Source organism: Streptomyces sp. NPDC088810, from assembly GCF_044750305.1.
Taxonomy (GTDB): Bacteria; Actinomycetota; Actinomycetes; order Streptomycetales; family Streptomycetaceae; genus Streptomyces.
The window spans coordinates 351108-408778 of record NZ_JBIVJQ010000004.1; the positions used below are offsets into that span (position 1 = coordinate 351108).

Genomic DNA, 57671 nt, shown 5'->3' on the forward strand with positions numbered 1-57671 from the left:
GCAGTTCGCTACTGGAGCAGTACAGCGTCACGGCGGCGCCGACACCCAGATAGCCGAGGACCACGCCGGTCCACGCGGTGCGCGCCCCCACCGGCGGCGGACCGTCCGGTTCGGCGGAGGCGTCGGTGGCGTCCCGCGCCGCCCGGTGGACCAGCCACAGCGGCAGGGCGAGCAGCAGCAGCGGGGTGAGACCGACGGGCATGGGCGTGCCGGAGAGCGTGTCGGTGCGGACCAGTTCGACGCCGTGTGCGAGCAGCCACAGGGCGGCGGCGATGTGCAGCGCGCCGCCCGGTCCGCTGTCCGGGTAGGGCGAGCTGACCCAGAGCACCATGACGAGCACGGCGAACGAACCGAGGCCCAGTCCGGCCGCGACGGCACCTCCCAGCAGGCTCGCGGCGAGGCCGGGCGAGCGGTCGCGCATGCGGGAGAGCAGGAGCGACAGCGGCGAGCGGCGAGCGGTCATCTGGATCACGCACGCCATGCTCCCAACGACACGCGCTTTCCCGTCGTAACAGGCGAACTTCCGAAGTGTCGCTCAATATACGTTTATGTTCTTTTTCCCACGGAAGGGTGCATGGTGAAGACACAGAGCCCCGAGCCGACGGCCCCTCAGGAACGGTCCCAGCAGGCGAGTCTGACGGCCGCGAAGACGAGCCCGCTGACGCCCGCTCAGGCCTTCGACGCGCTGTACGCCTTCTGCGCACCCGCCCTCGTACGCCAGACCTATCTGCTCACCGGGCGCCGGGAGCTGGCCCGCGAGTCCGTGGAGCGGGCCTTCCAGTCGGCCTGGCAGCGCTGGCCGGAGGTGGCCCGGGACCGGGACCCGGCCGGCTGGGTGCGGGCGGTGGCGTACGACTGCGCGCTCTCCCCCTGGCACCGCTTCCGCCCCCGCTACCGGTCCCCGGAACCCCCGCCCGCCGACCCGGCCGACCGGGAGCTGCTGCACACGCTGCTCGAACTGCCGGCGTCGTACCGGCGCACGCTCGTCCTGTACGACGGTGTGGGCCTCGACCTGCCGGAGACGGCGGCGGAGACCGAGTCGAGCACACCGGCAGCCGCGAACCGGCTGACCCATGCGCGGGAGGCGGTGGCCGCGCGGCTGCCGGAGCTGGCCGACCCCGCCGAGCTGCACCGCCGGCTGCTCGAACTGGCCTCGACGGAGCACCTGCGGGCGGCCCGGCCGACGGTGGTGCGCACCGGGGGCGAACGCCGGAACGTCTTCTGGACCCGGGCGGCCATCGCCTTCACGGTCACGATCATCGGCGCGACGACGCTCACGCTGCGGACGGCACCGACGCGCTACGAGGCCCCGGTGGCTCCGGCCCAGGCGGTGCAGGGGGTCCCGCCCCCTGCCGCCGCGGGCCCGCTCTCCCGCAAGGAGCAGGCCCTGAAAGCCAAGCTGCGCCGGGAGACGACCGGCCCGGAGCGGGTGTTGCCGGAACCGCGGTGAGGATACGGGTGCCCCCGCCGTAGGGATGCCGGGTGCCGGGCCGGCGTGGCCGGCCGGCGGGCGGGAACGGCGGTAGGCCCGCCCCCGGTGCGGGGAACGGGCCTACCGACAGGTGCTGCGAAGGTCAGGCGCTCAGGATCTCGCGAGCGAGCTTGGCCGTCTCGGTCGGGGTCTTGCCGACCTTGACGCCCGCGGCCTCGAGGGCCTCCTTCTTGGCCTGGGCGGTGCCGGAGGAACCGGAGACGATGGCGCCGGCGTGGCCCATGGTCTTGCCCTCGGGGGCGGTGAAGCCCGCGACGTAGCCGACGACCGGCTTGGTCACGTTCTCCTTGATGAACGCGGCCGCACGCTCCTCGGCGTCGCCGCCGATCTCACCGATCATCACGATCAGGTCGGTGTCGGGGTCGTCCTGGAACGCGGCCAGGGCGTCGATGTGCGTGGTGCCGATGATCGGGTCGCCACCGATGCCGACGGCGGTGGAGAAGCCGATGTCCCGCAGCTCGTACATCATCTGGTACGTCAGCGTGCCGGACTTCGACACCAGGCCGATGCGGCCCGGCTTGGTGATGTCGCCCGGGATGATGCCGACGTTCGACTGGCCCGGGGTGATGATGCCGGGGCAGTTCGGGCCGATGATCCGGGTCTTGTTGCCCTTCTTGCCGGCGTACGACCAGAAGGACGCCGTGTCGTGCACCGCGATGCCCTCGGTGATCACGACGGCCAGCGGGATCTCGGCGTCGATGGCCTCGACGACCGCGTCCTTGGTGAACTTCTCCGGCACGAAGATGACGGAGACGTTGGCGCCGGTCTTCTCGATGGCCTCCTTGACGGTGCCGAAGACGGGTACCTCGGTGCCGTCGAAGTCCACGGTCTGACCCGCCTTGCGCGGGTTCACGCCGCCCACGACGTTCGTGCCGTCACCGAGCATGAGCTTGGTGTGCTTCATGCCGGTGGCGCCGGTCATGCCCTGGACGATGACCTTGCTGTCCTTGTTGAGCCAGATAGCCATGGTGGTTTGAGTCCTCGTCCTCGTGCTTACTTGGCGGCGGCCAGCTCGGCGGCCTTGTCGGCCGCGCCGTCCATGGTGTCGACGCGCTGCACCAGCGGGTGGTCGGCGTCCGTGAGGATCTTCCGGCCCAGCTCGGCGTTGTTGCCGTCGAGGCGGACGACGAGCGGCTTCTCGACCTTCTCGCCGCGGTCCTCCAGGAGCTTCAGGGCCTGCACGATGCCGTTGGCGACCTCGTCGCAGGCGGTGATGCCACCGAAGACGTTCACGAAGACGGACTTGACGTCCGGGTCGCCCAGGATGATCTCCAGGCCGTTCGCCATCACCTGGGCGGAGGCGCCGCCACCGATGTCCAGGAAGTTGGCGGGCTTGACGCCGCCGTGCTTCTCACCGGCGTACGCGACGACGTCCAGGGTGCTCATGACGAGACCGGCGCCGTTTCCGATGATGCCGACCTCGCCCTCGAGCTTGACGTAGTTGAGGCCCTTCTCCTTGGCGGCCGCCTCGAGCGGGTTGGCGGCGGCCTTGTCGTGGAGCTCCTCGTACTCGGGGTGACGGAACTCGGCGTTGTCGTCCAGCGACACCTTGCCGTCGAGGGCGATGACCTCACCGGAGGCGACCTTCGCGAGCGGGTTGACCTCGACCAGGAGGGCGTCCGACTTGATGAAGGTGTCCCACAGCTTGATCAGGACGTTGACGACCTTGTCCGCGACCTCGGCCGGGAACTTGGCGGCCTCCACGATCTCGCGGGCCTTGGCCTCGTCCACACCGTCGATCGGGTCGATCGCGGTCTTTGCAACGGCCTCCGGACGGGTGGCCGCCACCTCCTCGATCTCCATACCGCCCTCGACGGAAGCGATGGAGAGGAAGGTGCGGTTCGCACGGTCGAGGAGGAAGGAGACGTAGTACTCCTCGAGGATCTCCGGAGCCGTCTCGGCGATCATGACCTTGTGGACCGTGTGGCCCTTGATGTCCATGCCGAGGATGTCCGTCGCGCGGGCGACGGCCTCGTCCGGAGTGGCGGCCAGCTTGACGCCACCGGCCTTGCCGCGACCACCGACCTTCACCTGCGCCTTGACGACGGACTTGCCGCCCAGACGCTCGGTGATCTCGCGCGCCGCCTCAGGCGTGTCGATGACTTCACCGGCCAGCACCGGTACATCGTGCTTGGCGAAGAGGTCCCTCGCCTGGTACTCGAACAGGTCCACGCGCTTCCGTCCCTATCAGTGATCTCGCGGTTCGTTGGATGCGTGGGCGTGCCGCGAAGGGCAACGTGACGTCCGCTGTCACTAGGGAAGCGCACACGGTGTCCGAGCGCGCGGCATGTCCGTCTCGCAGGTTATCGCTGCTTGCGGGGGCCCCCTAAATCGCGGGTCACACCTGAGCGGTGATACCTGTCACATGATGCCGGGTTCCCTGGCACAGGGTGCCGCCACATCGCTCCGGTACGGGCGATGTGCGAGGCCTCACCGGGCTGGGGTTGACCCGGTGAGACCCCCCTGGCGGCCCCGGGCGACCGGGGCCGGGGTGTTTGATCCCCACCCCAATGGGGACCACCCGCCCCGTCCGCGAGGCACCGCCCGGACGAGCCGACGGCTTTCGGCCACCCGGGCCGGCCACCCCACGGAGCTGCTCCGGGCACTCGGCCCGGCTGCCCACCGGGTGCCCGCCCGCGACCGGTTCCACTCACGCGGTGTCCGGTATGGGCAGGGGCCGCTTCTCCAGGGCGGCGGCCATCACCTCGGGGAACAGGTCGGGGGTGCAGGCGAAGGCCGGTGCGCCGAGCGCGGCGAGCGCCGCCGCGTGGTCGCGGTCGTACGCGGGCGCTCCCTCGTCCGACAGCGCGAGCAGCGCCACGAACTGCACCCCGGACGCCTTCATCGCCGCGACCCGCTTGAGCATCTCGTTGCGGATACCGCCCTCGTAGAGGTCGCTGATCAGCACGACGACGGTCTCGGCCGGCCGGGTGAGCTGCGCCTGGCAGTAGGCGAGCGCCCGGTTGATGTCCGTACCGCCGCCGAGCTGGGTGCCGAAGAGCACGTCGACGGGGTCGTCCAGCTGGTCGGTGAGGTCGACGACCGCCGTGTCGAAGACGACCAGCCGGGTGCTGATCGACCGCATGGAGGCGAGGACCGCGCCGAACACGGACGCGTACACCACCGACGACGCCATCGACCCGGACTGGTCGATGCAGAGCACGACCTCCTTCTTCACCGACCGCGCGGCCCGGCCGTAGCCGATGAGCCGTTCCGGTACGACCGTGCGGTACTCCGGCAGGTAGTGCTTGAGGTTGGCCGCGATCGTGCGGTTCCAGTCGATGTCGTGGTGGCGCGGACGGCTGACGCGGGCGCTGCGGTCCAGGGCGCCGGTGAGGGTGGCCCGGGTGCGGGTGGCGAGCCGCTTCTCCAGGTCCTCCACCACCTTGCGCACCACCACGCGGGCCGTCTCCCGGGTCGTCTCCGGCATCGCCTTGTGCAGCGAGAGCAGCGTGCCGACCAGGTGCACGTCGGCCTCCACCGCCTCCAGCATCTCCGGCTCCAGCAGCAGGGAGGCGAGGCCGAGCCGGTCGATCGCGTCACGCTGCATGACCTGGACGACGGAGGACGGGAAGTAGCGGCGGATGTCCCCGAGCCAGCGCGCCACGGAGGGCGCGGAGGCACCGAGCCCCGCCGACCGGTCCCGGCCCGACTGCGGTTTGTCGCTCCTGCCGTAGAGCGCGGCCAGCGTGCCGTCCATCGCCGCGTCCCGGCCGGACAGCGCGCACCCGGTGCCGTCGGCCTGGTCCCCGCCGAGCACCAGCCGCCAGCGCCGCAGCCGCTCCCGCGCGGGGTCCACCCGCTCGGCCGCCGTCACGGCCGCCGTGTCCGTCGTGTCCGTCGCGTCCGTCATGTGCCCACCCCCGTGAGGCAGTCGTCGTGCGGAGAAGCGGGTGCCGTCTCGTGTGTCGCTTCGCGCGTCGCGGCGGGTGTCGTGCCGTACGCCGTGCGCTGTCGCGCACCGGGTGGCGGGGTGTGCGCCGGGCCGGGCGTCCTGTCGTGGTGCGCGTCCAGGCCGAGCAGCAGCCGCAGCACCGGGAGCACGGCGTCGGCGCGGCCGGTGTCCGGTTCGGTGGCGAAGCCGGGGATCGCGGCTCCCTGGGCGGCGGCCTCGCCGGTCCGGTCTCCGGGGCCGCGCCGGACCAGTTCGCCGAGGCTTCTGCGCACTCCCGGCTCGTACGCCGCGAAGGTGCGCCGCAGCAGCGGCAGTACGTCCGTGAAGGCGTCCGCCGGCACCCCGGTCAGCCAGGTGTCCAGCAGGGCGAGCAGCCGCTCGTCGTGCACGAGCAGCAGCCCGCCCCCGCCACCGGCGAAGCCCTCGACCCACGCGGCGGCAGCTGCCGGAGGCGTGCCCGGCGACAGCGCGAGCCCCATCAGCCGGGCCGCCTCCTCGGCCGACAGCGCCCCGTCGTCCAGCAACAGCCGCACGGCCCGCCCCCGGATGACACCGGGCGCGGTGTCCCGCAGGGACAACACCCGCAACACGTCCCGCCAACGCCCACGGAGCCCGCCCCCACGCTCCTGTTCATGGGGCTTCCCGTGCTCCCCACGGCCCGAGTCCTGACCGCTGCCGCCGCCCTCGGCGGAAGGACGGACGTCACCCCCGTCACCCCCGGTACGCCGCGCGAGCCCGCCGCTCCCGGCCCCCGGTTCACCCGCCGACGCGCGGTCACCCTCGCCGGCGGCTGCCGCGGAGGCCCCCGCGGTGTCCCCGTCGTTCCCCGCCGGCACCCCGGCCAGGCTCTCCGTCAGCAGGCCCACCGCCGTGTGCACCGCGTCCACGTGGCCGCGCATCTCCTCCGCCGCGTCGGTGTCGAGTGCGGCGCAGGCCGGGGGCAGGCCGACGAAGATGCGCTCGGCGAGGCCCGCCGCGACCTCGGCCAGCGCACCGGTGTCGGTGCCGCGCACGTCGCCGTAGCGCAGGGAGCGGACGAGGGCGGGCAGGGCCTGGGCGAGGTGGCCGACGTCGGTGTCCAGGGCCGCCCGGTCGGCGAGGACCCGCATGACCACGGGCAGCGCGTCCGGCAGCCCGGCCAGCAGGCACTGCTCGGCCAGCGCGGTGACCTCGGCGAGGGCCCGCGCCGCCACCGCGTCGGCCTCCGCCTTGGCCCGGGCCGCCGCCTGTACGGTCGTCCCCCACACGCCCGCCTCGGCGACCCGCACGGACAGCTCGGGCTCCCAGCGCAGCCGCCAGGTCTCCCGGAAGGTGCCCGTGCTCCCCCGGGACCGGCCCGGCTCGCCCCAGCCGACGCCGAGCAGCCGCAGCCGGTGCAGCAGCCTGCTGCGGCCGGCGTCGGTCTCCCCGCGCAGGTCCAGTTCCAGCTCGCGCTCCGGCGCCTCCGGCTTGAGCCGCAGCGAGCGCTGCTGCCGGGCCAGGTCCCGCTGCAACGGCACCGCGGGCGCCGCCTCCGGGACCTCGCCGAGGACGTCACCGACCACCAGCCGGTCGTGCACCAGCGCCAGCGGCACGTCCGAGCCCTCGCACAGCACCGCGCGCACCGCGTCGGTGGTCTCGCCCAGGCCGGGCAGCGGGCGGCCGCGCAGCGCCGCCAGGGTCTCCGCGAGCCGTACGGCCTCGATGACGTGCGCGGAGGACACGATCCGGTCCTCCTCGCGCAGCAGCCCGGCCACCCTGGTCAGCCACCGCTCGACCGGCCGGTCCGGGGCGCGGAACAGGTGCCCGTACCAGCCCGGGGAGTCGATGCCCGCGCCGTACCCGCCGGCCCGCGCCAGCCTGCGGTGCGTCCACGGCACCCAGGTCAGGTCGGTCTTGACCTTGGGCAGGCCCCTGAGCAGCGCACGGTCCGCGGTGACGGTGGTCTTCGCGTGCAGCGCGGGCACGTGCCAGGCCCCGCACACCACGGCCACGGCGTCCCCGAACTCCTTGCGCGCGTCGCGCAGCCGGAGCCGCATGTGCGCCTCGCGGACGAGGTCCCGGGAGTGGCCGCCGACGCCGTATCGCTCGCGCAGCGCGCCCATCGCCTCCGCCACCGCCGCGAACGGCGCGAAGGGGTCGCGGGCGCCCGGCCCCCGGTGCTCGACGACGTCCTCCCACCAGCGCTCGGGGTCGTCGTACCCGGCCGTCTCGGCGAGCACGGCGAGGGGGTCGACGCGGACCTCGGCACCGTGACCGGGCGCGGAGTCGTGACCGGAGTCGGGGTCGGTACCGGACTGCGGGTCGGCACCGGACTCGCGCGTTCCCTGCTCCCACGCGAGCGTGTGCGTGGCCGGCAGGTCGATGAAGCGGGCCGGGACGCCCTGCTCCACGGCCCAGCGGATGGCCACCCACTCGGGACTGAACTCGGCGAACGGCCAGAAGGCCGAGCGGCCGGGCTCGTCCACGGCGTGGGCGAGCAGCGCGACCGGTGGCCGCAGGCCCGGGTCGGCGGCGAGCGGGATCAGCGCGTCGGCCTCGGGCGGGCCCTCGATCAGGACGGCGGCCGGGCGCGCTGCGTCCAGCGCGGCCCGCACCGCGCGCGCGGAACCGGGTCCGTGGTGCCGTACGCCGAGCAGCAGCGGCCCGGCGGCGTACGCCGTGCTCCCGCCGGTGCCGGTCATGCGCTCACCTCGCGGCAGGCGCGGTAGAAGTCGGTCCAGCCCTCGCGCTCGCGGACGACCGTCTCCAGGTACTCCTGCCAGACGACCCGGTCGGCCGCCGGGTCGCGGACGACGGCACCGAGGATGCCCGCGGCGACGTCTCCCGGGCGCAGCACACCGTCGCCGAAGTGGGTGGCGAGCGCGAGGCCGTTGGTGACGACGGAGATCGCCTCCGCCGTGGACAGCGTGCCGCTGGGCGACTTCACCTTCGTACGCCCGTCGGCGGTGATGCCGTCGCGCAGCTCGCGGAAGACGGTGACCACCCGGCGGATCTCCTCGATGCCGTCGGGCGTGGCCGGCAGATCGAGGGAGCGGCCCAGCTGCTCGACCCGGCGGGTGACGATGTCGACCTCGGCGTCGGCGCTCTCCGGCAGCGGCAGCACCACCGTGTTGAAGCGGCGGCGCAGCGCGCTGGACAGCTCGTTGACCCCGCGGTCGCGGTCGTTGGCGGTGGCGATGAGGTTGAAGCCGCGGACCGCCTGGACCTCCGCGCCCAGCTCGGGGATGGGCAGGGTCTTCTCGGACAGGATCGTGATCAGCGTGTCCTGCACGTCCGCCGGGATACGGGTCAGCTCCTCCACGCGGGCCGTCATGCCCTCGGCCATGGCACGCATGACGGGGCTGGGCACGAGGGCGTCGCGGCTCGGGCCGTGGGCGAGCAGCTGCGCGTAGTTCCAGCCGTACCGGATCGCCTCCTCCGGGGTGCCGGCCGTGCCCTGCACCAGCAGCGTCGAGTCTCCGCTGACCGCGGCGGCCAGGTGCTCCGACACCCAGGTCTTGGCGGTGCCGGGCACGCCGAGCAGCAGCAGGGCGCGGTCGGTGGCCAGCGTGGTGACGGCGACCTCGACGATGCGGCGCGGGCCCACGTACTTGGGTGTGATCACCGTGCCGTCCGGCAGGGTGCCGCCGAGCAGGTACGTCGCCACCGCCCACGGCGACAGCTTCCAGCGGGCCGGGCGCGGGCGGTCGTCCTGCGCGGCGAGCGCGGCGAGTTCGGCCGCGAAGGCGTGCTCGGCGTGCGGTCGCAACGCCTGTGCGGTCTGGTCGCGGTCGGGTGCGGCGGTCGTCGGTTCCACGGACACAGTCATGGCTGAGGCCCCCTCCAGCTCGGCCGGTTCGGATCTGGCATCCACCGTGCACCACGCCACTGACAATCACTCTGACCTGCACAAACGCTCTCGCCGGGCCGATTGTCAGTGGCGGGACCTACCGTCGGTGGCATGAGTGAGCAGGGGGTGCGCTGGACCGCGGAGCAGGTGCTGGCACTGGCGCCTGACGCCGCGTCACGCAAGGCGGGGAGCAAACTCGGCGCGGCCGGGCCGTGGTCCGAGACCGGGAGCGGAGAGGGGACGGTGTGGGGGCTGTGCAAGGGCAGCGGCAGCAGGCCGTACCAGACGGTGGTGGACCTGGCCGACGCGGCCGGGCCGGCGTACAAGTGCAGTTGCCCGAGCCGTAAGTTCCCGTGCAAGCACGCGCTCGGCCTGCTCCTGCTGTGGGCGGGTGACGACGGCGCGGTGCCGGCCGCCGCGCAGCCGCCGGACTGGGCCGGGCAGTGGCTCGCGTCCCGGCGCAGCCGCGCCGGGACGAAGGGGACGCGGGGCGAGGGGGGTCCGGCCGCGGGTCCCGCGGATCCGGAGGCGGCCCGGCGGCGGTCCGAGCGCCGGGCCGAGCGGGTCACGGCGGGCGCGACCGAGCTGGAGCAGCGCCTGGCGGACCTGCTGCGCGGCGGCCTGGCCGCGGCCGAACAGGCGGGGTACGGCCTGTGGGACGAGACGGCGGCCCGCATGGTCGACGCCCAGGCGCCGGGGCTGGCCGCGCGCGTGCGGGAACTGGGGGCGATCCCGGCGTCCGGTGCGGGCTGGCCGGCGCGGCTGCTGGAGGAGTGCGCGCTGCTACACCTGCTCGACCAGGGCTGGCTGCGCCGCGACCGGCTGCCGGAGGCCCTCGCGGCCACGGTCCGCTCCCGGCTCGGCCTGCCCGCCACGCCGGACGGCCCGCCGGTGCGCGACCGCTGGCTGGTCCTCGCCCAGTACGACACGGCGGACGCGAAACTGACGACGCGCCGGATATGGCTGCACGGCGCCGGGACCGGCGGGACCCGGCTGCTGCTGTCCTACGGCGCGGCGGGCCGGGCGCCGGAGCTGTCCCTGCCGGTCGGCCTGGCCCTGGAGGCGGAGCTGACGGCGTATCCGGGCTCCGGTCAGGCCCGGGCCGCCCTGGGCGAGCGGTTCGCCCCGCCGGCCCCGGCCGCGTTCCGCCCGCCGGGCGTGACCACCGTCGAGGCGGCGGCCCGCTACGGCGCGGCCCTGCGCGACGACCCCTGGCTGGACTCGGTCCCGGTCACCCTGGGCCGGGTGATACCGGTCCCGGACGGCGACCGGTGGCAGCTGGCCGACGCCGACACGGACACGGCCCTGCCGCTGAGCCGGGCCGCCCGCTCCCGGCCCGGCCTGTGGCGGCTGGTCGCACTGTCCGGCGGCGCCCCCGTCACGGTCTTCGGCGAGTGCGGCCACCGCGGGTTCACCCCGCTCACGGCCTGGCCGGAGGAGGCGGGCGAGGCGGTGCCGCTGTGCTGACCGGCCGTACGGACACACACGCTCAGGCAGGCGAAGGGAAGGGGACGGTGATGAACGGGACACCGACCGGCGGGGACACCACGCCGCCGGAAAGCTCGCCGGAAAGTTCCTGGGAAGAGCTGGTGGCCACCGCGCTCCTCGGCACCGACCGGCGCGCCCCGGCGCTCGCCGCGCCCGGCCGGCCGGCCCCGGTGGCGCTGCTCGACGCGGCCGCCGTGGCCACCGTACGGCGGCGGGCCGGGCTACGGCCCGCGCGGGCGGCGCAACGGCCCGAGTGCGCGCCCGCCGATCCACGCCCGGCGCTGCCCGCACCGGCGGCGCGCCGGCTCACCACCCTGCTGGCCGACCGGTCCGGCGGCGGGTCCGGCGGCCGGCGGGGCAGCGCCCCGGATCTCATGGAGCTGCTCCCGCAGTGGCTCGCGGCGGCCAACGCCCACGGGTACGCGGCACCCCCGCAGGCGCTTCCCGCGCTGCTGGACGCGGCCCGGGGCCGTACGGATCTGCGCCCGGCGGCACTGGCGTTCGCGGGCCCGCGCGCGCTGTGGCTGGCCCGGCTGAACCCGGACTGGCGGTTCGCCCTGCGCGCCACCCCCGGCGGCGGCACCACACTGCCCGACCCCGAGGACGCCGAGGCGGTGCACCGGCTGTGGCAGGAGGGGCTGTTCGCCGAACGGGCGGCCCTGCTGGGTGCGCTGCGCGCCCGTACGCCCGCGCTGGGGCGCGAGCTGCTGGCGTCGACCTGGGCGACGGAGCGGGCGGAGGACCGGCTGATGTTCCTCGACTCGCTGCGCACGGGCCTGTCGGAGGCGGACGAGCCGTTCCTGGAGCAGGCGTTGGGCGACCGCAGCCGCAATGTCCGGGCGACGGCAGCGGAACTGCTGTCGGCGCTGCCGGGTTCGGCGCTCGCCGCGCGGATGGCCGTACGGGCCACGGCGTGTGTGGCCCTGGACCGTACGGGGAACGCGCCGGCGATCGTGGTGGAGGCGCCGCACGAATGCGATGCCGGCATGGAGCGGGACGGCGTGGTGGCCACACCCCCCGCGGGCCGGGGGGAACGGTCGTGGTGGCTGGCGCAGTTGGTGGAGTCCGCCCCGCTCGGCACCTGGCCGCGGCGGCTCGGCGGGCGGACGGCCGAGGAGGTCGTGGCGCTGCCGGTGGCGGACGGCTGGCAGGGCGAACTGCACGCGGCCTGGTGCCGGGCGGCGGTACGGCAGCGGGACGCCGCGTGGTCGCGGGCGCTGCTCGGCTCGCCGTCGGCGCCGGAGGCGGGCGGCCCGGGCGCGGTCTCCCTGGCGGAGCGCGCGAAGCTGCTGGCCGCGCTGGAACCGGCCGAACGGGCCGCGTGGGTCGCGGGGTTCATCGCCACGCACGGCCTGTCGGAGGCCTTCCAGCTGCTCGGGGTGTGCGCGGTCCCCTGGGCCCCCGCGCTCGGCCGGGCCGTCGTGGACGCCCTCGACATCGCCCGGGACGCGGGCAGTTACCCGTGGAGCTTCAGCGGGGTGATGGGGCTGGCCGAGCGCTGCCTGGACCCGGCGGAGGCCGTACGGCTGGAGGCGCTGCTGGCGATACCCGACGAGCGGGAGGACGCCGCTCCGGGGGCCGGCGGGTACTGGGCGGAGGCGTTCCAGCGGCTGGTCACGACGCTGCGGCTGCGGGCGGCGATGACACGGGAACTCGCCCCGCCCGCGCCACCCGCCGAGCCGCCGGACGCAGCCGCCCAGCCTCCGGACGGGCCACCGCGTCCATGAGAACCGCTGCTCAGCCTCCGGACGCGGCGGGCTGGCGGACGTTCGCCCGGACCCACTCCACGATCGACGCGGTCGTCGCACCCGGGGTGAAGATCTCCGCGACGCCCTTCTCCTTCAGCGGCGGGATGTCCTCTTCCGGGATGATGCCGCCGCCGAAGACGAGGATGTCCTCGGCCTCCCGCTCCTTGAGCAGGTCGATGACCGCGGCGAACAGCGTGTTGTGGGCGCCGGACAGGATGGACAGGCCGATCGCGTCGGCGTCCTCCTGGATGGCGGTGTCCACGACCTGTTCCGGCGTCTGGTGGAGCCCGGTGTAGATGACCTCCATACCGGCGTCGCGCAGGGCACGCGCGATGACCTTGGCCCCACGATCGTGGCCGTCGAGCCCCGGCTTGGCGACCACCACGCGGATCGGACCGGCTGCCACACCCATCACTGCCTCCATCAAGCGAGCCCGGAAGCGATCGGCTTCCGTCCGTACCGACAAGTACCGCACTTTTGGCGCGTTCCGCCACCGTCGCGAAGTGAACGAACGTTATCTCCAGCATCCCGCAACCGGCAGTTTTACGGGACGCGGCGAGGGGGAAATCACATGGTGGGACATGAGGGCACACGGGGGACCTAGCCGTCCTCCGGCGTGCCGACAGGAGGTCGGCCATGAAGGTCACCGGGGTACTGCCGCTCTTTCTCCCGCTCTGCCGCCGCCTGTGGCCCGGCAGACTGGCCGGACTGTCCATGACGCTGCTGCGGGCGACCGCCCTGGACGCCGCCATCCTGGCGGGTCACCTCCTGCTGTATCCGACCGGCCTGATCCAGGAACGCCGCTCCGGCGCCCTGCCCGACGGGGACGGCACGGCCAGGCTGCCGGTCCGCCCCGCCCCGCCGGTCGTCCTGCTGCACGGCTTCATCGACAACCGATCGGTGTTCGTCCTGCTCCGCCGCACCCTGGCCCAGCACGGCAGGCAGCGGGTGGAGTCGCTCAACTACTCTCCGCTGACCTGCGACATCCGCACGGCCGCCGAGCTGCTCGGCCGGCACATCGAGGAGATCTGCGAGCGCACCGGCAGCGCCCGGATCGACATCGTGGGGCACAGCCTGGGCGGCCTTATCGCGCGCTATTACGTCCAGTGCCTGGGCGGTGACCTGCGGGTCCGCACACTGGTCACGCTCGGCACCCCGCATTCGGGGACGCGGGTGGCGCCGCTGGCGGACGCGCACCCGATCGTGCGGCAGATGCGGCCCGGATCGGCGGTGATCGAGGAGCTGGCCCGGCCCGCGCCCGGCTGCCGGACCCGCTTCGTGAGCTTCTGGAGCGACCTGGACTCCCTGATGGACCCGCTGGAGACGGCCTGCCTGGAGCACCCCGACCTCGACGCGCAGAACGTCCGGGTGACCGGTATCGGCCATCTCGCGCTGCCCGTGCACCCCGCCGTGGCCGCCGGCATACGCGAGGCGCTCGAGGTGCCGCACCCCGGGAACCGGGCCACGGGCGGCCTGACGGTGGCCTGAGAAGCCGCGACCGGTGGCCTGAGAAGCACCGACGGTGGCCCGAGAGGGGCCGACAGCGACCTGAGGAGGGGGCGCACAGGCACAGTACGGACGGCGCACAGCCGTCACATCGCCACTCGACATCGAACATTTTTCGAACGCCAGGCCAAGGTAGCGTCCGGGCTCCCCGAAACACGGCCGAATGCCCGTTTCCGGCCCACGCGAAACAGGCCGAAGATTGTCGCGCCCAGGTACCGACGGGTACAGTCGCCGCACTGCTCTGGCAGCCCCTGTTGTCGAGGCGAAAGAGAAGTTGGTGAACGACCGTCACCCGTCGGGGATCATGACCACCCCGGCCCCGGCTTCCGACGCCTCCACCCAGCACTACGCGCAGTACGGAGCACAGGAAGCTCCCTACGACGACCTCACCACGTACGGCGGCTATGACGCCACCGGTTTTGCCGGTGGTTCCGGAAGCACCACGACCTTCCACGCCGACCCGCTCTTCGGCAGCCTCCCGGGCAGCGAGCAGACCACCGGCGCGTACGACAGCACGCAGTGGCAGACCGGCACCGCCCCGGCCCCGGCCTACGACCCGTACGCGGCCCAGCAGCACCACACCGGCTACGACTCCGGTGTCTACGACAGCACCGCCTGGAACGTCCCCGCCCAGCCCGCCGAGAACGACACCAGCGGCCAGTGGGACGCCAACGCCTGGCTGCATCCCGACCAGTCCGGCGGCGCCGACGCCACCCAGCAGTGGGAGTGGGGCACCCAGACCTTCGACACGGGCGCGTACGACGCCACGCAGTGGAACTCCGCCGGGCAGACCGTGCCGGCGCAGTCCGAGCAGGCTGGCGAACCGTTCGATCAGCAGGCCACCGCGACGTTCGAGGCGGTCGGCGACCCGCAGACCGCGTTCGAGCAGGCCGGTGACCCGCAGGCGACCGCGGCCTTCGAGCAGGTGTCGTACGAGGGCGCCGAATTCGGCGAACACGCCTCCGACGCGGGCGAGCCGGACTCCACCGGTGAACTTCCCGCCGTCACCGGCCTGCTGGACGACCAGGAGGAGATCAGCCCGGCGCCGGCGACCCGCGCGGGCTCGCGCAGCGGGGGGCGCTCGCGGCGTCGTACGCCCGCCAAGCGCTCCGCGCTGCTGACCGTCGCCGTACCGTCGGCCTGTGTGATGGGAGTCGCCGGGATCGCCGCCGCCTCGGTCGGCGCGCTCACCACCGACGACGCCAAGGACACCTCCGCCAGCGCGGCGGACGCGCAGCCGGTCAAACCGTCGGTCGCCAACAGCAAGCTGGACAGCCAGCTCACGACGCTGTCGGCCGGCGCCACCGACTTCGCCGACCGCGCGAGCCGCACCCAGGAGCGGATCGACCTCAAGGCGCAGCAGGAGCTGGAGAAGAAGAAGGCAGCCGCGGAGGCCGCGCTCAAGGAGCGGCTGCGTCCCAAGTTCGCGCTGCCGGTCGCGCAGCACGGGCTGAGCGCCTACTTCGGCCAGGCGGGCATCAACTGGATGTCGGTGCACACCGGCATCGACTTCCCGGTCTCCTACGGCACCACGGTCATGGCCGCCACCGACGGCACCGTCACCACGAAGTGGAACAGCGCCTACGGCAACATGCTGATCCTGACGGCTATGGACGGCACGGAGACCTGGTACTGCCACCTCTCCAGCTACCGCGTCGCCTCCGGTACGACCGTCAAGGCCGGCCAGCCGATCGCCTATTCCGGCAACTCCGGCAACTCCACCGGCCCGCACCTGCACTTCGAGGTCCGGCCGGCGGGCGGGGCGGCCATAGACCCGCTGCCCTGGCTCCGCAGCCACGGGCTGGACCCGAGCTAGGCATCCGGAAGGGGCCCCTCACCGGACGGCGAGGGGCCCCTTCGCCTACAGCTTCTCCACCGGTGCGTACCGCAGCAGGAGCCGCTTCGGCTTGGTGTCGCCGAAGTCGATCGTCGCCTCCGCGTTCGCGCCCGTGCCCTTCACCGCGACGACCGTGCCGAGCCCGAACTGGTCATGCGTGACCCGGTCCCCGACGGTCAGGGCGACCACCGGCTTCTCCGCCGTGCGCCGCGTGGCGAACCCGGACGCGCCCGACGCCGAGGAGCGCGAACGGCTCGAGGACAGCGAGGCCGCGATCCCGGACGCCGGCCCGGAGGACACCGGCGCCGCCGCCCCCGTCCGCTTCCACTCCACATGGGTGGCCGGGATCTCCTCCAGGAAGCGGGAGGGCGGGTTGTACGACGGCTGGCCCCAGGCGCTGCGCATCGCCGACCGCGTGAGGTACAGCCGCTCCCGCGCGCGCGTGATGCCGACGTACGCCAGGCGCCGCTCCTCCTCCAGCTCCTTGGTCTGGCCGAGGGCGCGCATGTGCGGGAAGACACCGTCCTCCATGCCGGTCAGGAACACGACCGGGAACTCCAGGCCCTTGGCGGTGTGCAGGGTCATCAGCGTGATGACACCGTCGCCGTCCTCCTCGTCGGGGATCTGGTCGGAGTCGGCGACCAGGGCGACCTGCTCCAGGAAGTCGGCGAGCGTGCTCTGCTCGCCCTCGCCGCGCTCCTGCTCGAACTCCAGGGCGACGGCCGCGAGTTCCTGGAGGTTCTCGATCCGGGTCTCGTCCTGCGGGTCGGTGGAGGCCTGCAACTCGGCCAGGTACCCGGTGCGTTCGAGGACCGCTTCCAGGACGGTGGCCGGGCCCGCGCCGGACTCCACGATGGTGCGCAGGTCCTCCATCAGCGTGTTGAACCGCTTGACCGCGTTGGTGGAGCGCGCGGCCATGCCGTACGCCTCGTCCACGCGCTTCAGGGCCTGCGGGAAGCTGATCTTCTCGCGCTGGGCGAGGGCGTCGACCATCGCCTCCGCGCGCTCGCCGATGCCCCGCTTGGGCACGTTGAGGATGCGGCGCAGCGGCACCGAGTCCTCGGGGTTGGCGAGGACGCGCAAGTAGGCCAGGACGTCCCGGACCTCCTTGCGCTCGTAGAAGCGGACCCCGCCGACGACCTTGTAGGGCAGGCCGACGCGGATGAAGACCTCTTCGAAGACACGGGACTGGGCGTTGGTGCGGTAGAAGACGGCGACGTCACCGGCCTTGGCCTCGCCCGCGTCGACCAGCCGGTCTATCTCGTCGGCGACGAACTGGGCCTCGTCGTGCTCGGTGTCGGCGACGTACCCGGTGATCCGGGCGCCCTGGCCGGCGTTGGTCCACAGGTTCTTCGGGCGGCGGGACTCGTTGCGCTCGATGACCGCGTTGGCCGCGCTCAGGATGGTCTGCGTGGAGCGGTAGTTCTGCTCCAGCAGGATCGTGGTCGCGTCCGGGTAGTCCTCCTCGAACTGGAGGATGTTGCGGATCGTCGCGCCCCGGAAGGCGTAGATCGACTGGTCGGCGTCACCCACGACGCAGAGTTCGGCGGGCGGGATGTCGTACTCGCTCGGCGGGGTGTCGGTGTCCTCGGCGGCGCGCTCCCCCGTGCCGACGAGTTCCCGTACGAGCGCGTACTGGGCGTGGTTGGTGTCCTGGTACTCGTCCACCAGGACGTGCCGGAAGCGGCGGCGGTAGTGCTCCGCGACGTCCGGGAAGGCGCGCAGCAGGTTGACCGTCGTCATGATCAGGTCGTCGAAGTCCAGCGCGTTCGCCTCGCGCAGCCGCGACTGGTAGAGCGCGTAGGCCTGGGCGAGGGTCTTCTCGAAGCCGTCGGTGGCCTGGGCGGCGAAGTCCTCCTCGTCGATCAGCTCGTTCTTCAGGTTGCTGATCTTGGCGCTGAAGGACTTCGGCGGGAAGCGCTTGGGGTCGAGGTCCAGGTCACGGCAGACCAGGGCCATCAGGCGCTTGCTGTCGGCGGCGTCGTAGATCGAGAAGGAGGAGGTGAAGCCCAGCTTCTTGCTCTCGCGGCGCAGGATGCGCACGCACGCGCTGTGGAAGGTCATCACCCACATCGCGTTCGCGCGCGGGCCGACGAGCTGCTCGACGCGCTCCTTCATCTCGCCCGCGGCCTTGTTGGTGAAGGTGATCGCGAGGATCTGGCCCGGGTGGACACCCCGCTCGCCCAGCAGGTACGCGATGCGGTGGGTCAGCACGCGGGTCTTGCCGGAGCCGGCGCCGGCGACGATGAGCAGCGGGGAGCCGGCGTGCACGACCGCGGCGCGCTGGTTCTCGTTCAGCCCCTCCAGGAGCGCCGCCGAGTCGAGCGCGGGGCGCGGGGCGCCGTCGCGGTAGTAGGCGTCCCGGTCCGGCGGCACGTCGAACTTCCCGCCGAACAGATCGTCCGGAAGCGGCTCCGGAGCGTGATCGTCCTCGGGCGGCGGCAGGGGCTCCTCCTGATGCCCGCGAGGGGCCTGGAGGTCCGCCAGGAAGCTGTCGTCAAAGAGGCTGCTCATCGCTCTCCGAGTCTAGGGCGCCCCACCGACAACCGGTCACCGTCCCCGGGACATGGGGGTCCCGAAGGCGAGTTGATCTTCGTGTCGAAAGTGCGTTTCCGCCGCTCACGCACCGGAAGCACCCGGTCACGCGGGTGTGAAAGTGCCCCTAGGTCACGGAAATGTATCGGACATACCGCACACCAACCTTCACAGAAGACACACGAGTTGGCTAGGTTGCCGTCAGGCCGTACGACCCCCCTCCGGCGAACGTCGCCGGGCCGCACGGCCTCCGCCGAGTCCGGCGCGCCCCGCACGGTGCCCGGAGCCGGGGACCCACCGATCCTGGGGTGAATCGGCCGACTCCCGCCCGGGACGACGCCGTAGGGCGACCCTTCCGAGCACCCGCCCGAACCCTCCCCCAGAGCCTTCGAGGCCTGGGGTCCCCACCGCTGACCCGGTAGGCGGCAGTACGGAAGGAGTCGCCTCCCTTGGCGTCGCACCGCAAGCCGCGCCCCGGCGGGACCCCGGGAGCGGGCATCGGCACCCCCGCCCTCGCCACCGCCGCGCTCACCTCCGTGGCCGTGCTCGCCCAGACCGCCGAGGCCGCGCCTACGCCTGCCGCCGGTCACGCCGCGCCGAGCCCGGAAGAGGTCGAGCGGAAGATCGACGACCTGTACCGCCGCGCGGAATCGGCCGCCGAGGCAGCCGCCGCGGGCAAGGAACGGGCCGGACGCACCGACCGGGGGAGCGGACGGGGCGAGCGGGGGGCCGAGCGCTGGGCCGGAGGGCCGGAGCAGGGGTCCGGGCGGGGTGGGGGCCGGGGCGACCGGGACGAGGGGGCCGAAACGTCGGAGCGCCGCGCGGACAGCCTCCAGCGGCTGCGGGACGAGGTCGCCCGCCGCGCCCAGCACCGCGCCCTTCCCAACCTGCGCGGCATGATCCCGGCCCAGCGCGGCGGGCAGGCCCGGCGCGGCGCCGGTCGCGCCGGGGATACGGCCGTCACGCCGGCCGTCGGGGGTACGGGCCTCTCCCCCTCCGTCAGGGCCACAGTCATCGCACCCCCCGTAGGGGAGACGGCCGTCACCGGGCCCGCTCCGGACACCGGACGCGCGCGGCACGCTCGTGACACGCGAGTCGCCCCGCCTGTCCGGGAAGGGGGAATCGCGCATCCCCTCCGGGACATGGGGGCCGGCCTGCCCGTGCCGGACACCGGCATCGCGTCCCCTCTTCGGGAGACGGGAATCACGTCGCCTGTTGGGGATGCGGAGATCGCGCCTGTGCGGGACACCGGAATCGCGCCCCCCGCACGCGACACGGCCGTCGGCGCAGCCGCCGTCCAGGAGGGCGGTGTCAGCGCAGCCGCCCAGGAAGCAGCAGCCACCGCGGCCGCCGTAACCACAGCCCCCCGGGTCGCCCCCGTCGCCGCCCCCGCCACCAGCCAGCCGGACGCCGTGGCGAGCGGTCCCAAGGCCGCCAAGGCCGCCGTGCAGAAGAAGCTCGCCCACGCGCGCGTGCTGCTGGTGCAGCAGGCGGTGCAGGCCGCCGCCGCACCGTCCGGCACGTACGCCACCAAGGCCAGGAAGGCCATCGCCTTCGCCCGCGCGCAGGTCGGCAAGCCGTGCGTGTGGGGCGCCGCCGGTCCCGGCTCCTACGACTGCTCGGGCCTCACCCAGGCCGCCTGGAAGTCCGCCGGCGTCACCCTGCCGCGCACCGCGCGCGAGCAGGCCGCAGCGGGCACCCCGGTACCGCCGGCCGACACCCGCCCCGGCGACCTCGTCTTCTTCCACGACGACGTCAGCCACGTCGGGCTCTGCACGGGCGACGGCATGATGATCCACGCCCCCAGGCCGGGCGCGTACGTCCGTGAGGAGCCGGTCTCCGGCATCGGCGAGTCGGCCGTCCACAGCGTGGTGCGGCCGGGCTGACCCCGGGGCGCGCCGGGGGTCAGGTCCAGAGGACGGCGATGAAGATGTTGGCCGTGGTGAGCAGGCCGACCAGACTGAAGAGGCCCTTGTCGATCCGTTCCTCGTCGCGCTTCACGTAGACCAGGCCGAGGATCACGATCAGCAGGGCCAGCTTCACGCCGATCTTGACGGTGTTGACGTGGTGGTCGTCGGCCTGGTTGAGGCCGACCAGGGCGACGCCGGTGACCAGCATGGTCAGCGCGCCGTGCAGCATCCCGGGGACGAACCGGGCCGTGCCCTGGCCCATCGCCTTCATCTGGGTGAGGAAACCGCCGAGCAGCGCGGCGATACCGACGATGTGCAGGCCGACGAAGAGATGGATGAGTACGTCCATGGGGCCGGAGCCTAGCCAGGGGCCTCCGGCCGTCCCGCCACCGGGCCCCCTGAAGGGCCCCCTTCCCGGGCCGCAGGGAGACCCCCGGGCAGGCCTGCAGACGTGCCCGCAACCGTCTCCCGGGGATCACCCCAGTCACCCCTCGAAGATCTGCATATATGCGAGCCATAGCACCCCACGCCCCTCGCCAGTCCCACTTTTCGCCCTTCGGTCACCACGCTCCGTCAAGGCGACGACTCCAGCGCTCCGCTGTTGTCACATACGGTCACAACCCGGTCCGTCCGAACCAGTTCCGTACAGCGCGTTACCTTCTCGTCACCGTCCGGCCTAGCGTCCTCCCCCAGGTGACCGGCTCCCCACCGCCGCCCGGGCCAGGGGCGGCAGTCGGGCACCACCGCCGAAAGGCCCGGCGGCGGCCCGTTCCCCTTGTGCGGGCCGCCGCGGGGCGTACTTGACGCTCGGTCGTACGAGTCACACGGAAGGACGTGACGGTCCAGGTGGCAGCGCACCGCAAACCCTCGCAACGCCCGTTCAGCGGCCATACAGCCCGGACGGCCGTCACGCTCGCCCTGGCGGGCGCGGCCACCGCGACGGGTTTCGACGGGACGGGACACGCCGAGCCGCAGCTGACGCCGGAGCAGGTGAAGGCCAAGGTGGACACCCTGTACCGGGAGGCCGAGGCCGCCACCGAGAAGTACAACGGGGCGAAGGAGAAGGCGGACGCGTCCCAGCGGCGGCTGACCTCGATCCAGGAGGAGGCCGCCCGCAAGCAGACGAAGCTGAACTCGGCCCGGGAGGCACTGGGTTCCATCGCGGCGGCGCAGTACCGGGACGGCGGCATCGACCCCGCCTGGCAACTGGCCCTCTCCAGCGACCCCGACCGGTACCTGGACGGCGCCGCGCTCGCCGAGCGGGCCGGTGACCGGCAGGCCGCCGCAGTCTCACAGGTGCGCGGACAGCTACGGGAGATCGAGCGGCTGCGCGGTGCCGCCCGCATCGAGCTGACCTCGCTGCGGTCCCGGCAGGCCGAACTGAACCGGCAGAAGAAGACCGTCACCGGCAAGCTGGCCGAGGCCCGGCGGCTGCTGGCGCAGCTGACTCCACGGCAGCGGACCGAGGTCACCCGTGCCGGCGGTACGAGCGCGCCGCGCGTCTCCCGGTCGGCCGCCGACCCGCGGGAGCCGCTGGAGCAGGCCGGGGCCGCCCCGGCCCCCACCAGCCGCGCGACAGCGGCCGTCGCCTACGCCTACGGCAAGCTCGGCAGCCCCTATGTGTGGGGGGCGACCGGCCCGAACGCCTTCGACTGCTCGGGCCTGGTCCAGGCCGCCTACCGCTCCGCCGGCCTCTCCCTGCCGCGCACCAGCTACGCCCAGATCAACGCCGGCCGGAGAGTCTCCCGCTCCGAACTCCAGCCGGGGGACCTGGTGTTCTTCTACTCCGGGATCAGTCACGTCGGTATCTACGTGGGCAACGGCCGGATGATCCACGCCCCGAACCCGTCGGCACCGGTCCGCGTGGCCCCGATCGACGAGATGCCCTTCGCCGGGGCGACCAGGGTGACCTGAGGGGCGGGTCGGCGCCAGGACGAGCCCGTAGGGGTCAGACCAGCCGGCGTGCGGTCGCCCAGCGGGTCAGCTCGTGCCGGTTGGACAGCTGGAGCTTGCGCAGGACCGCCGAGACATGGGACTCGACCGTCTTCACCGAGATGAACAGCTGCTTGGCGATCTCCTTGTAGGCGTAGCCCCGGGCGATCAGGCGCAGCACCTCGCGTTCCCGTTGGGTGAGGCGGTCCAGGTCCTCGTCCACCGGCGGGGCGTCGGTGGAGGCGAAGGCGTCCAGCACGAACCCGGCGAGCCGCGGGGAGAAGACGGCGTCGCCCTCCTGGACGCGGAAGATGGAGTCGACGAGGTCGGCGCCGGTGATGGTCTTGGTGACATAGCCCCGGGCACCGCCGCGGATCACCCCGATCACGTCCTCCGCCGCGTCCGACACGGACAGCGCGAGGAACCGCACGGGCCGGTCGGCGTCCGCCGTCAACGCCGCGCACCGGCGCAGCACCTCGACCCCGCCGCCGCCCGGCAGGTGGACGTCGAGGAGGACGACCTCGGGCCGGGTGGCGGTGATGACCGTGACCGCCTGGTCGACGTCCGCGGCCTCGCCGACCACCTCCACGCCGGTCTCGGCGGTCCGGCCGATCTCGGCCTGGACGCCGGCGCGGAACATCCGGTGGTCGTCCACGAGGACCACCCGTACGTACCGCCCGCCCGCACCACCGGGCCCTGCGGACTCGGCCGACTCCGCCGCCCCCGCCGTGCCGTTCGCCTCGGTCGAGTCGCTCATGACGTCTTCTCCGCCCTCTCCATCTCCAGCTCGACCTCGGTGCCGCCGCCGGGCACCGCCCGCAGCCGGGCCGTGCCGCCGTTGCGTTCCATGCGGCCGATGATCGATTCTCTGACACCCATGCGGTCGGTGGGTATCGCGTCGAGGTCGAAGCCGGGGCCGCGGTCCCGAACGGACACGAAGACCGTCTTCCCCTCGACTTCGGCGTAGACCTGTACGGCACCGCCCTCGCCACCGTACTTGGCGGCGTTCACCATCGCCTCGCGCGCGGCCTGCATCTGCGCACCGGTCCTCTCGTCCAGCGGGCAGTCGCCGACGATCACGACCTCGATGGGGACGCCGTGCTTGTCCTCCACCTCGGCGGCGTTGCGGCGCACCGCCTCCGCGACCGTGTCCGGCTCGTCGGCCTCGTCCTTGCCGGTGCCCTCCGGCTTGTACAGCCAGGCGCGCAGTTCGCGCTCCTGGGCGCGGGCGAGGCGGCGCACCTCGCTCGCCTGGTCGGCGTTGCGCTGGATCAGGGTGAGGGTGTGCAGCACGGAGTCGTGGACGTGGGCGGCGACCTCTGCGCGTTCCTGGGCGCGGATGCGCATCAGCCGCTCCTCGGACAGGTCCTGGGTCATGCGGACCAGGTAGGGGCCGGCGAGCAGGGTGATGCCGACGAGGACGGCGAGCGCGGCCTGCAGCACCGCGCCCAGGTGGGCGGCCGAGCCCTGCAGGACGAAGACGACGGTGACACCGGCCGTGACGAGCAGGACGCCGCCGGCGGTGCGCAGCAGGGTGAGGGTGCGGCGCCGGCGGCCGGCCTCGACCCAGCGGGCCCGGCGGGCGTTGTCCGCCTGGCGCCAGACGAGGGCGACGCCGGCCGCGACGAGGACGGCGGGCACCAGATACGCCTTGGCCGCACTGTCCAGGTCGACGCTGCCCACGAAGACCACGGACACGATGACCATGAGGAGCAGCGCGACGATCTGGCCCCGGTCCGGTTTGCGGGCGACGAGTCGGCGGCGGCCGTCGGGCCAGCTCTCCGTGCCCACCAGCGACGGCTTCTGGTCGCCGACGCCGCCGACGCCGAGCGGGACGAAGAACCAGAACGCGGCGTACAGCAGCGCTCCGAGGCCGTCGGCCATGAACAGGCCGACGAAGACGAGCCGCACCCAGACGACGGGCAGCCCGAGGTGCCCGGCGAGGCCCCGCGCCACTCCGCCGAGCCAGCGTCCGTCGCTGCTGCGGTAGAGCTTGCGCGGCGGCCGCGGGTCGTCGAGTGGCAGGCTTGCGGCTTCCGGCATGCCAACGATGGTCACACGGCCGGGCGGACGGGGCATCAGGGTCGGCCCCCGAGACGCCCCTGATCTTCCGTCGGGGGCCGGTCCGGGTGAGGGGAGCGGTGCCCGGTGCGGGCAGGTCGAACGCTTCCCCGCCTCCTCTCAGGGCCGATTTCAGGGTTCGCCCAGGGTCGTCCCGACTGCCGTCACGGCTGCCGGGCCGTCACCATGGAACGCATGACGGATCACGAGCACGCCGCGACGGGTCCGGGACCCGGCCCCGGCCCGCGCCCGGCCCCGGGCACCGGGCCGACGGGTGCCGCGCCCGCCGCGTCGGAAGAGACAGGAGCGGCCGGCGCCGGTACCCACTCCCCCGCGGACGATGAGCCCGCGCAGCAGGAGGGCGTCGGCACCCCCGACCGGCTCCGGCGCGACCGACGGCACAAGATGATCGCGGGCGTGTGCGCGGGACTGGGCCGGCAGACCGACATGGACCCGGTGATCTTCCGGATCACGCTGGCCGTGCTGTCGGCGACCGGCGGCCTGGGCCTCATCTTCTACGGCTTCGTCTGGCTCCTGGTGCCGTACGAGGACGAGGAGGAGAACGAGCTGCGCAAGCTCTTCACCGCCCGGGTCGACGGCCAGGCGCTGGCCGCCGTGCTGTTCACGCTGGTCGGCTGCGGGATCTTCCTGACCCTGCTGAAGAACGGCGCGGTGCTGGCGTTCGCCACGGTGCTCTCGCTGCTGCTCGCGGGCGCGGGGTACTGGTCGCCGCGCCGTGGCGCCCCCGGCCCCGACCCGCTGGCCGCACAGGCCGCCGCCGACGCCCCGCCGGAGGCCCAGGCGCCGCCGGTCGTCACCACCTACCCGTCGTGGTGGCGGGACCCGATCGTCAAGGACGGCTCCCATGTGGGCGGGACCGGCTACTTGTGGGGGCCGGACGACGCCCGGGAGCGGGACCTCGTCTCGGTCATGGACGTCGGCATGGCCGCCCCCTGGACGCACCCCGGGGCGATACGGCCGCCGCACGCCGCGCCTCCGAGACCGCGCGGCCCGCGCTGGATCGGTGGCTGGGTGTTCCTGCTGGCCCTGCTGGCGGGCGGTCTGGGCACCGGGCTCGGCTGGCACACGCATCCGCTGGGCACCAGCCTGCAAGCCGGCCTGGCGGGCGCGCTGGCGGTGTTCGGTCTGGGCATCGCGGTCAGCGCGGTCCTGGGCCGGACCGGGGCCGGGACGGTGTTCCTGGCGCTGGTCACGGCGGCGCTGCTCGCCGGGGCGGCGGCCCTGCCCCGGGACATCACCACCGACTGGCGGAAGACGTCCTGGAAGCCGGCCGCGGCGGCCCAGGTCCGGTCGGGATACGACCTCGGCACCGGGCGGGGCACCCTGGACCTGACCCGGGTGCACCCGGGCAAGGGGCAGACGGTCTTGACGGACGCCCGGGTGGGGGCGGGAGAACTGAAGGTGGTCGTGCCGGCGGACGCGACCGTGCGGATCAGCATCGACGTGGGGGTGGGCGACATCCGGTTGCCCGGGGACAGCGCGAGGGACGTGGACGTGCGGCCGGGCAGGCACAAGGAGTTGTCGCTGGCGCCGGCCGAGGGGGCCGGGACGGCCGGCACGCTGGATCTGACGCTCGGCGTCGGAGTGGGACAGGTGGAGGTCAGCCGTGCTGCGTCATGAGTTCCAGCCCGGGAAGCTGGTCGCCGGGTTCTTCCTCACCGCCACCGCTGCGGTGTACGCGGGGGACGCGGGCGGTCTGTGGGAGGCCCCGTGGTTCGCGGTCGTGCCGCTGGTCGTGGGCGGGCTCTGTCTGGCCGGCGTGACGGCCGCGCTGACCCGGGGGATACGCAGACGGGGTGGGGCGGAGGGCGGTCAGAGGTAGCCGCGGGCCCGTCGGCGCCGTGCCCGCCAGGCCGCGTCCGCCGAGAGGTAGGGGGCGCCGGCGAGTACGAGGGGGAGCCAGGCCATCAGGTACGCGAGGTCGTTGCCGTAGTAGTAGGGGGTGCTCGCCCAGCTCACCGTCAGCCAGAGGCTGAGCGAGATCAGCGCGCCGCCGAGTGCGGCCAGCCGGCCGAGCAGTCCGAGGAGGGTGCCGATGCCGACGGCCAGCTCGCCGAGGGCGACGGCGTAGCCGAAGCCGACCGGGCTCTTCAGGGCCAGGTCGACCAGGGCCGGGATCGCGGAGGAGTCGCGGGCCGCGCGCATGGTCTCGCCGATCGAGCCGGTGCCGGAGGACCGCATGAACGCGCTGTCGGTCAGCTTGTCCAGGCCGGCGTAGAGGAAGGTGACGCCCAGGAAGACGCGCAGGGGCAGCAGGGCGTAGTGGGCGGCGGTGTCGCGCCAGGTGCGGGGGCCGTGCAGCCCGGTGGTGTGTGTCTCGGTCCGCATGCCGTGAGTCATCGCCGCAGCCGCCTCTCGCCCGCCGTGCCATCCCTCGATTGACCATACGTATGACGAAGGGAGCCGGTTCAATCCTCTCGCGGATGATTTTCCGGATTTCGGGCGCCCGCGCGAGCCTGCCCGGCGCTCACTCGGTCACCTGGAGCGGGTAGCGGTTGGTTGCCACACCGGCCGCGGTCACCACCTGGACGTCCACGGCGCCGGGCTCCACGTCCGCGGGTACGGGCACGGTCAGGGCGTGGTCCGTGGGGTTGCGGAAGCCGCCGGCGACGGGGACCAGCGGGACGTGGACGTCGACCGCGCCGATGCGGACGACCATGCGGGAGAGCCGGTCGGCGGTCTGGGCGCCGGGTGGGACGAAGCCGCTGCCGCGGATCTCGAGGTCGTCGCCGGTGCGGATCGGGCCGTCGAGGTCGCCGGGTTCGCGGGCGCGGACCACCGAGAGGATCACCGGCCGGCCGCCCTCGGCGTACTTGCCCGCCAGGTAGGTCGCGGCCGAGATCAGCACGACCACGGCCAGGCCCCAGGGCAGGTCGGGCAGTTGGTCGGGGCGGCGGGCCAGCCGTACGGCGGCGAACAGCAGGGCGACGGCGCTGACGGCGACGTACTGGATGTCGGCGAAGGCGCCCTTGCCGGAGTCGTCGGTGAGCAGGTCGGCGGCGCGCGGGCGGTGGGCCGGCACCTTCTGCAGCCGCTGGGCGAGGACGCGCAGGCCCACCACCCGGCGGACCAGGACGGCGATGCCGCACACGACGGCGAGGACGGTCACCACGCCCGCGCCGCGCGCCAGATCGAGACCGGAGATCAGCGCGTCGCGTTCGGCGTGGTCGGAGGCGGCGGCCAGGCGGGCGGCCAGCAGCAGGACGGCGTAACCGACGAACAGCACCCAGCAGGCGGCGACAGTACGGGAGGTGGACATGCGGTTGTCCTCGCCGATCACCGGGGCCAGCGCTCCGCCGCGCGCCCGGTGCAGGAAGCAGGCGGCGGTCAGCGCACCGGCGACGGCCAGTGCGGCGAGCAGGGCCGCAGTGCGGGCGCCGGTCCAGCCCGCGCCGATCGCGGTGAGCGCCTCGGCGAGCAGCAGCGCGATGACCGCGCCCCACACCGCACACACCGTCCGCAGCCACAGCCGGGCGAGCCGGGCCGCGCCCTCGGCCCTGCCCTGTTCGGCGACGGCCTCGGCCCGCTGGGTCAGTTCCTCGGAGACCCATTGGCGGGACGCCGAGGCCGAGTGCGCCACGGCCGCCGGCAGTCCCCGGCCGGCGGCGAACTCGTCGCGCCGGCGCAGGAACGCGGCGACGGCCCGCCGGTGTCCCTCCCGGGCGCCGTGCGGGCAGTCCCCGCAGGTGCAGCCGCCCCCGTGGACGCCCTCGGCATCCGTGTCCCCTCTCGCCTCCTGCACCGCCACGCCCGACGCCCGCCTTCCCCACGACCTGCCGATCCGGCCGCCCGCCCCGGCGGGGCGCGGAACGGCCGGGCAACTCCCCGGTGTCGACAGCGAATTGTGCCCTACGTCAGGCCCTTCGGGGCGGCCGGGCCGGGTCGCCACGGGTGAAGCCGGGACCGCCGTGTTGACCCGGCTGCGAGAATCGCCGTATGGCCGAGATCATCCAGCGGGACGGGACCTGGGCCTTCGACGGCAGCACGATCCGGATCACCCCGGGGCCGCACCGCTCGGTGCCGCTGTTCCGGCAGACGTACGGGGAGATCGCCGTACCGCTGGAGGCGGTCTCGGGAGTGGTCTACGAGCCGGACCGCAGGCGCGGCCGGCTGCGGATCCGGCTGCGCGAGGGCGCGGACCCCCTGCTGCAGGCCACCGGCGGCCGGCTGCCGGACGCGGCCGACCCGTACCGGCTGACGGTGGACGCGGACCGTTCGGGGGTCGCGCAGTACGTCGCCGAGGAGATCCGGCACGCGCTGCTGCTGGAGCAGGTCCCCACCGGGCCGACGGACGGCTATCTGCTGCCGGGGCCGCCGGTGCCGGTCTCGGTGCGGTCCTCCGACGGCGCGGTGTCCTTCGACGGCGGCCAGGTGCGCATCGACTGGGCCGACACCTCCGACCGGGTCAAGCGCGCGACCGGCCCGCGGATCATCGCGCTCGGGGACCTGGTGCAGGTGGAGTGGCTGCCCAACTCCGGGTCCGAGGACGGCTTCCTGCGGTTCGTGACCCGGGAGACGGTGTTCTCCAAGCTGCCGCCCGAGCGGGACCCGTACGCCCTGGACCTGTGGGGCAGTGTGCGCCGGGATCTGCTGACGGCGCTGGTCGCGACGGCGGTCACCGCCCGGCTGCCGCACCCCTCCGCCCGCGCCGGCGGCACGCCCGGGGGGCCGCCCCGGTCACCGTCCGCCGGCGTGCCGGCGCGGGACGGCCGTCACGACGTGCTGCTGCGCCGGCTGCGGGAGCTGGGTGAACTGCACCGGGACGGGGTGCTCACGGACGAGGAGTTCGCGCGGACCAAGGCGGTCATCCTCGGGGGCTTCGGATGCGGCGGCCTCAGCTGAGCAGGTCGGGCTCGCCGCGGCTGATGTCCTGCCACAGCGGCTGGTAGTTGATCCAGGCCACCAGGTCGCCGCCGAGCTGCTCGCGGGTGGCGACAGCGAGCTTGTGGTCGATGAGCACCGGCCGGCCCGCCGCCTTCGCCAGCAGCTGCACCTGGCAGGACCGCTCCAGGGACAGGAACCACCAGGCCGCCGCGTCCACCGAGTCGCCGACGGTGAGCAGGCCGTGGTTGCGCAGGACGAGCGCCTTGCGGGAGCCCAGCGCGGCGGCGATGCGGCGGCCTTCGTCGGCGTCCACGGTGACGCCGGTGTAGGCGTCGTAGAGGGCGAGGTCCTCGTAGAAGGCGCAGCTCTCCTGGGTGATGGGGTCGATGAGGTCGCCGAGGGCGGCGAGGGCGCGGCCGTGCACGGAGTGGCAGTGGGCGACGGCGACGACGTCGGGCCGGGCGGCGTGCACCTGGGCGTGCACGGTGAACGCGGCCTGGTTGACGTGGTAGCGGCCCTCGACGACCTGGCCGTCCTGGTTGGCGAGGACGAGATCGCTGACGGTGACGTGCTTGAACGGCATCCCGAACGGGTTGACCCAGAAGCAGTCGGTGAACTCCGGGTCCCGGGCGGTGATGTGTCCGGACACCCCGTCCTCGAGCCCGGCCCGGCCGAAGATCCGCAGGGCGCCCGCGAGCCGCTCCTTGCGGTGCCGTCGTTCGTCCTCGGCGGACTCGTGCATCGGCGGCATGGCGAACCGCAGCCGGTCGGTGGGCAGCGGCAGGGGCGGGGTGGGCCCGTGCATAGATCCTCCCGTACGGGAATTGCGGTACGGGCCGGAAGGTACCCTCGGCCGGCGCAAAAGGGCAGAGCTGTGCTGTAAAGATGCCGTGCGCCACACATACCAGACAGAGGATGTCGGGATTTCGGGAGAGGCTGCCCGTATGAACTGGGGAGACTTCCGCACCGCCGTGCCCGATCTGGCGCACACCGCCGAGGAGCGCTTCGGCGCGTACCGGCACCACGTCCTCGCGACCCTCCGCAAGGACGGCTCGCCCCGCACCTCCGGGATCGAGGTCCGCTTCCTGGGCGGGGAGCTGTGGCTCGGCATGATGCCGGGCTCCCTCAAGGCCCTCGACCTGCGCCGCGACCCGCGTTTCACCCTCCAGGCCAACCCCGGCGAGGGGACGGGCATGGGGGGCGGCGACGTCCGGATCGGCGGCCGGGCGTACGAGGTCGAGGACGGCGAGGCGAGGGCCGCGTACGTGAAAGAGGTGGAACCGCCGCAGCCGTTCCACCTCTTCCGCACCGAGCTGACGGAGGTCGTACGGACCTGCGTCGAGGACGACACGTATCTGGTCACCCAGGTCTGGAAGCCCGGTGAGCCCCTGCGCACGCTCAAGCGCGCCTAGGGCCTACTCCCACTCGATCGTCCCCGGCGGCTTGGAGGTCACGTCCAGGACGACCCGGTTGACGTCCCGGACCTCGTTGGTGATCCGGGTGGAAATGCGGCCGAGGACGTCGTACGGCAGCCGGGACCAGTCGGCGGTCATGGCGTCCTCGGAGGACACCGGGCGCAGGACGATCGGGTGGCCGTAGGTGCGGCCGTCGCCCTGGACGCCCACGCTGCGGACGTCGGCGAGCAGGACCACCGGGCACTGCCAGATGTCGCGGTCCAGGCCGGCCGCCGTCAGCTCCTCGCGGGCGATGGCGTCGGCCTCGCGGAGCAGGTCGAGCCGCTCCTTCGTCACCTCGCCGACGATCCGGATGCCCAGGCCGGGGCCGGGGAAGGGCTGGCGCTGGACGATCTCCTCCGGCAGGCCCAGCTCCTGGCCGACCATGCGGACCTCGTCCTTGAACAGCTTGCGCAGCGGCTCGATCAGCTTGAACTCGAGGTCCTCGGGCAGGCCGCCGACGTTGTGGTGCGACTTGATGTTGGCGGTGCCGGTGCCGCCGCCGGACTCGACCACGTCCGGGTACAGGGTGCCCTGGACCAGGAACTCCACGGCCGGGCCCTCGTCGGCGATGATCTCGGCCTGCGCCTGCTCGAAGACGCGGATGAACTCCCGGCCGATGATCTTCCGCTTCTCCTCGGGGTCGGAGACCCCGGCGAGTGCCTTGAGGAAGCGCTCCTCGGCGTCGACGACCTTCAGCTGGACGCCGGTGGCCGCGACGAAGTCCTTCTCGACCTGCTCGGTCTCGCCCTTGCGCATCAGGCCGTGGTCGACGTAGACGCAGGTCAGCTGGGAGCCGATGGCCTTCTGGACCAGGGCGGCGGCCACGGCGGAGTCGACACCGCCGGACAGGCCGCAGATCGCGCGCTTGTCACCGACCAGCTCGCGGATGGCCGCGACCTGCTCCTCGATCACGTTGCCGGTGGTCCAGTTCGGCTTCAGGCCGGCACCGCGGTACAGGAAGTGCTCCAGCACCTGCTGGCCGTGCGTGGAGTGCATGACCTCGGGGTGGTACTGGACGCCGTAGAGCTTCTTGTCGTCGTTCTCGAAGGCGGCGACCGGGACGACGTCCGTGGACGCGGTCACCGCGAAGCCCTCCGGGGCGGCGGAGCAGGCGTCGCCGTGCGACATCCACACGTGCTGCTCGGCCGGGGTGCCCTCGAAGAGGGTGGAGGAGTTCTTGGAGACGTGCAGGTCGGTACGGCCGTACTCGCGGGCGCCGGTGTTGTCGACGGTGCCGCCGAGGGACTGGGCCATGAGCTGGAAGCCGTAGCACATGCCGAAAACGGGGACGCCGGCCTCGAAGAGCTCGCGGTCGAGGGTGGGGGCCCCCTCCTCGTACACGGAGGAGGGGCCGCCGGAGAGGATGATCGCCGCGGGGTTCTTGGCGAGCATCTCGGCGACCGGCATGGTGCTGGGCACGATCTCGCTGTAGACCCGCGCCTCGCGGACGCGACGGGCGATGAGCTGGGCGTACTGCGCGCCGAAGTCGACGACCAGGACGGTGTCGGGGGTGGCGGCAGACTGGGTCGCTGATGACACGGGGTGCCTTCTGGTGGTCGGGCGGGGGTCTGTACTTCCGATTCTAACGGGGTGGCCGCGGGACCTCCGAGACGAGCCGCCATGGCATACTGGCCCGCATGCGCAAGCACTCGACCTTCGTCTTTACCTATGGCATCCGGCCCGCCGGCTGCCATGGTCGTGCTGCTTGAGCGAACCGCCAAGCGACTTCCCAGGCGCCCCGGGCCGACAAGGCCCGGGGCGCCTGTCGTTTTCCGGGTCCTGTCGTTCCAGGGCAGCCGCCTTCCCGACAAGGAGCCCCACGTGACCACCACCAGCCCGGAAGCGGCCGCCGGACCCGAAACGGTCATCGCCGACGCCCGTGAGCGCATCGACGCGCTCGACGACCGGATCATCGGCCTCATCCAGGAGCGGATGGCCGTCTCCGCCGTCGTCCAGCAGACCCGGATCGCCTCCGGCGGCCGACGGGTGCACCTCTCCCGCGAGATGGAGATCCTCGCCCGCTACCGGGACGCCCTCGGCAAGCCCGGCACCAACCTCGCCATGACCCTGCTGGAGCTGAGCCGGGGTCGTATCTGAATTCGACCCGGCTCTCACCCGTACGGCGCGTGACCGGTCCGTGCACCGCCTCGTTGAGCGGGGTGTCCGTGCCAGCCAGGGGCGGGCCCGAAAGAACCACGCGTGGCTCGCTGGGGCGATGAGGCGTACGGGTCGTGCCGTACGCCGTGGGACCTCGCCCCAGGAAGTGACCGGACGGCAGGGGACAGCAGCCCGGTCACCCAAGAGAACGGCCGGCTCCGGGGACGCCCGGGGCCGGCCGGCGGAAAAACTGAAGACAGGCCACAGGGCACACGAACACGCGGCGCAACCCCCCGGCGCCGCTCCCGGGCACCGGCGCTGCCCTGACGCCGGTGCTGACCGAGCGAAGGGCCCCGCGGCCTCACCGTCCCGCGGGGCCCTTCGTCATGCCCGCGGCCAGGATCCCACCGCGGATGTGACCCGCCTCACAGAAAAATCGAGGGCCTCCGAAGCAACCCTTCTCCCTTTTCGCTGATCAAACCTGCCGGATCAAGAAACGGTGAGAGGGACCTGCCTTCGGAGGGGGATGCAGGTCCCTCTGTACCGCCGGGGCGCTGTCACTGATGTGCCACCCGTGCCGCCGTGGTCACTTCTTCGGGGGTACCGCCGGTATTCCCAGGAACGGCAGTCGCAGCGCGCCGAACGCGTCCGCCGGGACCACCGGGGCCTTCGGCTCCACCGGCTTCAGCCGCTCGTACGCCGCACCCGGCGCCGGCCGCGGATCCTCCTCCCCCTTGTTCGGCCAGAACGACATCGCCCGCTCGGCCTGCGCGGTGATCGTCAGCGAGGGGTTCACGCCCAGGTTCGCCGAGACCGCGGCGCCGTCCACGACGGAGATGCCGGGGTGGCCGTGGAGCCGGTGGTACGGGTCGATCACGCCGGTCTCCGGGGAGTCGCCGATGGGGCAGCCGCCGAGGAAGTGCGCGGTGAGCGGGGTGCCCATCAGCTCGCCGACGTTGCTGCCGGCGAAGCCGTTGATCTCGGCGGCGAGCGCGGAGGCGGCCTCGGTCGCGGCCCGGATCTGCTTGGGGTTGGGCGCGCCGTGCCCCTGCCGCGCGGTGAGCAGGCCCTTGCCGACCCCGTCCGGCTTCAGGTACGTGGTCAGCGAGTTGTCCAGGGACTGCATGACCAGGCCGATGATGGTCCGCTCCGACCAGCGCCGGTTGGACAGCGAGCGGGCGACCAGCAGCGGGTGGCGGGCCGCGTTCGCCAGCCAGGCGAGGACGCGCGAGGAGCCCTCGGCGTACGGCACCTGGAGGATCGACAGGCTGCCCATCGAGTTGGAGCCCTTGCCGTAGCGGACCGGCTCGATGTGCGTGTTCTCGTCGGGGTGGATCGAGGAGGTGATGGCGACGCCCTGCGTGAAGTCGGCCTTCGGTGCGCCGGTCGCCCTGCGGTAGCGGCGGTCGTCGGTCTGCGCGCCGACCAGCGCCTCGGAGTTGGTGCGCGTGAGGTCGCCGAGCCGGGCGGACAGGTACGGCAGCTGGCCGCCCGTCTTCATGCGGTGCAGCAGGGTCTGGGTGCCGTAGGTGCCGGCCGCGAGGACCACCCTGCGGGCGGTGAAGATCCGGCCCTCGCCCTTCTTCTTCCGGTCGGTCGGCAGGGTCGCCACCGCGTAGCCGCCCCGGGAGTCGTCGGTGACGGACACGACCGTGGTCAGGGGGTGGACGACCGCGCCGGCCTTCTCGGCGAGGTAGAGGTAGTTCTCGTTGAGGGTGTTCTTCGCGCCGTGCCGGCAGCCGGTCATGCACTCGCCGCACTCGGTGCAGGCGGTGCGGTCGGGGCCGGCGCCGCCGAAGTACGGGTCGTTCGCCTTCTCCCCGGGCCGGGCCTTCGTCCGGCCGTCGGCGTCCTTGCCGTCGCCGAAGAACACGCCCACCGGGGCGAGGTGGAAGGTGTCGCCGACGCCCATCCGCTGGGCGGCCGCCTTCAGGTGCACGTCGGAGGGGGTCATGGTGGGGTTGAGCCGGACGCCGAGCATGCGCTGGGCCTGGTCGTAGTACGGCTTCAACTCCTCCTGCCAGTCGGTGATGTGCCGCCACTGGGGGTCGTCGAAGAAGGCCTTCGGCGGCACGTAGAGGGTGTTGGCGTAGTTGAGGGAGCCGCCGCCGACGCCGGCGCCCGCGAGGACCATGACGTTGCCCAGCAGGTGGATGCGCTGGATGCCGTACATGCCGAGTTTCGGGGCCCAGAGGTAGTTCTTCAGGTCCCAGGAGTTCTTGGGCAGCGTGGCGCGGGTGAAGCGGCGTCCGGCTTCCAGGACGCCGACCGTGTATCCCTTCTCGGTGAGCCGAAGGGCGGACACCGAGCCGCCGAACCCCGATCCGACGACGATGACGTCGTAGTCGTACCCGTCCTCGTCCCGGGTCTGGACAGACTTCTCCTGCGACACGTGCTCTCCTCGTTGAGAACGGGGTTCTTCCTGGGGTGCTTCTAGCGGAACCGGAAGGCCTTCATCAGCTTCAGACTCGTGCTCATGAAGCGGGCGTAGGACTCGTCGTCCATCCCCAGCGAGGGCGCCATCGGCAGCAGCCGCTGCTGGGCCACCGTCTGGGCCTCCGTGTACTTGAGGATGCCCTCGGAACCGTGGCGGCGGCCGAGGCCGGAGTCCTTCATGCCGCCCATCGGGGACTGGACGCTGCCGTAGGCGGGGGCGTAGCCCTCGTTGACGTTGACCGTGCCGGTGCGCAGGCGGGCGGCGACGTCCCGGCCGCGGCGGGCGTTCGCCGTCCACACGGAGGCGTTCAGGCCGTAGGGCGTGGCGTTGGCGCGTTCGACGGCCTCGTCGTCGCTCTTGAAGCGGTAGATCGAGACGACCGGGCCGAAGGTCTCCTCCTCGCAGACGGCCATGGAGGGCTCGACGCCGTCGAGGATGGTGGGCTCGAAGAAGTAGGGGCCGATGTCGGGGCGGGCCACGCCGCCCGCGATCACCTTCGCGCCCTTGACGACGGCTTCCCGCACATGCCGTTCGACGGTCTCCAGCTGGCGTTCGCCGACCAGCGAGCCCATGTCGGCGCCGTACGCCAGGGAGTTGCCGAGCCGCATGGCCCGGGTGCGGGCGGCGAACCGCTCCAGGAAGGCGTCGGCGACCGACTCGTGGACGTAGAGCCGCTCGATGGAGATGCACAGCTGGCCGGCGGAGGAGAAGCAGGCCCGTACGGCACCGGCGGCGGCCTTCTCGATGTCGGCGTCCTCCAGCACCAGCATGGCGTTCTTGCCGCCGAGTTCGAGGGAGACGCCGACCAGGCGGGAGGCGGCGCCGACGGCGACCTCCCGGCCGGTGCGGGTGGAGCCGGTGAAGGAGACGTAGTCGGCGTGCTTGACCAGCTCCGGGCCGACGACCGGGCCCTCGCCGAGCACGACCTGGAAGACGCCCTCGGGCAGCCCGGCCTCGATCAGCAGGTCACGGGCCCACAGCGCGGTGAGGCAGGTCTCGGTGTCCGGCTTCATCACGACGGCGTTGCCGGCGGCGAAGGCGGGCAGGGCGTCGCCGACGGACAGCTCCAGTGGGTAGTTCCAGGGGGCTATCTGGCCCACGACCCCGCGCGGGTGGCGCAGTTCGGTGACCTTCGTCAGGGTCGGCATGGCGCCCGCGTGCCGCTTGGGCTTGAGATACGCGGCGGCCCGGCGGCCGTAGTGGCGGGCCGCGACGGCGACGGCCTGCACCTCCTCGTGCGCGTGCAGGCGGGCCTTGCCGGTCTCCAGCTGGACCAGGTCGAGGACTTCGGCCTGCCGCTCCAGCAGCAGGTCGTGGAAGCGGAGCAGCACGGCGGCCCGCTGCCGGACCGGGACCTTCGCCCATACCGCCTGGGCGGCGCGGGCCGCCTCGAAGGCCGTGCCGACGTCCTCCGGGGTGGACTCGGGCAGGTCGGCCAGCTTCTCGCCGGTGAACGGGGTGTGGTTGGCGGTGCGGCCGGAGCCGACGACGCCCTTGGTGAGCTGGGCCACCAACTCCGGCGTGACCACGTCGGCGGCGGTGCGCACGCCTTCGGGGGCGGGCGCGAGCGGGTTGGTACCGGCGATGTCCGGGGCCTGCGTGTCCGTCATGACGCGCAGGGTATGCCGCGGCGGAGGCTTTGTGTACCCGTCGGTAACGGGGATTCACCGACCGCTCGCACACTGCCAGCGATCACTGGCAGAAAACGCGCTGATCAGGGCGTTGAGGGGGACGAAGCGGGAACGATCAGTCGACTTCGGTTTTTCTCGCGAGGAGGAGGCCGAGCGCGGCCAGGGGGGTGCGGCGGGGCGCGCTCGCGGGCGGCTCGGGGTCGGGGGCGGCGGACTCGGGGCCGGCGGGCGCGGGAACGGGTTCGCGCGCCGGTTCCGGCACGGCGGTGAGGCCCAGGTAGTCGCGGAGTACGGCCTCGACCTCCGCCGCGTCCGGCCGTGCCGCCGGCTCGTCGGCCCCCAGCCGGTCCAGCAGCGGACCCAGCGGGCCGGGGTCCGCGTCCCCCACGGCGGCACGCAGCAGCGCGCCCAGGGACCACAGGTCGCTCGCCGGGCCGGCCCCGGGCCCCGCCGCCCGCTCGGGGGCGACGAAACCGGCGGGCGCGTCCGGCGCGTGCCCGCCGCCGACACCGAAGTCGGTGACGACGACCCGCCCGGTGCCGGACTCCAGCAGGACGTTGGCCGGTTTGACGTCCCGGTGCACGATGCCGACGGCGTGGGCGGCGCGCAGCGCGCCGAGCACCGCGAGCCCGATGCGCGCGGCCTCGACGGGCGGGAGCGGCCCGCGCCGCAGCACCTCGCGCAGCGACTCGCCGGGCACCAGCTCCATGACGATCCAGGGGATTCCGGCCTCGGTGACCACGTCGTACACCGTCACGGCCGAGGGGTGCCGTACCCGGGTGGCGGCCCGGGCCTCGTGGTGCAGCCGGTGCGCGATGCGCCCGCTGTCCTCGTCGGCGGCGGGATCGCCCGGCAGCAGCGGCTCCTTGACGGCGACCTCCCCCTCCCCCTGCTCGTCCCGGGCACGCCACACGATCCCGGCCGGCCCGGCCCCGAGGCGCCCGGCCAGCCGGTAACGGCCGCCGATCAGACGTGCGTCGGGCGGGTGTTCGCCGTCTTCAGTCATGCCACATGAGTACCGTGCGCAGCGGGCCGTTGTCGAAGCGGGGGGTCGACGGGGCGCGTTCGCAGGCGGCGGACCGGTCACGCACCCGTGACCGAGAACGTGTCGACCGCCACGTCGAAGTACTCCCGCGCCTCCTGCACCTTCCCGACCGGCGCCGACACCCACACGTCGTACAGCAGCCCGTTCTGCTCCCAGCACAGGTCGTAGGTGTGCCGGGGGCCCTCGGCCGCGCTGAAGCCGTCCCAGGTGAACTCCCAGAACGCGGCCGGGCGTCCGTCGTGCGTGGTCCGGGTGACCCGGCCGTCGTGGTAACCGGGGTTGGTGGACGGGCCGGCGGCGGCCGAGCGGTTCATCACGCTCTCGGGGCCGCCCGGCTGGGGCGCGCCGACCCTGACGCCCAGGCGGAAGGTCTCGCCCGGCGAGAGATAGAAGACGCGCTGCCCCTGCGGGCTGCGGGTGAAGTCCTCCGGTACGGCGAGGGAGAAGCCGGCCGGGTCCCGGGCCGTGCGGTACCCGGAGGGCGCGGTGTGCGAGCCGCCGGCGCTGCGGGTGGACGTCGGTGCGGGCCGGGTCCCGGTCGGCGTGGGCGAGCCGGCCGTGCCTCCCGTACCGGTCCCGGTCGCCGGGGTCGTCGCCGTACCGCCCGGGGTGCCGCCGCCCCCGTCACCGCCCCGGTGCAGCAGCAGCGCGGCGGCCGACACGCCGGCCCCGGCCAGCGCGGCGACGAGCAGCGCCGCGACCAGGACCGCGCGCCGGGACGAGCGGGTCTGGGCCGCGTCCGCGGACGTCCGGGCCGGGGCGGGCGGCGGCGGCGTGCCGTACGGCAGGTCCAGCTGGGTCGGCGAGTAGGGCGCCGGGGGCTTCGGTGTGCGGCCGGCGCCGATCCGGTGGATGAGCCCGCCGCCGTGCGCCCCCGCGGTGCCCTGGCCCGGCGCGTCCGGCGTCCGGCCGGTCTCCAGGTACGTCCGCAGCATCCGCTCGGCGTCCGCCGCACCCAGCCGCCGGTCCGGGTCGCGCTCCAACAGGCCCCGTACGACGGGCAGCAGCGGCTCGGCCTGGGCCGGCGGGCGGATCTCGTCGGTGACGACGGCGTGCAGGATGCCGCCGAGCGAGTCGCGCCGGAACGGCGACTCGCCGCTGAGCGCCGTGCACAGCAGCGCGCCCAGCGACCACAGGTCGGACTCCGGCCCGGTGCGCAGCCCGGACATCCGCTCCGGCGCGGTGTACTCGGGCGAACCGACGAACGAGCCGGTCTCGGTGAGCGTGGTGGCGCCTTCGACCTGTGCGATCCCGAAGTCGGTGAGGACGACCCGGTCGGTGCCGGACTCGATCAGGACGTTCGCGGGCTTGATGTCCCGGTGCAGCACCCCCGCCTCGTGCGCGGTGCGCACCGCGCTCAGCAGGGCGACACCGATCCGCGCGGCCTCGACGGCGTCCACCGGGCCCTGCCGGGTGATCCGTTCGGCGAGCGAGCCGCCATCGATCAACTCCATGACGAGGTACGGCCGTTCGTCCTGCTCGACCACGTCGTGCACGACGATGATGTGCGGGTGCCGCAACTGGCAGACCGCACGGGCCTCGCGGAACGTACGGTCACGGCGGCGGCGCGCGTCGTCGTCCGGGAGCGAGTCGTCCGGGAGGAGTTCCTTGACCGCCACCTGGCGGCCCAGCACCTGGTCGCTCGCCCGCCACACGACGCCCATGCCGCCGCGCCCGATGCGTTCCTCCAGGCGGTAACGGCCCGCGATCAGCCGGAAGTCGGCTCCCTCGGTCCCCATGCGCCCCATCATGCCGCACGGGGTGCCCGCCCTCCGGGGCACCGCCCGGCCAAGACACACCGCGCAGCCAGCCATTTTCGGCCGACTCGGGCGCGCCGGTCCGGCCGGCTCAGCCCTCGTCCGGCTCCTGCCAGCCACGCAGCACCCAGGTGAACTGCTCACTGGCCGTCGCCCAGTCACCGGCCGGCGAGGACAGGTAGATCGCGTACTCGGTGCCCTGGCGCGAGAAGTACGTCTCCTCCACCGCGCGGCGCGGACCGGGCACGAACGGCGGGTCCTTCTTCAGCGCGGTCCAGGTGTACTCCCACCGCGCGCCCTTGCGGTCGCGGTAGAGGTTCTCCTGCATCGTGACACGCCGGTAGTCGACCAGCCGGTGGAGCTGCTGCTCCAGGTCCCTCTGGTGCGAGAGGGCGTCGGCGAAGTCCGGTGAGCGGTCGACGGCGATGCGGACGAAGTGGAGGCCCTTGTCGGGCGAGTAGTCGATCTGCTTGAGGTCGCCGTCGGCGCTGTACACCGTGCGCTTCCAGCCCTTGGGCAGGGACAGGCTGAAGCCCAGCGGGTCGTGGTACGTCGTCCAGCCGGCCGGGATCGCGCCATCGCCCCCGGGCGTGTCGCTGTCGGCGGGCGCCGGGGCCGGGCTCGTACCGCCGCTGGACCCGGTGTCCGCGCCGCCCCACTGCCGGATCGCCACCGCCCCCACGCCGCCGAGCACCGCCGCGACGGCGACGACCAGCACGAGGGTGCGCAGCCGGCGGCGGGGCCGGGTCCGCGCCGCCCCGCCGGCCGCGAACGCGCCGCCCGCCGGCGCCACCGCCGTCGGCCCGGTCACGGAACGGCCGTCACCGGCACCGGCCGCCACGCCGTAGCCGGGACCGGCCGAGCCGTGGCCGGGGGCCGAAGTCCCGGAGCCGGAGCCGTACCCGGGGCCGTACGCGCCGCCCGACGCGCCCGGGCCGTGGTCGGCGCGCGGGGTTTCGCCGGGGGCGGACGTGTCCGGGCCCCGGCCGGGGGGTGTGTGGATGCCTGAACCCTGGGTCGGGACGAATGCCTGTGCCGCGCGCGGGCGGCGGCCCTCCGCCGCCTCGGCGAGCATCTGCTCGGCCTCCTCCGCGCCCGGCCGCCGGTCCGGTTCCTTGCGCAGGAGCGCCGCGATGACCGGGGCGAGCGGACCGGCGTGGCGCGGCTCGCCCGCCTCCTCCTCGACGACCGCCTGCATGGTGCTCAGCGGCGAGGTGCGCCGGAACGGCGAGCGCCCTTCGACCGCCGTGTACAGCGTGGCGCCGAGCGCCCACAGGTCGGAGGCCGGGCCGGGGTCGTGGCCGCGCACCCGCTCGGGTGCCAGGTAGTCGACCGAGCCGACGACCTCCCCGGTACGCGTGATGGTGGTGTCGCCCTCGATCTGGGCGATGCCGAAGTCGGTGAGCAGGACCCGGCCGTCCTCGCCGAGCAGCACGTTGCCCGGCTTGACGTCCCGGTGCAGCACCCCGGCGGAGTGCGCGGCGCGCAGCGCCCGCAGCACCCACAGCCCGATCCGCGCGGCCTCCGTCGGCTCCACGCGCCCCCGCTCCTTGACCGCGTCGGCCAGCGAGGCGCCCTCGACCAGCTCCATCACGATCCACGGGCGGCCGTCGTGTTCCAGCACGTCGTGCACGGTGACGACGGCGGAGTGGTTGATGCGCGCGGCGGCCCGCGCCTCGGCCCGGGTGCGGGCGAGCAGGATGGCCTGGTCGCTGTCGGAGACGTAGAGCGCGGCGGTCAACTCCTTGATGGCGACCTTCCGGTGCAACACCTCGTCGTGGGCGCGCCACACCCGGCCCATGCCGCCGCTGCCGATGGAGTCGGCGAGCCGGTAGCGGCCCGCTATGAGCAGGCCCTGCATCTGATTCACGTTGCCCCGCAATGCTCTTGACAGGGTCAGACTAAGGACCGGCCTGCCCACAGGGAACCAGCGGGGTGCCAAGGAGACCGCACTGTGACGATGGTCATTTCCGCGCGAGAAAGGGAACCGGAAGGACTCCGTCCCGCCCCGGATACACGCTGCTCAACCGGTGTAGCGATACGTCGCGGTAGCTTGCTCGTACAACCGTGTCACCTCGTCGCGCTCGGCCTCCGGACCGCGCACCTGGACGATGTGGTACCGGCCGTTCAGCAGCAGCGCCATGTTCCGCACGAACAGGTCCCGGCCCTGCCCGTCGGTCCAGGTGAACTGCCCCTCCGCCATGGTGCGTCCGCCCACCTCGATGGTCCGCAGGCCGGAGGCCGTGGCCCAGCTGGAGTCGCGGTACGGCTGGAGTTCGCGCTCCTTGTCCCGCTGGTAGACCATCGGATCGCTGCCGTACGCGGACGTGCCGTCGCGGCCCGGTACGACGATCAGCTCGAAGTTCCCGTGCGCGTACACCACCTGGCCGCTGCCGTTCTTCGGGATGCGGTTCCAGCCCTCGGCGACGGCGACCTGGAAGCCGTCCGGGTCCTTCTGCAGCGTGAACCCGTCGGGGACGGAGGGGTCCCCGCCGGTCTGCGTCTCGGTCGCGGGCGCGGAGGCGGTGGCGTCGCCGCCCGGCGCGCTCGGTCCGCCGGACGGCTGCCCGGTGTGCGAGGGCGCGGGACTCGCCTGTCCGGCGCTGCCGGTACGGTCGCCGCCCGCCGCGCCGCTCTCGCCCTGCTTCGGCATGAACAGCATCGCGTACGCGATCGCGCCGGCCAGCAGGAGCAGGATCAGCAGGAGCAGGGTCCGGCCCAGGCTGCGCGGCGAACGGGCACCCTCCCGGGCCCGCTTGTGCCGGCCGTGCGGATGGGCCGCGGGCAGCCCGGCGCGCCGCCTGCGCACCAGCTCACCGCGGCGCCGCACGATCGGCAGCCGGCTCGGGTCGGCGGGCGGCACCGGCACGACATGGGTGCCGGCGTCCGGCTCGGGCGCGGACCGCACCAGCGACCGCAGCCAGCCGCTCAGCTCCTCCACGTCCGGCCGCTCGGTGGGGTCCTGGCGCAGCAGCGACTCCACGACCGGCCGCAGCGGACCGCACTCCTCGGCGAAGGCGGGCGGCTCGGCGCACACCAGCTGCACCAGCTCGGCCGTCGACTCCTCCGGGTACGGCGCATGCCCCTGCACGGCCCGGAACAGCAGGGCGCCCAGCGCCCACAGGTCGGTGGCCGGGCCGATCGGCGCCGCGAGCTGCCAGTTCTCGTGCACGGGCCCGGCCTGCTCGGGCGCCCAGCGCTCGGTCACCGGCCCCACCACGGTCATCCGCACCTGCCGCGCCCGCTCGGCGGCCAGCGCGGTCCCGGGCCCCCGGCGTACGGCACCCGGCTCGTCCCACCGGCCGGCCGCCTGTGCGGGCACGGCGGGGCCGGCGCCCTGGCGTCCGGTCCCGGACGCCGGCTCGGCACCCGGGGCGTACCCCTGGCCCGGCACGGAGGCGTGCCCGGGCCGGGGATCCGCCGCCGGCAGCCCCGGCCGGCGCGCACCGCCGCCCAGGGCCGGGGGCGTACCGCCGGCTCCGGTGCGCGGCGCGGCGCCGTGCCACGGGGCGCCGCGCACCCCGTAGGGGTCGGCTATCCGCCCGGGCGGCGCCGCACTTCCCGCGTCCGAGGAGTACGGGTACGACGACGGCGCCCCCTCGTCCTCGGCGGCCGGACGGGCACCCGGGAGGGCGGCGTGCTCGCTCTGCTGGGCCTCGTGCACCCGGGCGGCGGCGCGGGCGCCCGCGCGGTACGCGGCGATGGCCCCGGCCCGGGCGGCCCGGATGTCGGCGCCGCTCTCCAGGGCCGGCTGCCCCGCCGGACCGGACAGCCCGTCCGCCTCCGGTGCCGGGAGTCCGCCGGCCGCCCGCGCCTGGATCGCGGCCCGCCGCGCGGCCTCGGGATCGAGCTCCGCGGCCGGGTCGCCGGACACTCCGGTGACTGCTGTGCCGGGACCGAGGCCGACGGGGCCGTCGGCGGAGTCCGGTTCACCGCCCTCGTCCAGGTCCTCGGGCGCCGGCACCGGGTCGTACCCGCACAGCGCCTCCTCCGCCGCGCCGGCCGCCAGACCGGTGAGCATCACACGGCCGTCGTCGCAGACCAGGACGGTGCGGGCGGTGATGTTGCGGTGCACCCAGCCGTGGGCGTGCAACACCCGGAGCGCCATGAGCACGTCGGAGGCGACCTCGGCCGCCCGGTACGGCGACAGCGGCTGCTGGGCGAGCAGTGCGGCCAGCGGTCGCGCGGCCACCAGCTCGCTGACGATCCACAGCGACCCGCCCTCGGCGAACACGTCGAAGACCTGGTCCAGACGCGGATGGTCGGGGATGCCGGCCGCGGCCTGCGCGGCCTCGACGGCGCGCCGCACCGCCGGATCGGTCGGCTGCCGGGTGGCGGCCCTGGCCTCGGGCGCCCGGCGGCCGCGCTGCCGGGCGGTGAACCCCTCGGGCAGCCCCTCCGCGTCGAGCACCTCGGCCTCGACGACCTCCGGCAACGGCACCTGCCGGACGAGGACTTCCTGACCGCTGTAGGTGTCGAAGGCGCGGGTCTCGGTGAGTTCGTACTCGTCCGACGGCGGCAGTGGCAGGCGGTAGCGGTCGGCGAGCACCCGACCCGCGTAGTCGTCCACTGAGCCTCCCCCGGCCGCCCGGTTGGTCATGTCCGATCGCCTCACGGTCCGTTTCGCACACGCATGCGGCTGCGTACGGTCCGCGACCCTTCACGATACGTGCCGGAGGCAACCCGCATTGAGTGGATGACGGATTCTCACGCACCAAACCGGCGCACCGCGCCTACGACTTCGGTGCGAAGGACTTCGTCAACGTCTTCCAGGTGTCCTTGCGCAGATCGCCGTGCCAGTCGGCGTCCTTCGCGGTGTACATCAGCGCGTAACCGAGGTGGTCGTTCACCACGAAACCCCGGTCGATCGTGCGGTACCCGGTGCCGCCCTCGGTGTAGGTGAACTCCCAGTCGGCGGTGTTCCAGCCGCGGTAGTCCACCTTCTCGATCCGGATCCGGTGGTACTGGGAGCGCACCATGTAGCGCTCCTGGTTCTTCCAGTCCGCCACCGGGTCGCCCTTGGGCGTGCCGGTCCAGGCGACGAGCAGCTTCTGCCCGTCGGGCCCGGTGTAGCGGTCGCCGGCGCGCCCGGTGGTCCGGAACTTCCACCCCTTGGGCAGCCCGATCGAGTAGCCCTGGCCGCCCTTGCGGGTCGAGACCACCGGGGCGCTCCCGCCGTCCTTCGACCCGGAGTTGCCGGACGCGTCGGAGTCGGAGCCTTCGGCGGACCGGCTCGCCTCGGCCTCCGCCGTGCCGTCCGGCCCGGAATCGTTGCCCCCGGCCGCGGAACTCGCCCCGTCCGTCCGCTTCCCGGTGTCCGTGCCGCTCCCGGTGCCCTTGTCCCGCTTGGCGGACGCACTGGCGCTGGTCACGGCCTTGGCCCCGCTCTTGTCGCCCTTGCTGTCGTCGCCGCTCAGGGCGATGGCCAGCACGGTCCCGAGCACCGCGAGCACGACGATCACGGCGATGACGATCAGCGTGCGCCGGGGCACCACGTCGGTCAGCGGCGCCCTCGGCACCGGCCGCGGCGGCAGGTCCAGGTCCGGCGGCGGCACCACGGGCCAGCCGGAACCGGTCTTCTTCGCGCTGGAGTCCGGCACACCGGCGGCACCGGACCCGGCCCCCGGCCCACCGGGAGTACCGGGCGCACCCGGCCGCGCCCCACCGGAGACCGCGCCCCCGGCGCCCGGCGTGCCGCCCGCACCCGGCGCGGCCGGCTCGCTGCCGCTCTTCGCCCGCGCCGACGCCGCGCCGGTGGCCACCCCGGCCGCCTTGCGCACCGACCGCAGCGCGCCGCGCAGCTTCTCCCCGGGCTCCTCGCCCCGCCTGCCCTCGGGCCCGCCGGGCTGCGCCGGCAGCGGTACCACCCGCGTGGCGTCCATCGGCTCCGGCTCGGGCGCGCGTATCACCGCGTTGAGCATGGCCCGGGCCCCGGCGTCGTCGAGCCGCTTGGCCGGATCCTTCGTCAGCAGGCCGTAGATGACGTCCCGGAGCGGTCCCGCGTTCTTCGGCTCCTCCAGCGGCTCGGTCATCACCGCGGTGAGCGTGGCGATCGCCGAGCCCTTGTCGTAGGGCGGCGAACCCTCGACCGCCGCGTACAGCAGGCCGCCGAGCGACCAGAGGTCGGCCGCCGGGCCCGGCTTGTGGCCGCGGGCCCGTTCCGGCGAGATGTAGGAGGGGGCGCCGACGAGCATGCCGGTGGAGGTGATGGACGGGTCACCCTCGACCTGCGCGATACCGAAGTCGGTGAGCACGACCCGGCCGTCCTCGGCGATCAGCACGTTGGACGGCTTCACGTCCCGGTGCAGGATGCCCTCCCGGTGCGCGGAGCGCAGCACGTCGAGGATGGCGAGCCCCACCTCGGCGGCGCGCTTCGGCTCCAGCAGGCCGTCCTCGCGGATGACCTCGGCCAGGGACTTGCCCTCGACCAGTTCCATGACGATCCACGGCCGGTCGTCCTCGTCGACCACGTCGAAGACCGTCACCGCACTGTTGTTGCGGATCCGGGCGATCGCCTTGGCCTCGCGCAGGGTGCGCGTGATCAGGCGCCGCTTCTCCTCCTCGTCGATGTTCGACGGGAACCGCAACTCCTTGACGGCGACCGTCCGGCCCAGGGTCTCGTCCTCGGCACGCCAGACCGTGCCCATGCCGCCCCGGCCCAGCACGTCTCCCAGCCGGTACCGCCCGGCGAGGAGACGCCGCTCGCTCTTGTCCTGACGAGTCTCCTGACGAGATGTACCCGCCCGCTCCGCCTCCGACATGCGTCCCCTCATACAACCCGCCCTGACAGAGCCTCCATTGTCTCTCACCCGACAAGTGCCCGACGCCCAGGGTGCCACTGGCCCCGGTCCGCCCTCCGCGGCCCCCGAGCCCCTCTGAAGCAGCCGTTCCGCTTACCGGGATGATGGGTCGTAAGAAGGGAGGAACCGGGATGCCGACGCTTCGGACAGTCCTGTCCATACCGGTGTGTCTGGCGCTGCTGCTCGCGCCGGCCGCCTCCCAGGACGCCGCCCCGGCCGCCGCCACGGACTCGGTCCTGCCGTTCTTCGTCCACGACGGCGCAGCACCCGCCGCGGCCCTGCTGGTCCGGGACGCCGGCACGGACGGGGTGCGCCTGCGCTACGCGGCCGCAGGCCAGGGCATCGCCCGCGCCGACCGTTTCCGGGCCGGCAGCATCACCAAGACCTTCGTCGCGACGGTCGTGCTCCAGCTGGCCGCGGAGCACCGGCTCTCCCTGTCCGACACCGTGGAGCAGCACCTGCCGGGACTGCTGCGCGGGCGCGGCACCGACGGCCGGCGCCTCACCCTGCGGGCCCTGCTCACCCACACCAGCGGGCTGGCCGACTTCACCGAAGCCACCGGTGGCACCGTGCCCCTGACTCCGCTTCAGGCGGTGCGCATCGCCCTCTCCCTCCCTCCGGGCCGCCCGGGCCGCTACTTCTACTCCAGCGCCAACTACGTTCTGCTCGGCCTGGTCGTCCGCCAGGTCACCGGTCACTCCTACGCCGCCGAGGCCGAGCGCCGCGTCATCGCTCCGCTGGGTCTGACGGGTACCTCCTTTCCCGGGTCCCGCAGGTCGCTGCCCTCGCCGCACGGCCGCGCCTACGCCGCCGACGGCTCCGACGTCACCGAGCTCGACCCGCGCGTGGCCGGCGCGGCGGGTGAGCTGGTGACCACGCTGGCCGACGTCGACCGCTTCTACGCGGCCCTGCTCGGCGGCTGGCTGCTGCCCTCGCGCTGGCTGCGCGAGATGTTCGACACCCGTGCCGCACACGGCTCGTACGGCATGGGGCTGATTCCGGTGAAGCTGCCGTGCGGCACCACCGTGTGGGGGCACAACGGCCGGATATCCGGGAGCTACGTGCGCAGCGCAGCCACCGCCGACGGCCGCCGTGTCCTCACCTTCCGGGTGAACACGGACGCGATCACAGACCCCCGCCTCGAACCGGCCCTGCTCGCCGCCGAGTTCTGCCCTCGCACCCGGTAGAACGGCTGGGATCCGGGCGGAGATCCCGCTCCGCGTCACTCGTCCGGGTGAAGCTCGGGGCGAGTCCGGCTCCGCGCACTCACGGCCGACGGACATGGATGGGGTACGGCCGGTCCGGCACCGGGCGGTCACCATGGTCTCGGCTCGTCGCGGTCACGCCGGGAGAGCGGGACGGGGCCCGGCGGAGCCGGGTCGGCGGGGGCTGGTTTTACAGCGGGACGATGTCCGGTGCTCCCAGCCTCGCCGCGTCCGCCGTCTGGTCGTCCGGCTGGAGCTGGGACTCGCGCTCGGCCTCCACCCGCTTCTCGTAGTGCTCGACCTCGCGCTCGATCTGGCCCTTGTCCCAGCCCAGGACCGGTGCCATCAGCTCGGCCGCCTCGCGGGCGCTGCGGGTGCCGCGGTCGAAGGTTTCGATGGAGATGCGGGTGCGGCGGGTGAGGACGTCGTCCAGGTGCCGGGCGCCCTCGTGCGAGGCGGCGTACACCACCTCGGCGCGCAGGTAGTCGTCGGCGGCATGCAGCGGCTCGCCGAGCGCGGGGTCGGCGGCGATCAGGTCCAGGACCTCCTCGGCCAGGGAGCCGTACCGGTTCAGCAGGTGTTCCACGCGGACCACGTGCAGCCCGGTGCGGGCGGCGATGCGCGCTCGCGCGTTCCACAGCGCCTGGTAGCCCTCCGCGCCGAGCAGCGGGGTCTCCTCGGTCACGCAGTCGGCGACGCGCATGTCGAGGCCGTGCACCGCCTCGTCCACGGCGTCCTTGGCCATCACCCGGTAGGTCGTGTACTTGCCGCCCGCCACGACCACCAGCCCCGGCGCCGGATGGGCCACCGTGTGCTCGCGCGACAGCTTGCTGGTGGCGTCGGACTCGCCGGCCAGCAGCGGGCGCAGCCCGGCGTACACGCCCTGGACGTCGTCGCGGGCGAGCGGCACGGCGAGCACCGAGTTGACGTGTTCCAGCAGATAGTCGATGTCGGCGCTGGACGCGGCCGGGTGGGCCTTGTCCAGGTCCCATTCGGTGTCGGTGGTGCCGACGATCCAGTGCCGGCCCCAGGGGATGACGAACAGCACGGACTTCTCGGTGCGCAGGATCAGGCCGGTGGTGGAGTGGATGCGGTCCTTGGGCACGACCAGGTGGATGCCCTTGGAGGCGCGGACGTGGAACTGCCCGCGCTCGCCCACCATGGCCTGCGTGTCGTCGGTCCACACGCCGGTGGCGTTGACGACCTGCTGGGCGCGGATCTCGTACTCCCCGCCGCCCTCCACGTCCTGCACCCGGGCGCCGACGACCCGCTCGCCCTCGCGCAGGAACCCGGTCACACGCGCGCGGTTGGCCACCTTCGCGCCGTAGGACGCCGCCGTGCGCACCAGGGTGGCCACGAAGCGGGCGTCGTCCATCTGGGCGTCGTAGTACTGCAGGGCGCCGACCAGGGCGTCCTTCTTCAGGCAGGGGGCCACGCGCAGGGCGTGACGGCGGGTCAGGTGGCGGTGTATGGGAAGGCCCCTGCCGTGGCCGCGGGCCATCGACATCGCGTCGTACAGCGCGACGCCCGAGCCGGCGTACAGCCGCTCCCAGCCCTTGTGCTGGAGCGGGTAGAGGAACGGGACCGGTTTGACCAGGTGCGGGGCGAGGCGCTCCAGCAGCAGGCCGCGCTCCTTGAGGGCCTCGCGGACCAGGGCGAAGTCGAGCATCTCCAGATAGCGCAGCCCGCCGTGGATCAGCTTGCTGGACCGGCTGGAGGTGCCGGACGCCCAGTCGCGGGCCTCGACCAGGCCGGTGGACAGGCCGCGGGTGACGGCGTCCAGCGCGGTGCCGGCTCCCACCACCCCGGCGCCGACCACCAGCACGTCCAGCTCGCGCTCCGCCATCGCCGCCAGTGCCTCGGCGCGCTGCGCCGGCCCCAGAGTCGCTGTCCTCACCGCTGCCTCCCGCTGTCGCACACTCGCTCGCGTCGGCCGCACCCGGAGGCGAAGCCCGGTTCATCCCCTCCTCATGCCCAAATTCTGACTTGGTTGCCCGGCGTCAGCCACCACGGGCTCCCAACCTGTGGACAACTCGCGCACAACCCTCGGAAGACACACAAACACAATCACACATAACGGTCATATGTGTACCTAGTCTGGCAGTGCACTCGCTCATCCTGTCCACAGCGGTTGCGCACCTGTCCCGCTTCGGCTACTGGGAAGGACGGCTCACGCCATGCCCGCAGACCTCGCCGTCATCGGACTCGGTCCCTACGGCTTGCCGCTCGCCCAGGCCGCCGTCGCCGCCGGTGTCTCCACCGTCGGCTATGCCACCGGCCCCGAGGTCGGCTCACTCAGTCCGGCGGAGCTGCGCCGGATGCACTCCGCCGGATTCCGGCCCCTGAGCGACCCGGCCCAGCTCGGCCGGGTGCGCACCGCGGTGATCTGCGCGCCCACCCCGCGCGGTGCCGACGGCGCACTCGACCTCGGCCAGGTCGAGGCGGCGGCCCGCACCCTGGCCGCACGGCTGCGCCCGCACACCACGGTCATCCTGGAGTCGCCGGTGCTCCCCGGCACGACGGAGGAGTTCCTGCGCCCGCTGCTGGAGGAGGGCTCGGGTCTGCGCGCCGGCCGCGATTTCCACCTCGCCTACTCCCCCAGCCGGGTGGACCCCGGCAACCGGGACCACACGCCCGCCGGCACCCCCAAGGTGATCGGCGGCCTCACCCCCGCCTGCACGGAGTCGGCCGCCACGTTCTACGGCCGGCTCACCGACAAGGTCGTCCGCGCGCGTGGGCTGCGCGAGGCGGAGACCGTGCAGCTGCTGGAGACCAACTACCGGCACGTCAACATCGCGCTCGTCAACGAGATGGCCGTCCTCTGCCACGAGCTGGGCGTGGACCTGTGGGACGTCATCCGCTGCGCGGAGACCAAGCCCTTCGGCTTCCAGGCGTTCCGTCCCGGACCCGGCGTCGGCGGACACGGCGCCGCTCAGGACCTGACCGGGCACGCGACCCGCACCCTGCGCATGGTCGAGCTGGCCCAGCAGGTCAACAACCGGATGCCCCGGTACGTCGTCCAGCGCGCGGCCACGCTCCTGAACGAACACGGCAAGTCCGCGCGCGGGGCCCGCGTGCTGCTGCTCGGCGTCACCTACAAGCCCGACCTCGCCGATCTGCAGGGCACACCGGCCCAGGAGATCACCGTACGGCTGATGGGGCTGGGCGCGGCCGTGAGCTACCACGACCCGTACGTGCCCGCGTGGAGCGTCCTGGACCGCCCGGTCCCGCGCGCGGACTCCCTGTACGAGGCCGCAGCCGACGCCGACCTCACGATCCTGCTCCAGCAGCACCGCACGTACGACCTGCAGGGCCTCTCCGTGAAGGCCCAGCTCCTGCTGGACACCCGGGGGGCCACGCCCACGGGGGCGGCGCATCGGTTGTGAAGGGGGCGGGCTCGCAGCCGAAGCCGGCATGCGCAAGGGCCGGTCATCCGCTCGGGATGACCGGCCCTTCCGGCGTCGTGGCGACCGCCCCGGCGACTACCGGCTGTGCTGGCTGTCCGCGACCGTCACCTCGACGCGCTGGAACTCCTTCAGCTCGCTGTAGCCGGTGGTGGCCATGGCGCGGCGCAGGGCGCCGAAGAAGTTCATCGAGCCGTCCGGGGTGTGCGACGGGCCGGTGAGGATCTCCTCGATCGTGCCGACCGTGCCGAGGTCGACCTTCTTGCCGCGCGGCAGCTCCTCGTTCACCGCCTCCATGCCCCAGTGGTGGCCCTTGCCGGGCGCGTCCGTGCCCCGGGCCAGCGGGGAGCCCATCATGACCGCGTCGGCGCCGCAGGCGATCGCCTTGGGCAGGTCGCCGGACCAGCCGACGCCGCCGTCTGCGATCACGTGCACGTACCGGCCGCCGGACTCGTCCATGTAGTCCCGGCGGGCAGCGGCCACGTCGGCGACGGCCGTGGCCATCGGGACCTGGATGCCGAGGACGTTGCGCGTGGTGTGCGCGGCGCCGCCGCCGAAGCCGACCAGGACGCCGGCCGCGCCGGTGCGCATCAGGTGCAGCGCGGCGGTGTAGGTGGCGCAGCCGCCGACGATCACCGGGACGTCCAGCTCGTAGATGAACTGCTTCAGGTTCAGCGGCTCGTGCGAGGACGACACGTGCTCCGCCGAGACCGTCGTACCGCGGATGACGAAGATGTCCACGCCCGCGTCGACGACCGCCTTGGAGAACTGGGCGGTGCGCTGCGGGGAGAGCGCCGCGGCGGTGACCACGCCGGAGTCGCGGACCTCCTTGATGCGGGCGCCGATCAGCTCCTCCTTGATCGGTGCCGCGTAGATCTCCTGGAGGCGGCGGGTCGCCTGCTCGGCGGGCAGCTCGGCGATCTCGTCCAGCAGCGGCTGCGGGTCCTCGTGCCGCGTCCACAGGCCCTCGAGGTTGAGCACGCCCAGGCCGCCCAGCTCGCCGATGCGGATGGCGGTGGCCGGGGAGACCACGGAGTCCATGGGAGCGGCCAGGAAGGGCAGCTCGAAGCGGTAGGCGTCGATCTGCCAGGCGATCGAGACCTCCTTCGGGTCCCGCGTACGGCGGCTGGGGACGACGGCGATGTCGTCGAAGGCGTACGCCCGGCGGCCGCGCTTGCCGCGCCCGATCTCGATCTCAGTCACGTTGGTGGCCTTTCCCTATGCGTTGCAGCGCCTTCCAGTATCGCCGACGGGTACGACAAGGGCGGCCCCGGATCGTCCGGGGCCGCCCTTTCACCGGTGGCACGCGCGCGCGTGAAGGCCCGCGCGTGCCACCTGGGAGCTACCGCTTGCTGCTGTAGTTCGGCGCCTCGACCGTCATCTGGATGTCGTGCGGGTGGCTCTCCTTCAGACCCGCCGAGGTGATCCGCACGAACCGGCCGCCCGCCTGCAGCTCGGGGACCGTCCTGCCGCCGACGTAGAACATCGACTGGCGCAGGCCGCCGACCAGCTGGTGGACGACGGAGGACAGCGGGCCGCGGTAGGGCACCTGGCCCTCGATGCCCTCGGGGATCAGCTGCTCGTCGGAGGCGACACCCTCCTGGAAGTAGCGGTCCTTGGAGAACGACCTGCGGTCGCCGCGGGACTGCATGGCACCGAGCGAGCCCATGCCGCGGTACGACTTGAACTGCTTGCCGTTGATGAACAGCAGCTCGCCCGGGGACTCCTCGCAGCCCGCGAGCAGGGAGCCGAGCATCACCGTGTCGGCGCCCGCGACGAGGGCCTTGGCGATGTCGCCGGAGTACTGCAGGCCGCCGTCGCCGATGACCGGGACACCGGCGTCCTTGGCGGCGAGCGCGGCCTCGTAGATCGCGGTGACCTGGGGGACGCCGACGCCGGCGACCACACGGGTCGTACAGATGGAGCCCGGCCCGACACCGACCTTGATGCCGTCGGCGCCCGCGTCGACCAGCGCCTGCGCGCCGTCGCGGGTGGCGACGTTGCCGCCGATGACGTCGACGCCGGAGGAGTTCGACTTGATCTTGGCGATCATGTCGCCGACCAGACGGGAGTGGCCGTGCGCGGTGTCCACGACGATGAAGTCGACGCCCGCCTCGATCAGGGCCTGGGCGCGCTCGAAGGCGTCACCGGCGACACCGACCGCGGCGCCGACCAGCAGGCGGCCCTCGGCGTCCTTGGCGGCGTTCGGGTACTTCTCCGCCTTGACGAAATCCTTGACCGTGATCAGGCCCTTGAGGACGCCCTCGTCGTCGACCAGCGGCAGCTTCTCGATCTTGTGCTTGCGCAGCAGCTCCATGGCCTCCGGGCCGGAGATGCCGACCTTGCCGGTGACCAGCGGCATCGGGGTCATGACCTCGTGCACGCGGCGGCTGCGGTCGCTCTCGAAGGCCATGTCCCGGTTGGTGACGATGCCGAGCAGCTTCTTGTCGCTGCCGGTCACCGGGACGCCGCTGATGCGGAACTTGGCGCACAGCGCGTCGGCCTCGGCGAGCGTGGCCTCCGGGTGGATGGTGATCGGGTCGGTGACCATGCCGGACTCGGAGCGCTTCACCAGGTCGACCTGGTTGGCCTGGTCCTCGATGGAGAGGTTGCGGTGCAGGACGCCGACGCCGCCCTGGCGGGCCATCGCGATCGCCATGCGGGACTCGGTCACCTTGTCCATGGCGGCGGACAGCAGCGGGATGTTGACCCGCACGTTCTTCGAGACGTACGAGGCGGTGTCGATCTCGTCGGGTGCCATGTCCGACGGGCCCGGCAGCAGCAGCACGTCGTCGTAGGTCAGCCCGAGTGTCGCGAATTTACCGGGCACTCCGTCGACGTTGGCAGTCATGACACCTTCCCCAAATGGCCTTGATCGGTGCGGATGTCCATGCTAACGGGAAGCGTCGCTAGCAAATTCCACGGTACGGGGTCGCTCGGGGCTTCGTATGTTCGTACGGAACCGGCGGCGGACCTGTTCAGCGAAGGAGCCACGAGGGCTCTCCGCAGGGGGGATTACTGTTCGGCGAGCGCCCTGAGGCGGCTCAGAGCCCGGTGCTGGGCCACCCGGACCGCGCCGGGTGACATTCCCAACATCTGCCCGGTCTCCTCCGCGGTCAAGCCCACGGCGATGCGCAGCAGGAGCAGCTCCCGCTGGTTCTCCGGGAGGTTGGCCAGCAGTTTCTTGGCCCACTCCGCGTCGCTGCTGAGCAGGGCGCGCTCCTCGGGGCCGAGGGAGTCGTCGGGCCGCTCGGGCATCTCGTCGGACGGCACCGCGGTCGACCCCGGGTGGCGCATCGCCGCGCGCTGGAGGTCGGCGACCTTGTGGGAGGCGATGGCGAAGACGAACGCCTCGAAGGGGCGGCCGGTGTCGCGGTAGCGGGGCAGGGCGAGGAGGACCGCCACGCAGACCTCCTGGGCGAGGTCCTCCACGAAGTGGCGCGCGTCGCCGGGGAGCCTGGACAGCCGGGTGCGGCAGTAGCGCAACGCCAGCGGGTGGACATGGGCGAGCAGATCGTGCGTGGCCTGCTCGTCCCCGTCGACGGCACGATGCACGAGCGCACCGATCGCCCCATGGGCCGTGCCCGCCTCGTCGTCGCGCATCGGTCCATGGTGCCCTGAGGCCGTCCGGTCCGTCGCATCGTGCTCGTGGTTGTGCACCGAAGCGTTATGAGCAGGTGCGCCGGCACTCATTCCCTGCGCCCTCCCCTTCCGCTCGACCGACTCGTCCCCGAGAGACTCCACATCTCAAGGATGCGGCATCCGCGCCGAAACGAGCAGCGCGCGTCCGGCGGGCCGCCTTGCACAGGCCCCTCCGGGGGGTTCGGCGGTGTAGTGCGCCGGCGCGCTCGCGGACCGTGTCGGGTCGCCTTGTGCGCCGGTGGGCATCGCCGTGTGGGGCGTACCACCGGAGCGCCGGTGTCGGGGGCGCTCGCAGGCCGGCGTGTACGGCGATGTCGTACGTCCATGCCGACCGGGTGTCGGGGCAGGGACCTGCTGGTTCTCGTCGCCCGCGGCACGCCGAGGCCGACCCCCGGGCGCTCGGAGCGGCACGCCTCGCACGCCCCTATCAAGGCGCGACCCGGTCGGGGCGCGACCACGGCACCCCTGTCGGCCACCGCACGCCACCGCCCCCCCGGGGCGCCCGCCCGGGTGCCGCCGATGCCGTCATGGAGCACACGGGCATCGAGACGAAGCACACAGCGGACCGGGGAGCGCAAGAGCGCCGGTAGGGAGCGGACGAGCACACCGGTCCGGAGGACGTGCGGCCCCTCCCGGCCGCCCCGGGCATCCCCGGCGGCGCCACACGGGAGCGCCGGACCGCCGGTCCACCGATCCGCCAGACCGGCCCGGTCAAGCCGGGCCGTCAGCGAGTCAGCCGAGAGCGAGCCAGGCGCCGGCAAGCCACCCGCCCGCGAACCGACCGCCGGCAAGCCACCCGCCCGCGAACCGACCACAGCCGCCAGCGAGCCGGCCACCGACAAGCCACCCGTCGGCATACCGACCGCCGGCAAGCCACCCGCCGGCGAACCGGCCGTCAGCCAGACACCCCTCGGGGAACCACCCGTCGACAAGCCACCCGCCGGCATACCGACCACCGGCAAGCCACCCGCCCGCGAACCAGTCACCGCCAAGCCACCCGCCAGCGAACCGCCTGTCCCCCAGGCATCCGCCGGCGAACCACCCGTCGGCAAGTCCCGCGCCGGCGCTGCCCGCCCGACACCCGTCGGCGAGCCAGCCGCCCGCCCGACACCCGCCGGCGGACCAGCCACCGGCCGGACACCCGCCGAGCAGACGCCCGCCGGCGAACCGACCCCCCGCCCGCGCGGATGCCGCGCGCAGGAGCCGGACCGGAGGGTGACCGGCGCCGGGCGGCCCGCAGGGCCTCGCATCGGTTACCGGACCAGTCCCCAGCGGAAGCCGAGGGCCACCGCGTGGGCCCGGTCCGAGGCGCCGAGCTTCTTGAACAGGCGCCGGGCGTGCGTCTTGACCGTGTCCTCGGAGAGGAACAGCTCACGGCCGATCTCGGCGTTCGAGCGGCCGTGGCTCATGCCCTCCAGGACCTGGATCTCGCGCGCGGTGAGCGTGGGCGCGGCGCCCATCTCGGCCGAGCGCAGGCGGCGCGGGGCGAGCCGCCAGGTCGGGTCGGCGAGGGCCTGCGTCACCGTGGCGCGCAGCTCCGCGCGCGAGGCGTCCTTGTGCAGGTAGCCACGCGCCCCGGCGGCGACCGCGAGGGCCACGCCGTCCAGGTCCTCTGCGACGGTGAGCATGATGATGCGCGCGCCGGGGTCGGCCGACAGCAGCCGGCGCACGGTCTCGACGCCGCCCAGACCGGGCATGCGCACGTCCATCAGGATGAGGTCGGAACGGTCGGCGCCCCAGCGGCGGAGGACTTCCTCGCCGTTGGCCGCCGTCGTCACGCGCTCGACACCGGGCACGGTCGCGACCGCGCGGCGCAGTGCTTCTCGGGCAAGCGGGGAGTCGTCGCAGACGAGGACGGATGTCATGACCGCCCTCCGCAGCTGATGCGCGTCACCTTGAGCCTCCAGGCTGGTACGGAATCGTCACCTGTGCGGTCGACCGTCTCGGACGCCTGCCCGAGCCCTTGTGTTTTCAACCGCCTCCGCACTCTCAACGACGGTCACTCGAAAGAGTTACGGGGCTGCGTGCCGTCTTCGGCACTGTACGTGAGGGGGTCGACACGATGCAGACATGCCCAACGGACCCACAAGTTTTCATCACAACCTATGCCCCATTTGGCCCTTTTTCTTCCCGTTTTGCAGTGTCCGGGGCTAGATTCGCAATGAGTCATATTTTCATCTCCTTAGACCGGAGATGTACGGTCGTTGGCACCGTATCCGCCCAGAACGGCGACAAGGGGTCACGTAATGGCAGATTTCTCCCGCCTTCCCGGACCGAACGCGGACCTGTGGGACTGGCAGCTGCTGGCTGCCTGCCGCGGCGTGGACAGCTCGCTCTTCTTCCACCCGGAGGGCGAGCGCGGGGCGGCTCGGAGCGCTCGCGAGAACTCGGCCAAAGAGGTCTGCATGAGGTGCCCGGTCCGTGCGGAGTGCGCGGCGCACGCACTGGCGGTGCGCGAGCCGTACGGAGTCTGGGGCGGACTGACCGAGGACGAGCGTGAGGAGTTGATGGGGCGGGCGCGCAACCGCCTGGTGGCGGCGTCGACCACCAGCGGGGACACCGCCTCGGATCACTGAAGGAACGTTTCTTCATCCATTCGGAACCATGACCGGGCACGCGCGCGCGTGCCCGTGACTCGCTCCGCGTGACCTCTGGCCCGCAGTGACCCCTATCCGCGCCCGGCCGGACGGGCGGCACGGGCCAGTTGCTCCAGCGTCGCCGACACGGCCGGCACCTGTGCCAGGTCGGGCAGGGTGAGGGCGACGATCTCCCGCCGTACCGCCGGTTCCAGCCGTACCGTGCGCACGCCCCGGGGCCGCACCGACTCCACGGCCAGCTGGGGCAGTACGGCGACGCCGAGGCCCGCGCCGACCAGGCCGACCACGGCCGGGTAGTCGTCGGTGGCGAAGTCGATGCGCGGGCTGAAACCGGCCCCCTCGCACACCTCGATCAGCTGGCCGCGGCAGCGCGGGCAGCCCGCGATCCAGGGCTCCTGGGCCAGCTCCCCGATCGCGACGGCCTCCGCGCGCGCGAGCCGGTGCCGTTCGGGCACCAGGGCGACCAGGCGGTCGGTCAGCAGGGGGCGTACGACGAGGTCGTCCCAGTCCTCGGCGACCGCGGCGCCCTCGTAACGGAA

The 57671-nt window shown here is 73.3% G+C and carries 43 protein-coding genes (2 of these 43 cut by a window edge); 15 read left to right on the plus strand and 28 right to left on the minus strand.

Annotated features, from left to right (window positions below):
• Positions 1-481, minus strand: partial view of a DUF6350 family protein gene (locus ACIP4Y_RS16200; RefSeq protein WP_401393280.1) — the beginning only. Its footprint begins 1445 nt before the window's first position; only the first 481 of its 1926 coding nucleotides appear in the window; the start codon lies at positions 479-481; its stop codon lies beyond the left edge, outside the window.
• 96 nt (positions 482-577) lie between these two features.
• Between ACIP4Y_RS16200 and ACIP4Y_RS16205 the strand changes: the two genes are divergently transcribed.
• Positions 578-1450, plus strand: coding sequence for an RNA polymerase sigma factor (locus tag ACIP4Y_RS16205; protein WP_401393946.1), 873 nt, complete (start codon positions 578-580; stop codon positions 1448-1450).
• 124 nt (positions 1451-1574) lie between these two features.
• Here ACIP4Y_RS16205 and sucD read toward each other — a convergent pair whose 3' ends face one another.
• The 5 genes from sucD to ACIP4Y_RS16230 all read right to left on the minus strand — a co-directional run bounded on the left by sucD (position 1575) and on the right by ACIP4Y_RS16230 (position 9177).
• The gene (sucD, locus tag ACIP4Y_RS16210; RefSeq protein WP_030641362.1) at positions 1575-2459 is read right to left on the minus strand and encodes a succinate--CoA ligase subunit alpha; all 885 of its coding nucleotides are present in this window, start codon (positions 2457-2459) and stop codon (positions 1575-1577) included.
• Between the two features lie 26 nt (positions 2460-2485).
• Positions 2486-3664 carry an ADP-forming succinate--CoA ligase subunit beta gene (gene sucC / locus ACIP4Y_RS16215; protein ID WP_358645753.1) on the minus strand — a complete coding sequence of 393 codons (1179 nt, stop codon included), beginning with the start codon at positions 3662-3664 and terminating at the stop codon, positions 2486-2488.
• A 478-nt stretch (positions 3665-4142) separates the two neighbouring features.
• Complete coding sequence (locus ACIP4Y_RS16220; protein ID WP_401393283.1) at positions 4143-5345, minus strand: VWA domain-containing protein; 1203 nt, start codon at positions 5343-5345, stop codon at positions 4143-4145.
• Positions 5342-8050, minus strand: a complete 2709-nt coding sequence (locus ACIP4Y_RS16225) for a DUF5682 family protein (RefSeq protein ID WP_401393286.1) — start codon at positions 8048-8050, stop codon at positions 5342-5344. The genes ACIP4Y_RS16220 and ACIP4Y_RS16225 overlap by 4 nt, the downstream gene beginning before the upstream one ends.
• Positions 8047-9177 (minus strand): AAA family ATPase, encoded by a 1131-nt coding sequence (locus ACIP4Y_RS16230; protein ID WP_401393289.1) that lies wholly within the window; start codon positions 9175-9177, stop codon positions 8047-8049. The genes ACIP4Y_RS16225 and ACIP4Y_RS16230 overlap by 4 nt, the downstream gene beginning before the upstream one ends.
• Before the next feature lie 132 nt (positions 9178-9309).
• Between ACIP4Y_RS16230 and ACIP4Y_RS16235 the strand changes: the two genes are divergently transcribed.
• Entirely contained in the window at positions 9310-10665 is a 1356-nt protein-coding gene (locus tag ACIP4Y_RS16235; protein WP_401393292.1) for an SWIM zinc finger family protein, read from the plus strand.
• Between the two features lie 50 nt (positions 10666-10715).
• A complete protein-coding gene (locus tag ACIP4Y_RS16240) occupies positions 10716-12413 on the plus strand; it encodes a DUF5691 domain-containing protein (RefSeq protein ID WP_401393295.1) in 1698 nt (565 codons plus the stop codon).
• A gap of 10 nt (positions 12414-12423) precedes the next feature.
• Here the strand turns inward: ACIP4Y_RS16240 and ACIP4Y_RS16245 are convergent, their stop codons facing one another.
• Entirely contained in the window at positions 12424-12846 is a 423-nt protein-coding gene (locus tag ACIP4Y_RS16245; RefSeq protein ID WP_358645741.1) for a cobalamin B12-binding domain-containing protein, read from the minus strand.
• A gap of 224 nt (positions 12847-13070) precedes the next feature.
• On the opposite strand from ACIP4Y_RS16245, the gene ACIP4Y_RS16250 reads away from it, so the two are divergent.
• Positions 13071-13922 carry an alpha/beta fold hydrolase gene (locus ACIP4Y_RS16250; RefSeq protein WP_358645739.1) on the plus strand — a complete coding sequence of 284 codons (852 nt, stop codon included), beginning with the start codon at positions 13071-13073 and terminating at the stop codon, positions 13920-13922.
• Between the two features lie 295 nt (positions 13923-14217).
• Positions 14218-15756: a M23 family metallopeptidase gene (locus ACIP4Y_RS16255; RefSeq protein ID WP_401393300.1), complete on the plus strand. Its 1539-nt coding sequence runs from the start codon at positions 14218-14220 to the stop codon at positions 15754-15756.
• Positions 15757-15801: 45 nt separating this feature from the next.
• On the opposite strand, the gene pcrA is transcribed toward ACIP4Y_RS16255, so the two are convergent.
• A complete protein-coding gene (pcrA, locus tag ACIP4Y_RS16260; RefSeq protein ID WP_401393303.1) occupies positions 15802-18291 on the minus strand; it encodes a DNA helicase PcrA in 2490 nt (829 codons plus the stop codon).
• Positions 18292-18761: 470 nt separating this feature from the next.
• Between pcrA and ACIP4Y_RS16265 the strand changes: the two genes are divergently transcribed.
• The gene (locus tag ACIP4Y_RS16265; RefSeq protein ID WP_401393306.1) at positions 18762-20198 is read left to right on the plus strand and encodes a C40 family peptidase; all 1437 of its coding nucleotides are present in this window, start codon (positions 18762-18764) and stop codon (positions 20196-20198) included.
• A gap of 19 nt (positions 20199-20217) precedes the next feature.
• Here ACIP4Y_RS16265 and ACIP4Y_RS16270 read toward each other — a convergent pair whose 3' ends face one another.
• The gene (locus tag ACIP4Y_RS16270; protein WP_401393309.1) at positions 20218-20571 is read right to left on the minus strand and encodes a hypothetical protein; all 354 of its coding nucleotides are present in this window, start codon (positions 20569-20571) and stop codon (positions 20218-20220) included.
• 497 nt (positions 20572-21068) lie between these two features.
• On the opposite strand from ACIP4Y_RS16270, the gene ACIP4Y_RS16275 reads away from it, so the two are divergent.
• The gene (locus tag ACIP4Y_RS16275) at positions 21069-22136 is read left to right on the plus strand and encodes an NlpC/P60 family protein (protein ID WP_401393949.1); all 1068 of its coding nucleotides are present in this window, start codon (positions 21069-21071) and stop codon (positions 22134-22136) included.
• Between the two features lie 34 nt (positions 22137-22170).
• Here ACIP4Y_RS16275 and ACIP4Y_RS16280 read toward each other — a convergent pair whose 3' ends face one another.
• Positions 22171-22911, minus strand: a complete 741-nt coding sequence (locus ACIP4Y_RS16280; RefSeq protein ID WP_401393312.1) for a LuxR C-terminal-related transcriptional regulator — start codon at positions 22909-22911, stop codon at positions 22171-22173.
• Complete coding sequence (locus ACIP4Y_RS16285; protein ID WP_401393315.1) at positions 22908-24233, minus strand: PspC domain-containing protein; 1326 nt, start codon at positions 24231-24233, stop codon at positions 22908-22910. The genes ACIP4Y_RS16280 and ACIP4Y_RS16285 overlap by 4 nt, the downstream gene beginning before the upstream one ends.
• 177 nt (positions 24234-24410) lie before the next feature.
• On the opposite strand from ACIP4Y_RS16285, the gene ACIP4Y_RS16290 reads away from it, so the two are divergent.
• Both ACIP4Y_RS16290 and ACIP4Y_RS16295 read left to right on the plus strand, forming a co-directional pair.
• Positions 24411-25856 (plus strand): PspC domain-containing protein, encoded by a 1446-nt coding sequence (locus ACIP4Y_RS16290; protein ID WP_401393318.1) that lies wholly within the window; start codon positions 24411-24413, stop codon positions 25854-25856.
• A complete protein-coding gene (locus tag ACIP4Y_RS16295; RefSeq protein ID WP_358645725.1) occupies positions 25843-26058 on the plus strand; it encodes a hypothetical protein in 216 nt (71 codons plus the stop codon). Before ACIP4Y_RS16290 ends, ACIP4Y_RS16295 begins: the two co-directional genes overlap by 14 nt.
• Here ACIP4Y_RS16295 and ACIP4Y_RS16300 read toward each other — a convergent pair.
• Together ACIP4Y_RS16300 and ACIP4Y_RS16305 are read right to left on the minus strand one after the other, a co-directional pair.
• The gene (locus tag ACIP4Y_RS16300) at positions 26049-26576 is read right to left on the minus strand and encodes a DoxX family membrane protein (RefSeq protein WP_358645723.1); all 528 of its coding nucleotides are present in this window, start codon (positions 26574-26576) and stop codon (positions 26049-26051) included. The two genes, ACIP4Y_RS16295 and ACIP4Y_RS16300, sit on opposite strands and share 10 nt — an antisense overlap.
• Positions 26577-26703: 127 nt before the next feature.
• Positions 26704-27984: a hypothetical protein gene (locus ACIP4Y_RS16305; RefSeq protein ID WP_401393323.1), complete on the minus strand. Its 1281-nt coding sequence runs from the start codon at positions 27982-27984 to the stop codon at positions 26704-26706.
• 188 nt (positions 27985-28172) lie between these two features.
• Here ACIP4Y_RS16305 and ACIP4Y_RS16310 point away from each other — a divergent pair, with 188 nt between their 5' ends.
• A complete protein-coding gene (locus ACIP4Y_RS16310; protein ID WP_401393326.1) occupies positions 28173-29078 on the plus strand; it encodes a DUF4429 domain-containing protein in 906 nt (301 codons plus the stop codon).
• On the opposite strand, the gene ACIP4Y_RS16315 is transcribed toward ACIP4Y_RS16310, so the two are convergent.
• The gene (locus tag ACIP4Y_RS16315; RefSeq protein WP_358645718.1) at positions 29071-29865 is read right to left on the minus strand and encodes a class II aldolase/adducin family protein; all 795 of its coding nucleotides are present in this window, start codon (positions 29863-29865) and stop codon (positions 29071-29073) included. The genes ACIP4Y_RS16310 and ACIP4Y_RS16315 overlap by 8 nt on opposite strands.
• Positions 29866-30004: 139 nt before the next feature.
• Here ACIP4Y_RS16315 and ACIP4Y_RS16320 point away from each other — a divergent pair, with 139 nt between their 5' ends.
• A complete protein-coding gene (locus ACIP4Y_RS16320) occupies positions 30005-30472 on the plus strand; it encodes a pyridoxamine 5'-phosphate oxidase family protein (protein ID WP_401393330.1) in 468 nt (155 codons plus the stop codon).
• Positions 30473-30475: 3 nt separating this feature from the next.
• Here ACIP4Y_RS16320 and guaA read toward each other — a convergent pair whose 3' ends face one another.
• On the minus strand, positions 30476-32056 hold the full coding sequence (gene guaA / locus ACIP4Y_RS16325; RefSeq protein ID WP_358645714.1) for a glutamine-hydrolyzing GMP synthase: 1581 nt from the start codon (positions 32054-32056) through the stop codon (positions 30476-30478).
• A 282-nt stretch (positions 32057-32338) separates the two neighbouring features.
• On the opposite strand from guaA, the gene ACIP4Y_RS16330 reads away from it, so the two are divergent.
• Positions 32339-32614, plus strand: coding sequence for a chorismate mutase (locus ACIP4Y_RS16330; protein WP_358645712.1), 276 nt, complete (start codon positions 32339-32341; stop codon positions 32612-32614).
• A 586-nt stretch (positions 32615-33200) separates the two neighbouring features.
• On the opposite strand, the gene ACIP4Y_RS16335 is transcribed toward ACIP4Y_RS16330, so the two are convergent.
• The 7 genes from ACIP4Y_RS16335 to ACIP4Y_RS16365 all read right to left on the minus strand — a co-directional run bounded on the left by ACIP4Y_RS16335 (position 33201) and on the right by ACIP4Y_RS16365 (position 46245).
• Complete coding sequence (locus ACIP4Y_RS16335) at positions 33201-35006, minus strand: GMC family oxidoreductase N-terminal domain-containing protein (protein ID WP_401393334.1); 1806 nt, start codon at positions 35004-35006, stop codon at positions 33201-33203.
• 41 nt (positions 35007-35047) lie between these two features.
• Positions 35048-36661, minus strand: a complete 1614-nt coding sequence (locus ACIP4Y_RS16340) for a succinic semialdehyde dehydrogenase (protein ID WP_401393337.1) — start codon at positions 36659-36661, stop codon at positions 35048-35050.
• 136 nt (positions 36662-36797) lie between these two features.
• Positions 36798-37688, minus strand: coding sequence for a serine/threonine-protein kinase (locus tag ACIP4Y_RS16345; protein ID WP_401393340.1), 891 nt, complete (start codon positions 37686-37688; stop codon positions 36798-36800).
• Between the two features lie 77 nt (positions 37689-37765).
• Positions 37766-39466 carry a serine/threonine-protein kinase gene (locus ACIP4Y_RS16350; RefSeq protein WP_401393343.1) on the minus strand — a complete coding sequence of 567 codons (1701 nt, stop codon included), beginning with the start codon at positions 39464-39466 and terminating at the stop codon, positions 37766-37768.
• Positions 39467-39575: 109 nt separating this feature from the next.
• Positions 39576-41345, minus strand: a complete 1770-nt coding sequence (locus ACIP4Y_RS16355; protein ID WP_401393346.1) for a serine/threonine-protein kinase — start codon at positions 41343-41345, stop codon at positions 39576-39578.
• 162 nt (positions 41346-41507) lie between these two features.
• Positions 41508-44054 (minus strand): protein kinase, encoded by a 2547-nt coding sequence (locus ACIP4Y_RS16360; protein ID WP_401393349.1) that lies wholly within the window; start codon positions 44052-44054, stop codon positions 41508-41510.
• Positions 44055-44217: 163 nt separating this feature from the next.
• Positions 44218-46245, minus strand: a complete 2028-nt coding sequence (locus ACIP4Y_RS16365; RefSeq protein ID WP_401393352.1) for a protein kinase — start codon at positions 46243-46245, stop codon at positions 44218-44220.
• 170 nt (positions 46246-46415) lie between these two features.
• Here ACIP4Y_RS16365 and ACIP4Y_RS16370 point away from each other — a divergent pair, with 170 nt between their 5' ends.
• On the plus strand, positions 46416-47471 hold the full coding sequence (locus tag ACIP4Y_RS16370; RefSeq protein WP_401393355.1) for a serine hydrolase domain-containing protein: 1056 nt from the start codon (positions 46416-46418) through the stop codon (positions 47469-47471).
• 208 nt (positions 47472-47679) lie between these two features.
• On the opposite strand, the gene ACIP4Y_RS16375 is transcribed toward ACIP4Y_RS16370, so the two are convergent.
• Positions 47680-49386, minus strand: coding sequence for a glycerol-3-phosphate dehydrogenase/oxidase (locus tag ACIP4Y_RS16375; RefSeq protein WP_401393358.1), 1707 nt, complete (start codon positions 49384-49386; stop codon positions 47680-47682).
• 280 nt (positions 49387-49666) lie between these two features.
• Here ACIP4Y_RS16375 and ACIP4Y_RS16380 point away from each other — a divergent pair, with 280 nt between their 5' ends.
• Positions 49667-50875, plus strand: coding sequence for a nucleotide sugar dehydrogenase (locus ACIP4Y_RS16380; protein WP_401393361.1), 1209 nt, complete (start codon positions 49667-49669; stop codon positions 50873-50875).
• A gap of 96 nt (positions 50876-50971) precedes the next feature.
• On the opposite strand, the gene ACIP4Y_RS16385 is transcribed toward ACIP4Y_RS16380, so the two are convergent.
• From ACIP4Y_RS16385 to ACIP4Y_RS16400, 4 genes are all read right to left on the minus strand, one after another.
• Positions 50972-52096 (minus strand): GuaB3 family IMP dehydrogenase-related protein, encoded by a 1125-nt coding sequence (locus ACIP4Y_RS16385; protein ID WP_358647323.1) that lies wholly within the window; start codon positions 52094-52096, stop codon positions 50972-50974.
• A gap of 139 nt (positions 52097-52235) precedes the next feature.
• The gene (guaB, locus tag ACIP4Y_RS16390) at positions 52236-53744 is read right to left on the minus strand and encodes an IMP dehydrogenase (protein ID WP_358647322.1); all 1509 of its coding nucleotides are present in this window, start codon (positions 53742-53744) and stop codon (positions 52236-52238) included.
• Positions 53745-53908: 164 nt separating this feature from the next.
• Entirely contained in the window at positions 53909-54496 is a 588-nt protein-coding gene (locus ACIP4Y_RS16395; protein ID WP_030641278.1) for a sigma-70 family RNA polymerase sigma factor, read from the minus strand.
• Positions 54497-55788: 1292 nt separating this feature from the next.
• Positions 55789-56400 carry a response regulator transcription factor gene (locus tag ACIP4Y_RS16400; protein ID WP_003948568.1) on the minus strand — a complete coding sequence of 204 codons (612 nt, stop codon included), beginning with the start codon at positions 56398-56400 and terminating at the stop codon, positions 55789-55791.
• 381 nt (positions 56401-56781) lie between these two features.
• On the opposite strand from ACIP4Y_RS16400, the gene ACIP4Y_RS16405 reads away from it, so the two are divergent.
• Positions 56782-57111, plus strand: a complete 330-nt coding sequence (locus ACIP4Y_RS16405) for a WhiB family transcriptional regulator (RefSeq protein ID WP_030641276.1) — start codon at positions 56782-56784, stop codon at positions 57109-57111.
• A gap of 92 nt (positions 57112-57203) precedes the next feature.
• Here the strand turns inward: ACIP4Y_RS16405 and ACIP4Y_RS16410 are convergent, their stop codons facing one another.
• Positions 57204-57671 carry the 3' portion of a LysR family transcriptional regulator gene (locus ACIP4Y_RS16410; RefSeq protein WP_401393367.1) on the minus strand. 441 nt of this gene lie beyond the right edge of the window, so 468 of the gene's 909 nt are visible here — the last part of the coding sequence; its start codon lies beyond the right edge, outside the window — the gene reads right to left on this strand; its stop codon occupies positions 57204-57206.

Excerpts from the sequence above, each read along its gene's own strand:
- ACIP4Y_RS16310 (WP_401393326.1), top strand. The coding sequence starts at position 28,173 with ATGGCCGAGATCATCCAGCGGGACGGGACCTGGGCCTTCGACGGCAGC.
- ACIP4Y_RS16225 (WP_401393286.1), bottom strand. The coding sequence starts at position 8,050 with ATGACCGGCACCGGCGGGAGCACGGCGTACGCCGCCGGGCCGCTGCTG.
- ACIP4Y_RS16220 (WP_401393283.1), bottom strand. The coding sequence starts at position 5,345 with ATGACGGACGCGACGGACACGACGGACACGGCGGCCGTGACGGCGGCC.
- ACIP4Y_RS16240 (WP_401393295.1), top strand. The coding sequence starts at position 10,716 with ATGAACGGGACACCGACCGGCGGGGACACCACGCCGCCGGAAAGCTCG.
- ACIP4Y_RS16320 (WP_401393330.1), top strand. The coding sequence starts at position 30,005 with ATGAACTGGGGAGACTTCCGCACCGCCGTGCCCGATCTGGCGCACACC.
- sucD (WP_030641362.1), bottom strand. The coding sequence starts at position 2,459 with ATGGCTATCTGGCTCAACAAGGACAGCAAGGTCATCGTCCAGGGCATG.
- ACIP4Y_RS16345 (WP_401393340.1), bottom strand. The coding sequence starts at position 37,688 with ATGACTGAAGACGGCGAACACCCGCCCGACGCACGTCTGATCGGCGGC.
- guaB (WP_358647322.1), bottom strand. The coding sequence starts at position 53,744 with ATGACTGCCAACGTCGACGGAGTGCCCGGTAAATTCGCGACACTCGGG.
- ACIP4Y_RS16315 (WP_358645718.1), bottom strand. The coding sequence starts at position 29,865 with ATGCACGGGCCCACCCCGCCCCTGCCGCTGCCCACCGACCGGCTGCGG.
- ACIP4Y_RS16400 (WP_003948568.1), bottom strand. The coding sequence starts at position 56,400 with ATGACATCCGTCCTCGTCTGCGACGACTCCCCGCTTGCCCGAGAAGCA.
- pcrA (WP_401393303.1), bottom strand. The coding sequence starts at position 18,291 with ATGAGCAGCCTCTTTGACGACAGCTTCCTGGCGGACCTCCAGGCCCCT.
- ACIP4Y_RS16235 (WP_401393292.1), top strand. The coding sequence starts at position 9,310 with ATGAGTGAGCAGGGGGTGCGCTGGACCGCGGAGCAGGTGCTGGCACTG.
- ACIP4Y_RS16355 (WP_401393346.1), bottom strand. The coding sequence starts at position 41,345 with ATGCAGGGCCTGCTCATAGCGGGCCGCTACCGGCTCGCCGACTCCATC.
- ACIP4Y_RS16300 (WP_358645723.1), bottom strand. The coding sequence starts at position 26,576 with ATGACTCACGGCATGCGGACCGAGACACACACCACCGGGCTGCACGGC.
- ACIP4Y_RS16245 (WP_358645741.1), bottom strand. The coding sequence starts at position 12,846 with ATGGGTGTGGCAGCCGGTCCGATCCGCGTGGTGGTCGCCAAGCCGGGG.
- ACIP4Y_RS16380 (WP_401393361.1), top strand. The coding sequence starts at position 49,667 with ATGCCCGCAGACCTCGCCGTCATCGGACTCGGTCCCTACGGCTTGCCG.
- ACIP4Y_RS16395 (WP_030641278.1), bottom strand. The coding sequence starts at position 54,496 with ATGCGCGACGACGAGGCGGGCACGGCCCATGGGGCGATCGGTGCGCTC.
- ACIP4Y_RS16230 (WP_401393289.1), bottom strand. The coding sequence starts at position 9,177 with ATGACTGTGTCCGTGGAACCGACGACCGCCGCACCCGACCGCGACCAG.
- ACIP4Y_RS16270 (WP_401393309.1), bottom strand. The coding sequence starts at position 20,571 with ATGGACGTACTCATCCATCTCTTCGTCGGCCTGCACATCGTCGGTATC.
- ACIP4Y_RS16285 (WP_401393315.1), bottom strand. The coding sequence starts at position 24,233 with ATGCCCCGTCCGCCCGGCCGTGTGACCATCGTTGGCATGCCGGAAGCC.
- ACIP4Y_RS16250 (WP_358645739.1), top strand. The coding sequence starts at position 13,071 with ATGAAGGTCACCGGGGTACTGCCGCTCTTTCTCCCGCTCTGCCGCCGC.
- ACIP4Y_RS16290 (WP_401393318.1), top strand. The coding sequence starts at position 24,411 with ATGACGGATCACGAGCACGCCGCGACGGGTCCGGGACCCGGCCCCGGC.
- ACIP4Y_RS16365 (WP_401393352.1), bottom strand. The coding sequence starts at position 46,245 with ATGTCGGAGGCGGAGCGGGCGGGTACATCTCGTCAGGAGACTCGTCAG.
- ACIP4Y_RS16340 (WP_401393337.1), bottom strand. The coding sequence starts at position 36,661 with ATGACGGACACGCAGGCCCCGGACATCGCCGGTACCAACCCGCTCGCG.
- ACIP4Y_RS16405 (WP_030641276.1), top strand. The coding sequence starts at position 56,782 with ATGGCAGATTTCTCCCGCCTTCCCGGACCGAACGCGGACCTGTGGGAC.
- ACIP4Y_RS16370 (WP_401393355.1), top strand. The coding sequence starts at position 46,416 with ATGCCGACGCTTCGGACAGTCCTGTCCATACCGGTGTGTCTGGCGCTG.
- ACIP4Y_RS16350 (WP_401393343.1), bottom strand. The coding sequence starts at position 39,466 with ATGGGGACCGAGGGAGCCGACTTCCGGCTGATCGCGGGCCGTTACCGC.
- ACIP4Y_RS16280 (WP_401393312.1), bottom strand. The coding sequence starts at position 22,911 with ATGAGCGACTCGACCGAGGCGAACGGCACGGCGGGGGCGGCGGAGTCG.